Origin of the sequence: Kitasatospora sp. NPDC058190, assembly GCF_042883685.1 — a bacterium.
Lineage (GTDB): Bacteria > Actinomycetota > Actinomycetes > Streptomycetales > Streptomycetaceae > Kitasatospora.
Map to the genome: position 1 here is coordinate 1 of NZ_JBHVVI010000030.1, position 57,118 is coordinate 57,118.

Annotated in this window: 47 protein-coding genes, 1 tRNA gene and 3 pseudogenes (1 of these 51 cut by a window edge); 20 read left to right on the forward strand and 31 right to left on the reverse strand. The window is 73.0% G+C overall.

The features are described from left to right. Positions 1-197: pseudogene (locus ACFVWU_RS16220) on the forward strand (hypothetical protein); the annotation flags it as partial. Positions 198-205: 8 nt separating this feature from the next. Here ACFVWU_RS16220 and ACFVWU_RS16225 read toward each other — a convergent pair. The 4 genes and pseudogenes from ACFVWU_RS16225 to ACFVWU_RS16240 form a co-directional block, all read right to left on the reverse strand. Next, positions 206-385: pseudogene (locus ACFVWU_RS16225) on the reverse strand (hypothetical protein); the annotation flags it as partial. After that, positions 352-585, reverse strand: coding sequence for a hypothetical protein (locus tag ACFVWU_RS16230; RefSeq protein ID WP_387620797.1), 234 nt, complete (start codon positions 583-585; stop codon positions 352-354). The gene ACFVWU_RS16230 and the pseudogene ACFVWU_RS16225, both read right to left, overlap by 34 nt. A 46-nt stretch (positions 586-631) precedes the next feature. After that, positions 632-1,723, reverse strand: coding sequence for a tryptophan 7-halogenase (locus ACFVWU_RS16235; protein WP_387620646.1), 1,092 nt, complete (start codon positions 1,721-1,723; stop codon positions 632-634). Next, positions 1,720-4,749, reverse strand: coding sequence for a LodA/GoxA family CTQ-dependent oxidase (locus tag ACFVWU_RS16240; RefSeq protein WP_387620649.1), 3,030 nt, complete (start codon positions 4,747-4,749; stop codon positions 1,720-1,722). The genes ACFVWU_RS16235 and ACFVWU_RS16240 overlap by 4 nt, the downstream gene beginning before the upstream one ends. Before the next feature lie 308 nt (positions 4,750-5,057). Here ACFVWU_RS16240 and ACFVWU_RS16245 point away from each other — a divergent pair. Then, positions 5,058-5,141, forward strand: a tRNA-Leu gene (locus ACFVWU_RS16245). Between the two features lie 91 nt (positions 5,142-5,232). On the opposite strand, the gene ACFVWU_RS16250 is transcribed toward ACFVWU_RS16245, so the two are convergent. Together ACFVWU_RS16250 and ACFVWU_RS16255 are read right to left on the reverse strand one after the other, a co-directional pair. Further along, positions 5,233-5,736, reverse strand: a complete 504-nt coding sequence (locus ACFVWU_RS16250; protein ID WP_387620652.1) for a GerMN domain-containing protein — start codon at positions 5,734-5,736, stop codon at positions 5,233-5,235. Then, positions 5,733-7,250 carry an ATP-binding protein gene (locus ACFVWU_RS16255; protein ID WP_387620655.1) on the reverse strand — a complete coding sequence of 506 codons (1,518 nt, stop codon included), beginning with the start codon at positions 7,248-7,250 and terminating at the stop codon, positions 5,733-5,735. The genes ACFVWU_RS16250 and ACFVWU_RS16255 overlap by 4 nt, the downstream gene beginning before the upstream one ends. A gap of 285 nt (positions 7,251-7,535) precedes the next feature. Between ACFVWU_RS16255 and ACFVWU_RS16260 the strand changes: the two genes are divergently transcribed. From ACFVWU_RS16260 to ACFVWU_RS16280, 5 genes are all read left to right on the forward strand, one after another. Beyond that, entirely contained in the window at positions 7,536-8,120 is a 585-nt protein-coding gene (locus ACFVWU_RS16260) for a TetR/AcrR family transcriptional regulator (protein WP_387620658.1), read from the forward strand. A gap of 86 nt (positions 8,121-8,206) precedes the next feature. Further along, the gene (locus ACFVWU_RS16265; RefSeq protein WP_387620661.1) at positions 8,207-9,220 is read left to right on the forward strand and encodes an RNA ligase family protein; all 1,014 of its coding nucleotides are present in this window, start codon (positions 8,207-8,209) and stop codon (positions 9,218-9,220) included. Positions 9,221-9,456: 236 nt separating this feature from the next. Beyond that, positions 9,457-10,368: a diiron oxygenase gene (locus ACFVWU_RS16270; RefSeq protein WP_387620664.1), complete on the forward strand. Its 912-nt coding sequence runs from the start codon at positions 9,457-9,459 to the stop codon at positions 10,366-10,368. Between the two features lie 65 nt (positions 10,369-10,433). Next, positions 10,434-12,089, forward strand: coding sequence for an FAD-dependent oxidoreductase (locus ACFVWU_RS16275; RefSeq protein ID WP_387620666.1), 1,656 nt, complete (start codon positions 10,434-10,436; stop codon positions 12,087-12,089). Positions 12,090-12,380: 291 nt separating this feature from the next. After that, entirely contained in the window at positions 12,381-12,524 is a 144-nt protein-coding gene (locus ACFVWU_RS16280) for a hypothetical protein (protein WP_387620669.1), read from the forward strand. 55 nt (positions 12,525-12,579) lie between these two features. Here the strand turns inward: ACFVWU_RS16280 and ACFVWU_RS16285 are convergent, their stop codons facing one another. The 9 genes from ACFVWU_RS16285 to ACFVWU_RS16325 all read right to left on the reverse strand — a co-directional run bounded on the left by ACFVWU_RS16285 (position 12,580) and on the right by ACFVWU_RS16325 (position 27,425). After that, positions 12,580-13,434 (reverse strand): methyltransferase domain-containing protein, encoded by an 855-nt coding sequence (locus tag ACFVWU_RS16285; protein WP_387620672.1) that lies wholly within the window; start codon positions 13,432-13,434, stop codon positions 12,580-12,582. Positions 13,435-13,567: 133 nt separating this feature from the next. Then, entirely contained in the window at positions 13,568-16,294 is a 2,727-nt protein-coding gene (locus ACFVWU_RS16290) for an FtsX-like permease family protein (RefSeq protein WP_387620675.1), read from the reverse strand. Beyond that, positions 16,288-17,061 carry an ABC transporter ATP-binding protein gene (locus ACFVWU_RS16295; RefSeq protein WP_387620677.1) on the reverse strand — a complete coding sequence of 258 codons (774 nt, stop codon included), beginning with the start codon at positions 17,059-17,061 and terminating at the stop codon, positions 16,288-16,290. The genes ACFVWU_RS16290 and ACFVWU_RS16295 overlap by 7 nt, the downstream gene beginning before the upstream one ends. Before the next feature lie 100 nt (positions 17,062-17,161). Further along, positions 17,162-17,572 (reverse strand): PPOX class F420-dependent oxidoreductase, encoded by a 411-nt coding sequence (locus ACFVWU_RS16300; protein WP_387620680.1) that lies wholly within the window; start codon positions 17,570-17,572, stop codon positions 17,162-17,164. 34 nt (positions 17,573-17,606) lie between these two features. After that, positions 17,607-22,340 (reverse strand): DNA repair ATPase, encoded by a 4,734-nt coding sequence (locus tag ACFVWU_RS16305; protein WP_387620684.1) that lies wholly within the window; start codon positions 22,338-22,340, stop codon positions 17,607-17,609. 37 nt (positions 22,341-22,377) lie between these two features. After that, on the reverse strand, positions 22,378-24,399 hold the full coding sequence (locus tag ACFVWU_RS16310; protein WP_387620686.1) for a flotillin family protein: 2,022 nt from the start codon (positions 24,397-24,399) through the stop codon (positions 22,378-22,380). Between the two features lie 76 nt (positions 24,400-24,475). Beyond that, positions 24,476-25,255, reverse strand: a complete 780-nt coding sequence (locus tag ACFVWU_RS16315) for a hypothetical protein (protein ID WP_387620689.1) — start codon at positions 25,253-25,255, stop codon at positions 24,476-24,478. Between the two features lie 204 nt (positions 25,256-25,459). After that, positions 25,460-26,575 (reverse strand): PucR family transcriptional regulator, encoded by a 1,116-nt coding sequence (locus tag ACFVWU_RS16320; RefSeq protein WP_387620692.1) that lies wholly within the window; start codon positions 26,573-26,575, stop codon positions 25,460-25,462. A gap of 79 nt (positions 26,576-26,654) precedes the next feature. After that, the gene (locus tag ACFVWU_RS16325) at positions 26,655-27,425 is read right to left on the reverse strand and encodes a GntR family transcriptional regulator (RefSeq protein ID WP_387620695.1); all 771 of its coding nucleotides are present in this window, start codon (positions 27,423-27,425) and stop codon (positions 26,655-26,657) included. 182 nt (positions 27,426-27,607) lie between these two features. Here ACFVWU_RS16325 and ACFVWU_RS16330 point away from each other — a divergent pair, with 182 nt between their 5' ends. From ACFVWU_RS16330 to ACFVWU_RS16340, 3 genes are read left to right on the forward strand one after another with little or no spacing between them, the layout of a single operon-like run. After that, complete coding sequence (locus ACFVWU_RS16330) at positions 27,608-28,369, forward strand: tyrosine-protein phosphatase (RefSeq protein ID WP_387620698.1); 762 nt, start codon at positions 27,608-27,610, stop codon at positions 28,367-28,369. 56 nt (positions 28,370-28,425) lie between these two features. Further along, a complete protein-coding gene (locus ACFVWU_RS16335) occupies positions 28,426-28,986 on the forward strand; it encodes a hypothetical protein (RefSeq protein ID WP_387620701.1) in 561 nt (186 codons plus the stop codon). Positions 28,987-29,041: 55 nt separating this feature from the next. Beyond that, positions 29,042-29,605, forward strand: coding sequence for a DUF4291 domain-containing protein (locus ACFVWU_RS16340; protein WP_387620703.1), 564 nt, complete (start codon positions 29,042-29,044; stop codon positions 29,603-29,605). A gap of 12 nt (positions 29,606-29,617) precedes the next feature. On the opposite strand, the gene ACFVWU_RS16345 is transcribed toward ACFVWU_RS16340, so the two are convergent. After that, positions 29,618-30,478 carry an ABC transporter permease gene (locus tag ACFVWU_RS16345; RefSeq protein WP_387620706.1) on the reverse strand — a complete coding sequence of 287 codons (861 nt, stop codon included), beginning with the start codon at positions 30,476-30,478 and terminating at the stop codon, positions 29,618-29,620. After that, entirely contained in the window at positions 30,475-31,386 is a 912-nt protein-coding gene (locus ACFVWU_RS16350; RefSeq protein WP_387620708.1) for an ABC transporter ATP-binding protein, read from the reverse strand. The genes ACFVWU_RS16345 and ACFVWU_RS16350 overlap by 4 nt, the downstream gene beginning before the upstream one ends. Positions 31,387-31,520: 134 nt before the next feature. On the opposite strand from ACFVWU_RS16350, the gene ACFVWU_RS16355 reads away from it, so the two are divergent. Together ACFVWU_RS16355 and ACFVWU_RS16360 are read left to right on the forward strand one after the other, a co-directional pair. Next, positions 31,521-32,708 carry a sensor histidine kinase gene (locus ACFVWU_RS16355; RefSeq protein ID WP_387620711.1) on the forward strand — a complete coding sequence of 396 codons (1,188 nt, stop codon included), beginning with the start codon at positions 31,521-31,523 and terminating at the stop codon, positions 32,706-32,708. Continuing rightward, complete coding sequence (locus ACFVWU_RS16360) at positions 32,705-33,361, forward strand: response regulator (RefSeq protein WP_387620713.1); 657 nt, start codon at positions 32,705-32,707, stop codon at positions 33,359-33,361. Before ACFVWU_RS16355 ends, ACFVWU_RS16360 begins: the two co-directional genes overlap by 4 nt. A gap of 103 nt (positions 33,362-33,464) precedes the next feature. Here the strand turns inward: ACFVWU_RS16360 and ACFVWU_RS16365 are convergent, their stop codons facing one another. The 8 genes from ACFVWU_RS16365 to ACFVWU_RS16400 all read right to left on the reverse strand — a co-directional run bounded on the left by ACFVWU_RS16365 (position 33,465) and on the right by ACFVWU_RS16400 (position 42,810). Continuing rightward, on the reverse strand, positions 33,465-34,568 hold the full coding sequence (locus ACFVWU_RS16365; RefSeq protein WP_387620715.1) for a hypothetical protein: 1,104 nt from the start codon (positions 34,566-34,568) through the stop codon (positions 33,465-33,467). A gap of 485 nt (positions 34,569-35,053) precedes the next feature. Next, positions 35,054-35,656 carry a hypothetical protein gene (locus tag ACFVWU_RS16370; RefSeq protein ID WP_387620718.1) on the reverse strand — a complete coding sequence of 201 codons (603 nt, stop codon included), beginning with the start codon at positions 35,654-35,656 and terminating at the stop codon, positions 35,054-35,056. A 129-nt stretch (positions 35,657-35,785) separates the two neighbouring features. Further along, a complete protein-coding gene (locus ACFVWU_RS16375) occupies positions 35,786-36,805 on the reverse strand; it encodes an N-acetylglucosamine kinase (RefSeq protein WP_387620720.1) in 1,020 nt (339 codons plus the stop codon). Between the two features lie 120 nt (positions 36,806-36,925). Next, positions 36,926-38,206 carry a 6-phospho-beta-glucosidase gene (locus tag ACFVWU_RS16380; RefSeq protein WP_387620790.1) on the reverse strand — a complete coding sequence of 427 codons (1,281 nt, stop codon included), beginning with the start codon at positions 38,204-38,206 and terminating at the stop codon, positions 36,926-36,928. Positions 38,207-38,229: 23 nt separating this feature from the next. Further along, the gene (locus ACFVWU_RS16385) at positions 38,230-39,123 is read right to left on the reverse strand and encodes a carbohydrate ABC transporter permease (RefSeq protein WP_387620723.1); all 894 of its coding nucleotides are present in this window, start codon (positions 39,121-39,123) and stop codon (positions 38,230-38,232) included. A 20-nt stretch (positions 39,124-39,143) separates the two neighbouring features. Then, positions 39,144-40,142, reverse strand: a complete 999-nt coding sequence (locus ACFVWU_RS16390) for a carbohydrate ABC transporter permease (RefSeq protein ID WP_387620725.1) — start codon at positions 40,140-40,142, stop codon at positions 39,144-39,146. Positions 40,143-40,166: 24 nt separating this feature from the next. After that, on the reverse strand, positions 40,167-41,522 hold the full coding sequence (locus ACFVWU_RS16395; RefSeq protein WP_387620727.1) for an ABC transporter substrate-binding protein: 1,356 nt from the start codon (positions 41,520-41,522) through the stop codon (positions 40,167-40,169). A gap of 97 nt (positions 41,523-41,619) precedes the next feature. Next, positions 41,620-42,810, reverse strand: a complete 1,191-nt coding sequence (locus ACFVWU_RS16400) for an ROK family transcriptional regulator (RefSeq protein WP_387620730.1) — start codon at positions 42,808-42,810, stop codon at positions 41,620-41,622. A gap of 465 nt (positions 42,811-43,275) precedes the next feature. Here ACFVWU_RS16400 and ACFVWU_RS16405 point away from each other — a divergent pair. Continuing rightward, positions 43,276-43,389: pseudogene (locus tag ACFVWU_RS16405) on the forward strand (IS630 family transposase); the annotation flags it as partial. A gap of 72 nt (positions 43,390-43,461) precedes the next feature. Here the strand turns inward: ACFVWU_RS16405 and ACFVWU_RS16410 are convergent. After that, entirely contained in the window at positions 43,462-43,839 is a 378-nt protein-coding gene (locus tag ACFVWU_RS16410) for a nuclear transport factor 2 family protein (RefSeq protein ID WP_380614564.1), read from the reverse strand. 81 nt (positions 43,840-43,920) lie between these two features. Next, positions 43,921-44,337 (reverse strand): nuclear transport factor 2 family protein, encoded by a 417-nt coding sequence (locus ACFVWU_RS16415; RefSeq protein ID WP_387620734.1) that lies wholly within the window; start codon positions 44,335-44,337, stop codon positions 43,921-43,923. 683 nt (positions 44,338-45,020) lie between these two features. Here ACFVWU_RS16415 and ACFVWU_RS16420 point away from each other — a divergent pair. Both ACFVWU_RS16420 and ACFVWU_RS16425 read left to right on the forward strand, forming a co-directional pair. Further along, positions 45,021-45,872, forward strand: a complete 852-nt coding sequence (locus ACFVWU_RS16420; protein WP_387620737.1) for a helix-turn-helix domain-containing protein — start codon at positions 45,021-45,023, stop codon at positions 45,870-45,872. A gap of 13 nt (positions 45,873-45,885) precedes the next feature. Further along, positions 45,886-46,083 (forward strand): DUF397 domain-containing protein, encoded by a 198-nt coding sequence (locus ACFVWU_RS16425; RefSeq protein ID WP_387620740.1) that lies wholly within the window; start codon positions 45,886-45,888, stop codon positions 46,081-46,083. A 100-nt stretch (positions 46,084-46,183) separates the two neighbouring features. Here the strand turns inward: ACFVWU_RS16425 and ACFVWU_RS16430 are convergent, their stop codons facing one another. Then, on the reverse strand, positions 46,184-46,717 hold the full coding sequence (locus ACFVWU_RS16430) for a GNAT family N-acetyltransferase (protein ID WP_387620742.1): 534 nt from the start codon (positions 46,715-46,717) through the stop codon (positions 46,184-46,186). 9 nt (positions 46,718-46,726) lie between these two features. Continuing rightward, positions 46,727-47,965: a hypothetical protein gene (locus ACFVWU_RS16435; RefSeq protein ID WP_387620745.1), complete on the reverse strand. Its 1,239-nt coding sequence runs from the start codon at positions 47,963-47,965 to the stop codon at positions 46,727-46,729. A gap of 493 nt (positions 47,966-48,458) precedes the next feature. Between ACFVWU_RS16435 and ACFVWU_RS16440 the strand changes: the two genes are divergently transcribed. The 3 genes from ACFVWU_RS16440 to ACFVWU_RS16450 all read left to right on the forward strand — a co-directional run bounded on the left by ACFVWU_RS16440 (position 48,459) and on the right by ACFVWU_RS16450 (position 49,880). Then, positions 48,459-48,635, forward strand: a complete 177-nt coding sequence (locus tag ACFVWU_RS16440; protein WP_387620748.1) for a hypothetical protein — start codon at positions 48,459-48,461, stop codon at positions 48,633-48,635. A gap of 115 nt (positions 48,636-48,750) precedes the next feature. Next, the gene (locus tag ACFVWU_RS16445) at positions 48,751-49,383 is read left to right on the forward strand and encodes a hypothetical protein (RefSeq protein WP_387620750.1); all 633 of its coding nucleotides are present in this window, start codon (positions 48,751-48,753) and stop codon (positions 49,381-49,383) included. 8 nt (positions 49,384-49,391) lie between these two features. Beyond that, positions 49,392-49,880 (forward strand): hypothetical protein, encoded by a 489-nt coding sequence (locus tag ACFVWU_RS16450; protein ID WP_387620753.1) that lies wholly within the window; start codon positions 49,392-49,394, stop codon positions 49,878-49,880. A 159-nt stretch (positions 49,881-50,039) separates the two neighbouring features. Here the strand turns inward: ACFVWU_RS16450 and ACFVWU_RS16455 are convergent, their stop codons facing one another. After that, on the reverse strand, positions 50,040-51,104 hold the full coding sequence (locus ACFVWU_RS16455) for a mechanosensitive ion channel family protein (RefSeq protein WP_387620792.1): 1,065 nt from the start codon (positions 51,102-51,104) through the stop codon (positions 50,040-50,042). Between the two features lie 577 nt (positions 51,105-51,681). On the opposite strand from ACFVWU_RS16455, the gene ACFVWU_RS16460 reads away from it, so the two are divergent. After that, positions 51,682-52,326 (forward strand): HNH endonuclease, encoded by a 645-nt coding sequence (locus ACFVWU_RS16460; RefSeq protein ID WP_380614149.1) that lies wholly within the window; start codon positions 51,682-51,684, stop codon positions 52,324-52,326. A gap of 254 nt (positions 52,327-52,580) precedes the next feature. Here the strand turns inward: ACFVWU_RS16460 and ACFVWU_RS16465 are convergent, their stop codons facing one another. Then, the gene (locus ACFVWU_RS16465; RefSeq protein WP_387620757.1) at positions 52,581-56,558 is read right to left on the reverse strand and encodes a beta-N-acetylglucosaminidase domain-containing protein; all 3,978 of its coding nucleotides are present in this window, start codon (positions 56,556-56,558) and stop codon (positions 52,581-52,583) included. A gap of 390 nt (positions 56,559-56,948) precedes the next feature. On the opposite strand from ACFVWU_RS16465, the gene malQ reads away from it, so the two are divergent. Further along, a protein-coding gene (malQ, locus tag ACFVWU_RS16470; RefSeq protein ID WP_387620759.1) for a 4-alpha-glucanotransferase crosses the window boundary here: on the forward strand, positions 56,949-57,118 show its 5' end (the start). It continues 1,969 nt past the right edge of the window; only the first 170 of its 2,139 coding nucleotides appear in the window; it begins with the start codon at positions 56,949-56,951; its stop codon lies off the right edge, out of view.

Consider the following 57,118-nt stretch of genomic DNA (forward strand, 5'->3'; position numbering starts at 1 on the left):
CCATCAGCTACGGCGACGACCCGACGCAGTACCCGACCGTCATGGCAGGCGGCGCGTTCGTCTACACGGCGGCCATCTCCACCAGTCTCGACGGGAACTCCTTCCCCCCGGCCCCCTACGTCCATGCCTACAACGCGGACGGCAAGGAGATCTACAACCAGAAGACGCAGCCCACAGCCAAGAACGCCCGTCAGTAGGCGTCACCTCAGGCACTTGGTGGTGGAGCGGCCATCCCCGCGGTCGCGCGGCGGATGAGCATACGCAGTGTGACAATCGCGGCGGACAGGCGGAGGTGGAAGTCCACGGCGCGACTGAGTTTCTCAGTGCAGCGCCGCAGCTTGCCGAAGCTGTTCATCCACGAGCGGCTCCGCTCCACCACCCACCTCTTGTCGGCCCGGCCGGTGCCGGGAACGGCTGCGAGGCCAGCCCCACCGCGCGCCGGTCGTGGTCGAGTAGCATCAGCCGCTCCCGCTCCAGCCAGGACTCGAACCCCACCAGCGAAGCCGTGGTCGCCGCCCAGTACCAGCCCGGGAAGTACCGCTGTCCGCGGTGCCATTCCAGCAAGGCGCGAGTCGGACCGACCATGACTGACCCCTTGGGCGAACGTTCAGGCCCCTTCAGGCTAGGCCGCTCAGCGGCTGGTCGCCGTTCGGCGGCGGCCCCAGAAGGGGCTCAGGGGCCAACGCCTCTCCTGGTCGTACGCGTACGCATGGTTACTTCGGTAGGCCGTCGCGATCCCGTCCAGGAACGCCGTGTAGTCGGCCAGCGCGGCGGCCGTCCTTCGCTCGTCGGCGAGGCAGTCGGCCACGGCCCGTCCCGCCCGGGCGCCGGTGTGCAGCGCCATGAGGATGCCCTGCGAGGAGAGCGGGTCGAAGGCGAGCGCCGCGTCCCCGGCCGCCACCCAGCCCGGACCGGCCGACGGCGTGAGCCGCAGGCCGTGGGCGGGGGCCCAGCGCGGCACGGGAGTTGCACCCGGACCCCGCCCGGCCACTCGGCGCCGCACGTGCTCGGTGCGGCCGAGCGCCGCCCGGAAACCCTGCGGAGTGCGCAGCGACGGGTCCACCAGATCCGCGTCGGTCAGGTAGACGACCAGGCGCCCCGCCGGGACGAGGGTGGTGTACCACCAGCCGTCCGCCGCCGCCTCCACCAGGGTCCTGGCCTCGGGATCGCCGTCCGGGAACACCGCGTACGCGGCGACCAGCCGGTCCTGCTGCCGCCGGATCCCGTGCCGCCGCCCGATGACACAGCGTCGGCCGGTCGCGTCGACCGTCCAGCGGGCCGACGGGTTCGACAACGCGCCGGTGGCCCGCTCGCGGACGACCAGACCGCCGTCGACCCGCGCCAGCACCACGGCCCGCCGCAGCTCGGCCCCCGCCGCGACGGCCGCGTCCCGCAGGAAGGCGTCGAACCGCATCCGGTCGAGGTGCCACCCGTGCCCGTACGGGTCGAACAGGTGGCTCCGGTCGTGCAACCGTGTCGACCCCCACGCCGCGTACGTGCCGGTGGACACCGGATGCCCCGAGGCCAGGAACCCGTCCAGTAGCCCGAGGTCGGCCAGCAGCGGCCGGACGGCGGGCGGCAGGAACTCCCCGATCTTGAAGACCGGCCGGCCCGGGCCACCGTCGTCCAGCAACTGGACGCGGTGCCCGGCCCGGGCCAGGACGAGCGCCGCCACGGCGCCCGCCGGGCCGCCGCCCGCGACGACGGCGTCAAGGCGGGTCACCGGCTCGGCCGGAGCCGCTTGACCTTGTCGATGAACCCGGCCGAGACCTCCTCGTCGGGAGCCTCCGCCATGGTGACCGCCGACGCCAGGGCGGCCGGGCCCAGGACCGGGTCGGCGCCGAGGTCGACGTGCACGGTGACCAGGTTGCGGTCGGCCGGCGGGGCGGGCTCGCGCGGGAAGCTCACCTCGGACTCGACCAGGAGCTCCGCCGGGAGCCGGGGATCGTCGGTGGGGCCCGGACGGCGCTCGACCACCCCGAGCTTGCCGAAGTCCCGCACCATGGCGTTGATGTTGGCCAGGTAGGGGGTGGGCAGCCAGCGCAGCCAGGCCCGTCGCTTCTGGAACGCGGCCAGGCGGTCGGAGAGCGGCCGGGAGGTGTCGAGCACGACCTCGTAGTCCTCCTCGGCCAGCACGTGGTTGGGCACCCGGGCCGGCCAGAAGGTGGGCAGGTACGGGTCGTACGGGCCGAGGCCGGAGCCGTACTCGTAGCCGGCCCGGCAGCTCGCGGTGTCGGTCTGCCAGGGCACGGCCATCCACCGGGTCAGATCGCCGGGGGCCTGGGCGTGGAGCGGGCCGTCGAAGGAGAGCGCGAGGTCCGGGGTGAGCGTCGGCCCGTAGGTGGGCGCGGGCTTGTGCGGGTCGCGGTGACGGATCCGGAACGGGGTGGTGTACATCGTGGTGTGCCGCATCGGCCAGGTGAGTTCGCAGCCGGGGTGGAAGGCGTCGGCGAGGCAGAACGACAGGGCGGCCCGGTCGAGGGTCGCGGGCTGGTCGGCGAACGGGACGTCGTCCAGGGTGGCGGGTTGCGCGGCGTGCGGGTCGTAGTCGTTGACGAAGTCCCCGTCGGCCCACCGCTTGAGCAGCCGGTACTGGAGCGCGGAGAGCGTCACGTGCTGCCGGACCGACTGGGGCGGGATGTTCATCGCGTCGCCGTAGACGGCCGGCCAGGGCACGGGTGACATGCCGTCGCGGGCGTAGTCGCGGATGGCCAGCCAGACCTGGCGGCGCAGCTCCCGCTGCACCGGCGAGGGATCCGACAGATCGCCGAGCCTGGCGAGCAGGTCCTCGCGGCCGTCGAAGCCGAACTGGGTGGCCAGGCCCTTGTTGACCCACTGCAGGCCGCACAGGCCGCGCAGCACGGGCAGGACGTCCCAGGTGAAGGACACCTGCGGCGGCTCGGGGAGTCGGCCCTCGGTGACGAAGGCGTCCCAGATCAGGTCGTACATGGTGCGCACCGAGGTGAGTTCGGGCGCGTAGGTGGGCGGGGCCGTCACCACCCAGGCCGGTTCGACCGGGATCGGGCGGCCGTCGATGCTCACCTCGGCGGTGACCGGGCCGTCGGAGACGTCGTCGTGCCAGCCGTCGTTGTTGGCGAAGGTGTCGGCCGGTGTGCCGGTCGCCGAGGCCGAGACGCCCCGGCCGCCCAGGAAGATCAGTCGGCCGCTGTCGTCGGTGCGCAGCTCGCCGAGGTAGACGGGCTTGCCCATGAAGGTGCCGGTGTCGAAGCGGTACTCGGGCTGGTCGGAGCGGTTGCGGCCGCGCACCCAGCGGGGGCCGGGGTCGATGACCAGGAGGTCCTGGCGCTGGTCGGCCGGGATCTTGGGGTTGCGCAGGTTGCTCGGGTCGGCCTGGGCCGCGTCCGGGATGTCCAGGGCGATCTGGAACTGGTACCAGGCGGCCTTGGAGTTGACGACGTGCACCTTCCAGCGCAGGTCGGCGTTGTCGGCGGTCAGTTCGGCGACCGGCTCGCCGGCGGCGTTGTAGCCGTACACCCGGAACCGGGCGGCCTGGCGTTTCAGGGCGCCGGTGACGTCCTTGTAACTGCCGACGGGCAGCGGGGGCGGGTCGTCGACCTCGGGGGCGAGGACGAAATCGTCCATCATGCTGTCGCCGACCCGGGCCACGCCGATCGCCGGGTGCACGGCGGCCCGGACGATCCGGGTGTCGCGGGCCGGCGGCGGGGTGAGCTGCGGGCGGGCCGGGCCGGGCTCGGCCGTCGGCACGCCGTTGACGTCCCGGCGCTGCTCGGCCGAGGCCAGGTAGACCGTCCGGCGCACGTCGGAGATGCTGCCGATGGGCCGGTGCTCGGCGAGGCCGTGCCAGGGGTTGAGGGAGAGGTTCTCGCCGTACGCGGCCTGGCCGCGGGCGGTGACGTCCTGCTGCTGGAGGGTCAGCCGGGCCACCTTCACGGGGACGCTCTCGGACTCGCTCCAGCGCACCGTCGCCATGTCCAGCGGCATCTTCTCGTCGTCGGTGCGGAACTGGAGCAGCAGGTCGAAGGCGGCCGGGCCGGCCCCGAGCCGGTGGACCAGGTCGGCGCCGAGGTAGGTCGGATCCTCGTCGGGCGGCGTCGCGTTCGGGTCGGCGGGCTCGCAACTGGCGGGCACCAGCTTGTACTTGACGAAGCGGTCCGGCCCGAAGGCGTAGGGGAGCACGCCCCAGTAGGTGGCGGTCAGCACGCTGGCCTCGAACTTGGCCATGTCGTCGAGGATTTGTTCGGTGATCGGGTGGGCGGCCAGGTACGTGTCGTAATTGCCGTCGACGACACCGGCCTTGGTGAACTCGCACATGTCCTGGGCGGTGTCCACGAAGAACACGTCGTGGTTCTGCAGCAGCAGGTCCTGGGTGCCGGCCTCGGTGTAGCCCTCCAGCAGCTTGGGGCCGGGCACGCCGAACAGCTTGAGGCCGACGCCGAGGGTGGTCTTGAGGTCGGGCTGGCCGGGCACGGTGTCACTGGAGAACCGCACCCAGGCCTCCAGGCCGCCGGGCCGGGTGCGGGCGGCCTCCAGGAACCCGACCCGCAGCTCGGCCGGCAGGTCCTCGGCGACGGTGAGCGTGCCGCGGGCGACGCCGTGCGGCTTGAGGAACACCGGCCGCTTGACCGGGTCCTGGCCGCGGGCCATCCGGGCGCCCTGGGTCAGGTCCACGAACATCTGCTTCAGTGCGCCGGCCGCGTCCTCGGCACAACCCGGCAGGGGCGGCGGCGGCCCCGCGGCGTCGTCGAAGGGCTCGGGGGTCCCGATCATGCTGTGCTCCCGTCGGTGCGGTGATGGGGCCGGTGGCGGCGGCGGACCGGTGCGGTCGACGCGCTGTTCGGCCTCCGGGCCCTGGTCCAGCGTGCACAGACCGTTCGACGGGCGGCGCGGCGAACTACGCCCGAAACGACCAGGCGCCCGGCCCGGCGCGCGGCCTCTCACTCCAATCGGCCAGCAGCGCTCGCCGGGGGCCGGTCGCGGGTGGCAGCGTCGTCGGTGAGCCGGCGTCGCCTGCCGGTCGTTTCGGGGTGGTCAGAGGCACCCCTCCAGATGGTCTATGCTTAACCCATCACCCAGATGCGCGGGTGGCGGAATAGGCAGACGCGCTGGATTCAGGTTCCAGTGCCCGAAAGGGCGTGGGGGTTCAACTCCCCCCTCGCGCACAGAGAGCGGCCGGTTGACTTTCGAGTCAACCGGCCGCTTCTTTTGTTCTCGCCGCCTTTTTGGTCTCGCCGTCTCTCGGCGTCCCGGCGCTCAGCCGGTCCGGTGCAGGTCGCACTCCTGCTGGATGGCGGAGGGGGCGTCGCTGCTGACGATCGCGATCTTCGGTACCGCGCCCATGGTCGGGGCGTCCTCGGCGGTGCAGACGAGCTGCTGGATGGCGGGGGCGGACAGCGAGGAGGCGGACCAGGACAGGCGCAGGGTGACCGTGCCGGGGGTGTCGGTGGCCTCGATGCGACCGTTCGCGGGGAGGGTGCTGTACAGGCCGGAGCGCTTCTCGGACTGGTTGGGCCCGGCGACCAGGGTGTTCAGGGTCTGCTGGAGGTCCTCGCGCTGGGTGGAGGGGCGGATGACCAGGCTGATGCCGTGCTGGTCCAGGAAGTACAGCCGGACGCCCGGTTCGATGCCGGTGGCCGGCTGCCCGCTGCGCACCGGGCCGGTGGTGGAGATCGAGCAGCCGCAGGCCAGCAGCAGGGCGGCGGCGGCTCCGAGCAGACGCAGACGCAGACGCGGACGCGGACGCTTTGGGACGGTCACCGGTCCTCCTCGGTGTCGAGGCCGCGGGGCAGGACGAGGGTGAACACCGCACCGCTGTCGGGCGAGTTGGCGGCCTCGATGAGGCCGCCGTGCAGCCGGGCGTTCTCCTGGGCGATGGCCAGGCCCAGGCCGCTGCCTTCGGAGCGGGCCCGGGACTTGTCGGCCTTGTAGAAGCGGTCGAAGAGGTGCGGGAGTTCGGCGGGCGGGATGCCCGGCCCGCTGTCCGTGACGGTGAGCACCAGCTCGTCGTCCGGGCCGCGCAGGACGACCCGGACGGGCGGGCGGCCGTGCCGCAGGGCGTTGCCGACCAGGTTGGCGACGATGACGTCGAAGCGGCGCGGGTCGAGCCGGACGGGCAGGGCGGCGGGCAGGTCCAGTTCGACCTGGTCGTTCCAGCCGCGCAGGTCGAGGGTCTCGCGGACGGCGATGGCGGCGTCGATGGACTCGGCGCGCAGCGGTGCCGCCCCGGCGTCCAGGCGGGAGATCTCGATCAGGTCGTTGACCAGGCGGGTGAGGCGCGTGGTCTCGTTGCTGATCATGCGCAGGGCGGTGGCGGTGTCGGCGGGGAGGTGTTCGGCGTCCTCGTCGAGGATGTCGGTGACGGCGAGCATCGCGGCCAGCGGGGTGCGCAGCTCGTGCGAGACGTCGGCGGCGAACCGGCGGCCCTGGGACTCGATGGCGCGCAACTCCTCGATGGTGCCCTGGAGGGTGCGGGCGGTGTGGTTGAAGGTCTTGGAGAGCTGGGCGAGTTCGTCGTGGCCGGTGACGGTCAGCCGGGTGTCCAGCTTGCCCTGGGCCAGGGCGTGGGCGGCGTCGCCCAGGGCCCGGACCGGGCGCAGCACCTGGCGGGCGGCCAGCAGCGCCAGTCCGGCGGCCAGCACGGCGACGAGCACCCCGGCTCCGGCGGCGCCGGCGAGCAGTGCGTTGGCGGCGCTCTGCTCGCGGTCGAGCGGCAGCACGGCGTAGACGGTCAGCCCGGAGGGGGCGCCGGCCGGGCCGGAGGGGCCGGCGGTGCCGTAGGTGACGGGGACGCCGACGGCGAGCCAGGGGTGGTCGTCGGGTGCGGTGAAGCGCTGGAACGCGGCGTGGCCGCGGCCGACGGTGGCCTCCAGGGTGGGCGGGACGGCCACCGGCTGGGTCCACTGGGAGTGCTCGGTGCCGTAGGAGGCCAGTACCCGCCAGTCCCGGAAGCCGCCGGTGCCGGACAACTGGCCCGCCAGGCGGTCCAGTTCGCTCTGGTTGGGCGGGAAGGGCAGGGCCGGCGCCAGGATGTCGATGCGGCGGCGCAACTCGTCGAGGGTGGTGTCCTTGGTCAGGTCGAGCGTGGAGGTGGTCGCGGCCCGGTAGGTGAGCACGGCGGTGGCCAGCGCGGCCAGGGCGGCGACGGCGACGAAGGCGACCACCAGCCGCGGGCGCAGCCCGGCGACGGCACGGCGAAGCCGGACCAGGCGGTGCGGGTGCGGGTCCGGGTGCGGCTTGGGGCGCTCGGGCGGGAGAGCGGGGTCGATCGTCACAGCGGTCCGCAACGGTAGCCGAAACCGCGTTCGGAGTCGTCATCGATCAGCTGTGCCCGTGCCATGGGAGCAGTATCGGGCCTTGACCTGAGAGAACGCGCCCGGGGGCGGATTGCGGGGGTCGGGCCGCGGGGGCCGGGGTCGTGGAGACCGCCCGTCCCTACGAGGGCTGAGGCCCGAGCACGGAGCGGGGTGCCGCGGAGACCCCCGGTACCAAGGAGTGCCGGGGGGCCCGTTCGACGTCGGGGGCCGATACGCTTGCATCGGATCAAAGGGGGTCCCCGAATGCCGAGACAGGTCGACCACGAGGAGCGGCGCCGCCGGATCGCCGAGGCGGTGTGCGCGCTGATCGACGCCCAGGGACTGGAGGGCGTCACCCTGCGGGACGTCGCCACCCGGGCCGAGGTCTCGATGGGCGCCGTCCAGCGCTGCTTCCGCACCAAGGACGAGATGCTCCGCTTCGCCCTCGCCCACATCGGCGAGCAGGTCACCGGGCGGGCCCACGCCCGGCTGCGCTCCGCCCCGGCCCAGTCGGCGGCCAGCGCCGTGGGGCACGTGGTCGGCGAGGTCGCGCTGCTGCGGGAGGAACACCGCGCCGAGGCCCGGATCTGGCTCGCCTTCCTCGCCGCCGCCGCCGTCAACCCCGACCTGGCGGCGAGTCTGCGGACCAGCTACACCGACCTGGAGGGCCTGCTGACCCGACTGGTCGCCGAGGCTTCCGGCAGCCTGGACGCGCAGGGCGAGGCCCGTACCCTCCTGGCCCTCGCCGACGGGCTCACCGCGCACGTGCTGATCGGCCACCGCACGGCGGAGGAGGCGGAGCGGCTCCTGCACGCGCACCTGGCCCGGCTGTGGGCGGCGCACGGCTGAGGCCGGTGGGCGGGCGAACGCCCGTACGGCCGCCCGGCGGTGAATCCCCGTTGCCAGTGGGCGGGTTCCCCGGCGAGGATCTGTTCGTGTCCGAGACGTCGTTCGAACGGCCCGAGTTGCGGCCCTACCCGAAGATCCCCGCGCGGGGCGGCTCCGGCGCGCCCGGCGGCCGGGAGTGGATCGCGGCGGAGAAGGTGCACGGCGCGCACTTCGCCGTGGTGTGCGAAGGCGGCTCGGTGCGGGCGGCCAAACGGCGCGACCTGCTGGGCGACGAGGAGCTCGACGCCTTCTTCGGCGTGAGCCGGATCTGGCCGCGACTCTCGGTGGCCGCCGGGCGCTTCGCGGCGGCGATCCGCGCCACCCGGGGGGCCGCCGCGACCGTGACCCTCTACGGCGAACTCGCCGGCGGCCGCTACCCGCACCCCGAGGTGCCCGCCGTCGCCGGCGTCGAGCCCGTCCAGACCGGCGTCTGGTACGCGCCCGGCCTGCGCTGGCTGCCCTTCGACGCCACGGTGGAGACCGCCGAGGACCTGCGGTGGCTCTCCGACCGCGAGCTCCGTACCGTTTCCGCCGACGCCGGCCTCACCTGCGTCCCCCTGCTCGGCCACGGCCCGCTGAACGCCCTTCAGGAGCTGCCGGTCACCTTCCCCAGCCGCGTCCCGGCGCTGCTCGGCCTGCCCGAACTCGCCGACAACCTCGCCGAGGGCTACGTCCTCAAACCCGCCGGCGAGTGGCCCGGGGCGGGCCCCGCCCGCCCGGTGCTCAAGGTCAAGCAGAAGGCCTTCGCCGAGGACGACCGCTACGACGGCGCCCGCCCCTACCTCCCCCCGCCCGAGGGTGCGGCCGGCGTCCCCGGCTGGCTCCTGGCCCAGGCGTCAGCCCTGCTCACCCCCACCCGCGCGGCCGCCGCCGTCAGCAAACTCGGCCCGCGCACGCCCGCCGACGCGGTGGCGGCCGAGATCGCGGGCGACATCGCGGACGAACTCTCCGAAGCCCTGGGGGGCTTGGAGGCGCCCGTCCGCACGGCGCTGCGCCGCGCCCTGGAGCCCGGGGCGGGCGCCCTCGCCGCCTTCGACGCCGAGGACCGGCGCGGACGCTGAAGGCGGCAGGCGGCAGGCGGCAGGCGGCAGGCTGTTGCCCCCCGAGGGGGAGAGCAGCACACCCCCGGGCCTCGGCTCACGGTGTCGAGCCGGGTGATGAGCCGGTCGCCCTCGCGGGTCAGCGGGTCATCAGTTCGGGCTCACGCGGGGGGTTCTCGGCAGCTGGCTCTTATTGTACTGTCCGTCTAATAAGCGGGTGAGCGGGAACCCGCAGCGGCAGGCACCTGGAGGCAGCCATGGCTCTCACCTGGCAGACGGAGCACGGCCACACCGCGGCCGACGACGACGTCTCGAAGCGGCTGCTGGAGTCGGCCGCCACCCTCTCCTTCGACCCCTCGACCGAGATCGACTGGGACGCGCCCCTCCCGGAGGAGCACTACGGCCTCAACCCCGAGTGGAGCACGCTCTACGGCACCAGGCTGTGGGACGAGATGACCGAGCGGCAGCGGGTCACGCTCACCCGGCACGAGGTCTGCTCGATCATGAACACCGGCATCTGGTTCGAGATGATCCTCCAGCAGATGGTGCTGCGCGACCAGTACCTCAAGAACCCCGCCAGCGCCGAGTTCCAGTTCGCGCTCACCGAGATCGCCGACGAGTGCCGCCACTCGATCATGTTCGCCCGCGCCTGCGAGAAGATGGGCGTCCCCGCCTACCGGCCGAACAAGGTGATCGCCCAGGCCGGACGCGCGTTCAAGGCGCTCGCCAAGGGCGAACTCGCCTACGGCGGCATCCTGGTGGCCGAAGAGGTGCTGGACGTCATGCAGCGCGACTGGATGCGCGGCGAGAACGTCCTGGAGATCGTCCGCGGCACCTCCCGGATCCACGTGGTCGAGGAGTCGCGGCACATGAAGTTCGCCCGGCAGGAGATCCGCGAGCGGATGCGCCACGCGAGCCCGGCCCGCCGCCGCGCCTCGGCCACCGGCATCGCCGTCGGCGCGTACGTCATCGTCACCAGCATGGTCCACCCGGGCGTGTACAAGGCCGCCGGGCTGGACGTCGCGCGGGCGCTCGACGAGGTGAAGGGCAACGAGCACCGCAAGGCGATGATGCGCAACAGCTCCCGGCACCTGATGGCCTTCCTCGCCGAGGCCGGGCTGCTCACCAGCCGATCGGCGGCCGTCTACCGCCGCGTGCACATGCTCTGACGGCCAGTCGGCCACACATCATCAGGCACCGGCACATCAGACACAGCGAGGACCCCACTCCGGCCATGGCCTACGCGATCACCCAGACCTGCTGCAACGACGCCTCGTGCGTGTCCGTCTGCCCGGTCAACTGCATCCACCCGACCCCGGACGAGCCGGAGTTCGGCACCACCGACATGCTCCACATCGACCCGCAGGCGTGCATCGACTGCGGCGCCTGCGCGGACGCCTGCCCCGTCGATGCGGTGTTCCCGGTCGACCGGCTGCGCGGGCCGGACACCGTGTTCGGCGACCTCAACCGGGACTGGTTCCGCGACCACCCCAACGACCACGCCTGGGGCGCGCCCAGCTTCCCGCGCAGCCTGCCCGGCGAGGTCGGCACGCTGCGGATCGCCGTGGTCGGCACCGGGCCCTCCGCCGGGTACACCGCGCAGGAGCTGCTGCGCTGCACCAGCGCCGAGCTCACCATGATCGACCGGCTGCCGGTCACCGGCGGCCTGCTGCGACACGGCGTCGCCCCCGACCACCAGTCCACCAAGCGGATCGCGGAGAGCTTCGCGAGCGTCTTCCACGACCCGAGGCTGCGGATGCACCTCAACCTGGAGGTCGGCACCGACGTCACCCACGAGGAACTGACCGCACACCACCACGCGGTGGTGTACGCGGTCGGCGCGGCCTCCGACCGCCGGCTCGGCATCCCCGGCGAGGACCTGCCGGGCAGCCTGCCCGCGACCGCCTTCGTCGGCTGGTACAACGCCGACCCGACGGTGCCGGGCGACGCGGTGGAACTGTCCGCCGAGCGCGTGGTCGTGGTCGGCAACGGCAACGTCGCGGTGGACATCGCCCGGATCCTGCTCACCGACCCCGACCGGCTCGCCGCCACCGACATCGCCGACCACGCGCTGGCCGCGCTGCGCCGCAGCCGGGTGCGGGAGGTCGTGCTGATGGCCCGGCGCGGGCCCGAACAGGCGGCCTGGACGCGGTCGGAGTTCCTGGCGCTGCGCCGGCTGCCGGGCGTCGAGCTGGTGGTCGAGGACCACCCGGAGGTGCGGGCGGCGATCGAGACGGCGGAGCCGGACTCGCGCGCCGGGCAGCTCGTCGGCCTGCCGCTGGTGCCGTACGACGGGGGCGCGGAGCCGGGGCCGGGGCGGCGGATCGTGCTGCGCTTCCTGTCCGCGCCGGTCGGGCTGGGCGGGGACGGGCGGGTCGAGTCGGTGACCGTCGAGCGGACGAGGATGACGGCGGCGGGGCAGGCCGAGGCCACCGGGGAGCGCGACACCCTGCGGGCCGCTCTGGTGGTGCGCTCCATCGGACACCGGGGCGTGCCGGTGCCGGGGCTGCCCTTCGACGAACGGACCGGGACGGTCGCCCAGCGCGGCGGGCGGGTCGTCGACCCGGCCACCGGGCGGGCGTTGCCCGGGGCGTACGTGGTGGGCTGGGCCAAGCGTGGGCCGTCCGGCGGGATCGGCGCCAACCGGGCCTGCGCGCGGGAGACGGTGGACGCGCTGCTGGACGACGCGGTGGCCCGGGCGCTGCCCGCACCGGCGGCCGGGCGCCAGGAGTTCGAACGGCTGGTGCGGCGGCGCCGGCCGGACGCGGTCGGGCTGCGGGAGCTGCGCGCGGTGGAGCGGGCGGAGCGCGAGCGGGGCGAGGCGCAGGGGCGGCCGCGGGTGAAGCTGGCCACGGTGGCGGAGCTGTTGGCGGCGGGGCGGCGGCGGTAGGCCGGTGGTGGGGGCACCTTGCCGGTGGTGGGGGCCGGCGGCGGGGGCGCGCGCCGGTGAGTCGGGGGCGCCCGCGTGGGGTGCGCGCGGGCCGTCCCGCTGACGTGACCGTGACCCGGTGAGCGTGGGGCGCGTTGGGTTGATGTGAGTAGTTTTGCGGTGGCGTCGGCTGCATGGCGTTGGCCGGCCGAAGAAACGATCCTGCGTAGGGCAGGGCACCCTCCGGAACCCGACCCGGAGGAGCCCATCTATGCCGAGCTGGCCCGGTTGTGGCGGTCGGAGGGGCGGACGGTGCCCGGGCTGCCGGACCCGGTCTGGGAGTCGCTGGCCGAGTCGCTGGCCGCCACGGTGGCGCCGACGACCTGGGAGCCGTCAACGACATGGGAGCCGTCAACGGCCTGGGAACCCTCGACGACCTGGGAGTCCTCGGGCTAGAACTGCCGCGCCCGACGCCGGAGCAGCGGGGCGGAGCGCTCCTCCACGGCGGAGGTCACCCCGGTGGCTTGACGGCGGTGTGAACGTACCAGGCGACGTACTCGCGCACGCCGTACATCTCCACCGTGGAGCGGAGATTGAGCCACTTCGCCGGGTCGCCGACGCGGCGCAGCAGCTCCCAGGGCAGCCGGAAGTACGTGTGCACGGCCTCGGTGGTGGGCGTGTAGTACGCCGTCGCGTCCAGCGCCTCCTCGACCTCGAAGCCGGCTTCGGCGAGCAGTCGTGGCAGGTTGCGGGCATGGTAGAGCCGGGCGCCCGTCATCACCATCGCGTCCAGGTACGGTTCGAGCAACGCCCGGGCCCGCGGCGGGAGTTCGTCCAGCGGGGCGGTGCTCATCGGGCCGAGCAGGACCAGCCGACCGCCGGGACGCAGCACCCGGTGGAGCTCGGCCAGCGCGCGCGGCGGATCGTAGGAGTGGACCAGCGTCTCCATCGAGTAGGCGCCGTCGAACTCGCCGTCGGCGAACGGCAGGTGATGGAAGTCGCCCCAGGAGAACGCGGTCCGGTCGGCCAGCGCTGCGCGGGCGCTGAGCCGGCGGGCCTCGGCGAGGTGGAAGTCCAGCACGTCGACCCCGGCGACCCGCAGCCCGAACCGGGCCGCCATCGCCCGCGCCACCACGCCCGCCCCGCAGCCGGCGTCCAGCACCCGGGCGCCGGGCGGCAGCGCCAGCTTGCGTCCGAGCACGTCCTCCAGCTGCCGCTGCGCCCGCCACAGCCGCCACTTCGACTGGCCCGGCTCCGTCCACCCCCAGTGCCGGGCGTTGCGGGCCACCCGGGTGTAGAACCACCGGCTCCCGGCCCGCCCGTACACCCGGCGCAGCCCGGCGAGATCGAGTTCCTGAGCGCCCATGCGGACACGCTAGCGCCGGGTCCGCGGCCGCTCCCGGCGGCGCCACGGGGGAGTGCGCCGCCGGGAGCAGCCGTACGGTCGTAGGACTTGAGTGATCAGCTGACCAGGGTGGTTGCCGGCCAGGAGGTTCGCGTCAGGCCGCCCCCGCCGCGCCGCGCAGGATGGACTGCCCGTCCCGCCCGCGCAGGGCGAGCGCCGCCGGGAGCACCGCCGCCGGGAGGGCGACGGCCGCACAGCAGGCGGCGAGCACGCCCAGCATCGTCCACGGCACCACCGCGGGCGTCGGGCCGACCAGGTGGGTCAGCGCGGCCCAGGAGCCGCCGACGCTGACGGCCGTGCCGAGCACGCCCAGCACGGTGCCGGCCGCCACGCACATCAGCGTCTCCACCGCGACGGTGCGCAGCACCTGGCCCCTGGTGGCGCCGGCCAGGCGCAGCAGGGACAGCTCCTGCCGACGGTCGGTGACCGTCATCACCAGCGAGTTGGCCAGCGCGATGGCCGCGTAGCCGATCGCCAGCCCGAGGATCATCAACAGGGCGTTCCAGGAGGCCTGTTCGGTGCTGTCGGTGGCGGCCGACCAGATCTCCTCGGGGGTGGCGAGTCGGGCGCCCAGCCCGTCCACGGCCGTGCGCAGCGCGGCGTCGGCCTGCCGGCGGTCGGTGCCGGGCAGCAGCCGCAGGTCGATCCGGGTCGCCAGGGCCGGGCCGCCCACCCCGGTGGTGACGGCGTCGGGTCCGGTCACCCAGGCCTGGACGGTCTCGGCGCCGGTGCCGAGCAGGGCGGCGACCCGCAGCTGCCGCGGGGTGCCGTCGGCCAGCCGGACCGACACCTGCTGACCGACCCGGGGCGAGCCCGGCCAGGTGCGGCTGAGCGCCACCGAGCCGGGGCCGAGGTCGGCGAGCGAGCCCGCGACGACCGGGAGGCGGTCGACCTCGGCCAGCGCGGCGGGGTCCGCCTCGGCGGCGCTGAAGGGCACCAGGGCCTGGCCGGTCGGGTCGACGGCCATGAGGGAGGTCGGGGTGATCACCAGCGCCCGCACCCCGGGCACCGACCGGACGCGGTCCACCACGGCGCGGCTCAGCCCGGGCGTGCCGGCCGGGGTGACGACCAGGTCGGCGGCGGACAGCTGGTTGCGGACCTCGGTGACCTGCGAGCGGTTGATGGTGTCGATGCTGCCGAGCAGGCACCCGGCGAAGGCGATGACCAGCACGACCGGGGTGGTGGTCGCGGCGGTGCGCCGGAAGGCGGTCAGCGAGCTCTGCCGGGCGGTGGACCAGACGATGCCGCCGCCGTCCTCGGCGGAGCGCCCGCGCAGCCGGGCCCAAGGGCGTGTCTGACAATTCCCGCCGGGCGCGCGACGCCGGGGCACGCACCTCGCCGCGTTGTCGTCGGTCGCCGATGCTCCGCATGGACTCCCTCCTCCGCCTTGCGATGCACGCACCCCAACGCCGCGCGCTGATCCGACGCGAATTGTCAGACACGCCCAAAGCCCGGGCAGCGCGGTCAGCAGCCGGATCGCCGGGCCGGCCAGTACGGCCGCCAGCAGCACGCAGCCCGCGACGATGCTCAGCAGCAGGGCGAGCGAGTCGGCGGCGTTGGCCGCGGCGTCGGGCCAGCTGTGGGCCGTCACCGCGAGGGCCGCGATCCCGCCGCCGAGCACCAGCAGGCCGCTCACCCAGCGGAACGCCAGCGCGCCGCGCGAGCGCCGTTCGACGTCCGCCTCCGCCAGCGCCTCGCCGGGGCTGACTAGTCCGGCCTTCAGCGAGGAGAGCAGCACGCCGCCGATCGCGGTCGCCAGGCCGATCAGGGCCGCGGTCAGCAGCCCCCACCAGGTGACCGGGACGGTGAAGTCGGCCGGCACCAGGTCGCGGTCGACCAGCCACCGCCCGGCCGGCGCCGCCCCGGCCGCGCCCACGGCGCACCCGGCGGCCGAGGCCAGGACGCCGACCACCAGCGCCTCCCGGTTGACCAGGGCGCGCAGCTGCCGACGGGTCGCGCCGATCAGCCGCAGCAGCGCGAGTTCGCGGCGGCGCTGGGCGATCGACAAGGCGAAGGTGCCGGCCACCACGAACACGGCCGTCCCGGCGGAGACCGCGGCGGACAGGCCCAGCGGGGTCTGCACGCCGTCCAGCCGGCTGCTGACCTCGATGTGGTGCGGGTCCGCCTGGCCGCGCTCGGTGCCGGTGAGCACCCGGGCCACGTTCGCGCCGCCGACGGCGTCCACCGCCCGGCGCACCGCGTCGGCCGGGCCGAACGCGGCCAGCACGCCGACGGCGGGGCAGTACCGGGCGGCCTGGGCGTCGGTGAAGAAGACGGCGTGCTCGAAGGGCTCCGCCTCGGTGACGCCGGAGACCGTCGCGGTGTGCGGGCCGTCGGCGGTGACGTACGGGACGCGCCGGCCGACCTGCTCCGGGCGGCCGCCGCCGATGACGATCTGGTCGTCGGCGGCGGGGGCCGTACCGGCGGTGAGGCGGTAGCCGCCCAGGGCCGCGCCGGACCAGGCGCGGCCGACCTGGTCGCGCGGGCCGTCGGGGAGCTGGGCGTAGAAGGTGCGGTCCTCGACCGTCCGGCCGGTCGCGGCGACGGCGGCGAGCAGCCCGGCGGGCAGGCCCGGCTGGGCGGGGACCGGGGTCGGCTGGGCGTCTGCGCCGGCCGCGGGCGTGAACTCCACGTTCAGGTCGGCGGTCACCAGGACCGGCGCTTCGGAGAAGCGCTGGCGACCCTGGTCGGGGACGTCGGCGGTGGCGGCGATGACCAGGATGGAGGTGGCCATCAGGGCGACGCCGCAGGCCAGCGCGACGAAGCTGCCGACGAAGGAGGCCCAGCGGAGCCGGACGGAGGCGAGGGCGAGGGTCAGCACGTCACGGCCTCCGGCGACTGGTCTTCCGGGGACCGGGTCTCCAGGGCGGTCATCCGGGCGGCGACCTGCTCGGCGGTGGGCCGTTCCAGCGAGCCGTCCAGCCGGCCGTCGCGCAGGAAGAGCACCCGGTCGGCGTAGGAGGCGGCGACCGGGTCGTGGGTGACCATGACCACCGCTCGGCCGGGGTCGTCGGCCATGGTGCGCAGCAGGGCGAGCACCTCGCGGCCGCTGCGGGTGTCCAGCGCGCCGGTCGGCTCGTCGGCCAGCAGCACCGCCGGGCGGGTGATCAGCGCCCGGGCGATGGCGACGCGCTGCTGCTGGCCGCCGGAGAGTTCGCCCGGCCGGTGTCCGGCGCGATCGGCGAGGCCGACGGCGGCCAGGGCGGCGGTCACCTCGGAGGGGGAGGGGCGACGGCCCGACAGCTTGGCCGGGAGTGCCACGTTCTGGGCCGCGGTCAGGGCGGGCAGCAGGTTGAACGACTGGAAGACGAAGCCGATCCGCTCCCGGCGCAGGACGGTCAGCTCCTTGTCGCGCAGGCCGCCCAGGACGGTGCCGTCGACCCGCACCTCGCCGTGGTCGATCGCCTCCAGGCCGGCGGCCGAGCGCAGCAGGGTGGACTTGCCGGAGCCGGAGGGGCCCATGACGGCGGTGAAGGTGCCGAAGGGGAACCCGACACTCACCTCGTCCAGGCCGATGACGGGCTCGGGCCCGCGCCGGTAGGTCCGGCGAACCGAGCGGAGTTCAACGGCAAAGTCCGTGGCGTTCATGATCACATCCCATCGCGCGGGACGGGGGTGGCTCAATGGCCGGGGGTGCAGTCTCGGGGGTGTAGCCAGGTACACCCCCGGAGCCCGGTGGGCGGGGGAGTCACCCGACGTCGCGGGCGGTGGTCCCCCGTGCCGCCAGGTTCCAGGTGATGACCCGGCGGGGGTGCACCCGGATGACGTCCTTGCTGAACGCGTCCGGTTGCACCGGCGGCACGTCGACGGTCAGGAGCTCCGCGCGGCCCCTGATCTCGATGCCGCGGCCCCAGCCGGCGGCCACCGGGTCGTCGGCGGGGGCCAGGTCGTCCACCAGCACGGAGACGTCGGGGCGGGCCTGGGCGTTGAGGTACTTGCGGCTGCGGGCGTTGTTCGGGCCGCCGATGTCGATGGTGCCGTCGGCGTTGAGCCGGAAGCCCACCGGGCGGACGTGGGGGCCGCCCTCGGGGCCGATGGTGGCCAGGCGGGCCAGCGGCTGGGCGACGAGGTACTCGCGCTCCCGTTCGGTGAAGGTCATGCGGCCGACCATAGGACCTGAAGTGCGGTTGAGGTCAAGGCCGTTCGACTCGGTCCGTGGCCCGCCAGGCGCGCTTCAGCTCCGCCCAGCGCTCGGCCTGTTCCGGCGTCAGGGTGCCCCGCAGCTCGGCCAGCTTCAGCAACTGCGCCTCGGCGTCGGCGCCCAGCGGCTGGGCCTCGGCGCGGTAGTGGTCGGTGAGCAGGGCGTCGAGCTCGGGGCGGGTGAGCGCCGGGTCGAGGCGCTGGGCGAGCTTGGCCATGTTGCGGTAGGAGCCCTGGAGCAGGAAGGGCGGCTCGGTACGGGCGCGGTCGTCCTGGGCGGCGGAGGCCAGGTAGGCGCGGTTGACGGCCAGGACGGTGGTGCGCAGGTGGAGCAGGCCGGCCAGGACGGCGGTCATCCGTTCGACCTCGGCGGCCGGCCAGGCGCCCGCGAGCCGCCCGCCCGGGGTGCCCGAGGCCCGCGCGAGCAGGGTGTCCAGGTCCTCCCGCTCGGCATGGGCGAGCGGGGCCAGGTGCGGGCTGGCGGGCAGGGCGTTCTCGACGAAGCTGAGCGCGAAGAGGTCCTCGCGCCCGGCGACGGCGTCGCCGAGGTTCCACACGTCGGCGCGGTTGGCGAGCATGTCGGGCAGCCGGAAGAGCCGGCCGGACTCGGTGTACGGGTTGGCGGCCATCACCACGGCGAAGCGCTTGCCGCGCAGGTCCCACTCGCGGGCCTCGCCGTCCCAGACGCCGTCGAGTCGGCGCTGGGCGTCGCACAGCGGGATGAAGCGCTGCAGGAACTCGGGCGAGGTGTGCTGGACGTCGTCCAGGTAGAGCAGCACGTTGTCGCCCGCGTGCAGGGCGAAGTTGAGCTTCTCCAGCTCGCGCCGGGCGGTGGCGTCCGGGGCCTCGGCCGGGTCCAGCGAGGTGACGCGGTGCCCGAGCGCCGGGCCGCTGACCGGGACCAGTAGCAGGCCGAGCCGCTCGGCGAGGTACTCGACCAGGGTGGTCTTGCCGTAGCCGGGCGGGGAGACCAGCAGCAGCAGGCCGCTGCGGTCCACCGGCCCGCCGGAGTCCGCGGTGCCGAGCTGCTTGGCGAGGTTGTCGCCGACCAGCGGCAGGTACACCTGGTCGATCAGCCGGTTGCGGACGAAGCCGTTGAGCGGCGCGGGCCGGTACCGGTCGAGCCGCAGCCGGGCGTGCTCGGCGGCCAGCAGTTCGCCGCGCAGCCGCTGGTAGGCGCGGTAGCCGGGGATCTCGACGTCCTCGAACTCGCGGACCCGGGTGAGCAGTTCGTCCAGGCGCAGGTCCAGCCGCCCGCCGGAGACGCGCGGGTGGTCGCCGAGCAGCCCGGTCAGTCGGGTGGCGACGGCGCCCTCGGCGGGGCGGCGCGGCAACGAGGGGCAGAGCAGCACGGCGGCGGCCTCGGCGAGGTCGCCCGGGTCGGCGTCGGCGGCGGCCGACTCCAGCCAGGCGGAGGCCAGTTGGCGCCGTACGGGGAGCAGCGAGGGCTCCTCCGGCAGTGCGGCCAGCGCCTCCGTCAGTCCGGCGGACTCGGGTGCGGCGTGGAACTTCTCCAGCAGTGCCGCGGCTCCGGCCGAGTACACGAAGGTCGGTGTGGCGGCGGCGAGTTCGGCCACCAGGTAGTCCCCGGAGCCGAGCGTGCCCGGCGTGAACTCCGCGACGGCGGCCGACAGTTCGGCGGCCAGCGCGTCCAGGGCGGGCACCGGCCCGTAGGCCTGCCGGGCGAGGCCGAGCGAGCGGGCCCGGGTGTGCCAGACCAGCCGCTGCCGCTCGTCCGTGCCGTGCGCCCAGTACAGCTGGGCCGCCGCCCGGGCGCCCGCCGGGTGTCGCAACAGGCCGGCCTCGGCGCCGAGTTCGAGCAGCGCGCGGAGCACCAGCGCCGCGTCGTGGTCGTGCACCCCGCGCTGGTAGCCCTCGTCCGGGCGCTGCTCGGCGGCCCGTCGGACGTGCTCCAGCAGGTCCGCGTCGGGTGTGAGGGTGCCCGACAGCGTCCCCGGTCGGGCGGCCAGCAGCAGGCTGGCGGCCAGGTACTCGGCGCGGTAGAGCGCCGGGGTCTCGGAGGGCAGCGGGCGGGCCCAGTAGCGCTCGGTGGCGGCGAAGGCCGGGTCGGTGACGGGGGAGCGGTAGTCGGTGCCGGTGAGGGTGAAGGCGGGGCGGCCGCGCCAGGGCAGCAGGGTGAGTTCGGGCCGCTGGGTGGTGACCGCGAACAGGTGGCGGCCCAGCCGCAGGGTGCCGGGGCCGTCCCCGGCGAGTTCGGCCCGGTCGCGCAGCGCCCGGTGGGCGCGGCCGCGGGCGGCGCGCAGCCGTCCGGTCAGCTCCTCGGCGCGGACCCGGTCGCCGAGTCCGGTCAACTGCCGGGCGAGGTCGCGGAGTTTGACGGCGCTGGGGTCGGCTGCCAGGGCGGCGTCGATCTCGGAGGCGGTGCCGAGGGCGGTCAGCCGCCGGTGCAGGGTGTCGAGGATGCGGTCGGCGGAGGCGGACAGCCGGTCGGCGCGACGGGCCCGCTCCTCCAGCAGGTGCTGGCGGCGGGTGGTGAGGGCGTCGTGGAGCTCGGTGCGCCGGTCGGCGAGCTGTTCGCCGAGCGCCGGGTCGGCGTCGGCGAAGCGGGTCTCCAACTGCTCGATCCGCAGCAGGAGTCGGCCGAGCTGGTCGTCGCAGGCCTCCGGGGTGTCGGCGGCGGCGAGCGCGGCGGTGGCGGCCTGGGCGAGCAGTGCGGTCTCGGCGGCGAACTCGGCGGCGGCCTCGCGGGTGCGCAGCTCCCGGCGGCGGACGGTGAGCGTGCTGCGGGCCCGGTTGAGCAGCCCGAGCACGTCGGCGAGCCGGTCCAGGATCGCGGTGCGGGTGGTGGCGTCGGCCAGGTCGAGGGTGCCGATCAGTTCCGAGACGGTCTGCAGGGCCTCGCCCTGGGTGCCCAACTCGAGACCGAGGGGCTCCGCCTCGGCGGCGGTGGCGATGGCGGCGCAGCGCTCGGCCAGCTCGACGGCCCGCCGCCGGTGCGGTTCGAAGGCGGCGGGCTCGGCGAGCTGGACGACGGCCCGGCCGGCGGCCTCGGCGATTCCCTGGGCGAGGTGTTCGGCGAGCGCGTCGATCCGTTCCAGGTCCGAGCGCGGCAGCTCGCGCAGCGCCTCGACCCGGCCCTGGGAGCGGCGCAGCCCGGCCAACCGGTCGACCCACTCGGCGGCGTCGGCGAGGGTCTCGCCGCGCGCGGTGCGCAACAGGCCCTCGACGTGCTCGGCGGCTTCCTCGGTCCGTGCGGCGGCGTGCGCGGTGAGCTGGGCGATCGCCTCGTACTCGGCGACCACCTGCCGGGCGGTGTCGCGGATCTCGGCGAGCGGCGCGGCGAGGTCGCCCAGGCCGCTCTGGCCGAGCCAGTGGTGCCGGTCGGCGGTGCGGGTGCAGGCGGCCAGCACGGCCTGGTGGCCGGCCGGGGTGTCGGCCCCGGCGGCGGCCAGCCGGGCCAGGGCCAGGCAGTCGGCCAGGCCGCGGACCAGGTCGGCGTTGCCGATCCGGGCCAACGGGCCGGTGCCGGGCGGTTGTTCGGCGGCGTGGCGCTCGCTGGTGAACGGGCTCTGCCACAGCTGGACGGGGTGCAGCCGGGTGGGTCCGTGCTCGGCCGGGCGCAACGCGATGAGGGTGCCGTCGGCGAGGAGTGCGTAGCCCTGGCAGGCGAGCGGGGCGGCGGCCTCCTGGCGGACGCTGTTGTACGGCTGCAGCAGCGCGCGCCCGTCGGCGGCGGAGCGGAACTCGTACAGCACGTCCTCGCCGTTGGGCGACAGGACGGTGCGCTCGTACGCGAGGCCCTCCACCGGCTGGTCGAAGGTGCGCACGGTGCCGTCGACGAGGTGGCAGCCGCCGGGGAAGGCCACGCCCTGGTCGGCGGGCAGCCGCAGGCAGGCCCGGCCGAGCGCGTCGATCCGGGTGACCTTCCCGGTGGGCAGGTGCACCACCAGGTGCCGGACGGTCTCCTCCTGGTACGGGCGCACCCGCACCAGCAGCAGGGTGCCGAGCCGGGCGTGCGCGATCTGGGCGTCGGCGAGGGTCTGCAGGGCCTCGGTCAGCGGCTCGTGGTGCAGCTCCCGGCCGTCGGGGGCGAGCAGGCTCAACCGGCCGCCGTCCACGCCGAGGTGGAGCCGGCCGGCGAGGTCGGCGCGCGGCGGGGTGCCGGGGGCGGCGGGCAGCTGGTCGTCGCGGGTCAGCGCCGTCCACTCCAGCTGCTGGCCGTCGGCGGGGGTGTGGTCGCGCTCGCCGCGCCCGTCCCGGTAGGCGGCCCGCTCGTCGTCGAGCAGCCAGCGCAGGACACGGACGTCGGCGGCGGCCGGCCCGGTGCGGAAGACGGCGAGCAGCTTGCCGCCGACCGGGCGTAGCCGCTCCAGCCGGGCATCGCGGAAGTAGCGGCGCAGCTCTGCGAGATCCTGGCGCAGCCGCGGGTCGTCCAGCAGGCTGCCGTCGGCGGGGGCGGGGGAGAGGTCGGGCCGGTGGAGACTGAGCAGGTCCGCGAAGTCCTCGGAGCCGTCCACCACGTCGACCGGCCGGGTGCCGAGCAGCAGCAGCCCGCCGGCGGCGGTGAGGTCCTGGGGCAGGCAGGCCCGGGTGGTGGTCAGCCGCCCGGTGCCGGTGAGCCGCAGCTCCCCGCCGCCGAACTCGGCGACCCGGCGGGCGTTCAACGCCTGTGCGCGGTCGGCGAGTTCGGCGGCGGACCGGGCGAGCCGGTCGCGCAGGACCTCGTAGGTGCCGGCGTCGAGCCGGGTGTCGTCGAGGGCGTCCACGGTCAGTTCCTCAGGGGATCGGTCGCTCAGCGGGTCGTCACTTGGAGCCGTTGACGGAAGCGCCGGCCAGCGCCCCGATCGGTGTCTCCGCGATGCCCAACTTCTTCGCCGAGTCGAGCAGGCGGCGCAGCTGTCCGGCCTGCTCGCCGCCGGTGCCGATCAGCTGCAGCAGCAGCGCGGAGACCGTCAGGTTCTGCACGTCCGCCGTGGACACCGAGGAGAGCACCCGGGTGAGGTCCTCGGTGAAGCTGGCCCGCCCGTCCAGCCAGGGCCCGGCCAGGGCCTGGGCGGTCTCCGAGTGGCCGACGAAGGCGTCCACGCTCTTGCCGGCCGTCACCGACTGCACCAGCTTGTCGAAGAAGACCGAGTCCCCGCCGACGATGTCGATCTTCGCCTTCTCCAGCCCGGCGGCGACCAGCGCGGCCTGCGCCTCGGCGATCTGCCGCTGCGCGTCCAGCCCGGCCAGTCGGACGTCCTTCTCGGCGGCCAGCCGCAGCCGGTACTCCTCGTGCTCGCGCGAGGCCTCGTCCAGCTTGGCCATCGCCGCGGCCTTCTCGGTCAGGCCCTCGGCCTCGGCCTTCAGCTTGGCGCCGACCTCCAGCGCGGCCGCCTTCGCCTTCTCGGCCTGCACCGCGGCCTCGGCGCGGCCGACCTTCTCCACCGCCGCGGCCTCCTGCTCGCGCACCTGCACCCGGGCCAGCCCCTCGGCGGCGGCCTCCGCCCGGATGCCCTCGGCCAGCTTGACCTTGGCGGCCGCGTCCAGCTCGGCGGCCTGCTGCCGGGCCTCGGCCAGCACCAGCGCCTCGCGGGCCTTGTGCGAGGCGGCCTGCTCGGCGGCCTCGGCGGCCTTGATGTCCTTGACGAGCTTCTCCTGCGCCTCGGCCTCGGCCTGGATGACCACCGCCTTGCGCACCCGCTCGGCCTCCTCGGTGGCGCGCAGCGTCTTGACGGCCTCCTCCTGCTCGGCGACGGTGCGCTCGACCGCGACCCGCTCGCGGACCACGTCGGCGACCTCCCGCCGGCGGGACTCGACCTCCTTCTCCTTGGCCATCACGGCCAGTTCGGTCTCCCGCTCGCGGCCGACCACCTCCAGCAGGCGGTCCTTCTCGATCCGCTCGTTCTCCACCGCGATCACCCGCTCGCGGTTCTTCTGCGCCACCGCGACCTCGCGGGCCTGGTTCTCCCGCTGCACCCCGAGCAGCTCCTCGGTGCGCAGGAAGGCGGTCTGGGCGTTGAGCCGCTCCTCCTCCTGCACCCGGGCGATCACCGCGTCCTCCTTGGCCCGCAGGGTCTCGATCTCGCGGCGCTGGCGGATCTCGGCGTCGGCCTGGCGGCGTTCGAGCTCCAGGACGGTCTCCCGGGCGTCCACGTTCTGCCGGGTGATCTCCTTCTCCTCGGTGCGCTGGTACTCGTTGGTGCGCACGTGCTCGATCGCGGTCAGCTCGGTGATCTTGCGGATGCCCTGGGCGTCCAGGATGTTGTCGCCGTCCAGCTGGCTCATCGGGGTCTGTTCCAGGTGGTCGATGGCCGCGTCCTCAAGGGTGTAGCCGTTGAGGTCGGTGCCGATGATCGCGATGATCTGGTCCCGGAACTCGTGCCGGTGGGTGTACAGGTCGGTGAAGTCCAGCTGCTTGCCGACGGTCTTGAGCGCCTCGGCGAACTTGGCCGCGAAGAAGTCCTGGATCGCCTGCGGGTCGCTGGCCCGGGCGGTGCCGATCGACTGCGCCACCTTGATGACGTCCTCGACGGTCTTGTTCACCCGGACGAAGAAGGAGATCCGGATGTCCGCCCGGATGTTGTCCCGGCAGATCAGCCCGTCCCGGCCGGCCCGGTGGATCTCCACCGTCTTCGCGGTGATGTCCATCAACTCGGCCTTGTGCAGGATCGGCAGGACGATCGTGCCGGTGAAGGTGACGTCCACCTTCTTCGTCCGGGAGACGATCAGTGCCTTGCCCTGCTCGACCTTCTGGAACAGACGGCCCACGAACAGCAGCAGGGCGAACAGGATGAGCAGCACGACGGCGACGAGTACGCCGAAACCCACGGCGATGGTGTCCATCACGGTGTCCTTTGACGAGACGGTGGTGCGAAGCGGGTGAAGAAGACGGTGAGATGACGATGCGTCCGGAGAGGGGTCAGACGCCCGGCGGCGACGGGTCGAAGGGCGCCACCAGGAAGTGCTCGGCGTCCGCGTCGTAGTCGAAGATCAGGGCGGTGCGGCCGGCCGTCAGACCCGGCTCGGCGTCGAGCACGCGGACCTGGACGGTCGCGGTGGAGCCGTCCTCGGCGGTGACCTCGGCCTGCCCGAAGTCGGCGGTCACCCGGCCGGTGCGGATCACGCAGACCCGGCCGACGAAGTCCCCCCGGGTGATCGGCCGGTCCTCGGGGAACAGCCGCCGCAACGGCCGGACGAGCACCCGGGTGCCCGCCCAGGAGGCGACCAGCGCGACCGCGAACACGCCGCCGCGCGCCGGTGCCCCCGAGGTGAGGACGGTGCCGGCCAGGCTGACGAACCAGGCGAGCGCGACCAGCAGCGACACCGCCACCGTCGCGGGCACCCCGCCCAACCCCAGCGCGTCCAGCACGCCCGCGTGGTGGACGGCGCCCCTCTCCCCGTGGGCGCCGTCACCACCGTGGGCGCCGTGCGCGCCGTGGGCGATCCCCCCGCCGGGCGCCCCGTGGGCCGCGCTCCCCCCGACACCGTGCCCCCCGACACCGTGTCCGACGTGACCCACCTGGCCCACATGCCCGGCGTGCCCGGCACCCAGGTGGTGCCCGGCGCCGTGCCCCCCGTGCAGAGCGCCGGGCACCAGGCCGCCGAACAGCATCAGCAGCCAGTACCCGACGACCACCACGAGCGCGAAGCTGAACAGCGCCGTCGGAAAGGCCAGCGCGGCCGCGAAGAATCCCCCCATCCCGGCCACGCTCCCCCGTCTTTCCCACGGCGCCGCGCTTCGGCGCCGGGGAGATCATGGCAGCGCGAGCGGCATCCGCACATTGCCAGGATCCGGCAATCTTTACGGCCTTTTGACACCCTGGTACGCGCGCTCCCGGTGACATTGCGACAACCGGGCAACGGAACGGCTCCGGCCAGGTCATCCGGGGTTTGCGGCCGGGTCCTAGAGCGGCTGCTCCGGCCAGTTCAGCAGCCGCGCGCCCATCGCCGCCGTCTCCAGGGTGAAGCGCTGCAACGCGTCGGAGGGGTCGTACCCCGTGAGCGCCTTGATCCGCTCCAGCCGGTAGCTCAGCGTGCGTACGCTCAGCCCCAGCCGGCGCGCCGCCTCCGCGTTCACGTACGCCGCCTCCGCCTGCACCGCGATGGTGTCCAGCAGCGGACGGGCGCCGCCGCGCGCCTCGGTCAGCGGGCCGAGCACGCTGCGCACCAGGTCGGCCATCGCCGCCCGGTCACGCATCAGCACCGGGAAGACCAGCAGCTCCTCGGCCTTCAGCTGCGGGGCCGGCAGACCGAGGCGCTGCGCGTAGTCCAGCGCGTCCAGGGCCTCCTCGTAGCTGCGCAGCACCCCGCTCGCGCCCGAGTGCCGGCGCCCGGTCGCCACCCGCAGCACCGGGCGGTAGCCGGGGCCCGGGCGCAGCGTCAGGTCGGCGAAGGCCTCCAGCACGGCGCGCTCGGAGTCCGGGGCGATGCACACCAGTCGGCCGTCCTTGCTGGCCAGCAGCACGTCCCGCTCGCCGAACCGCCCGGCGAGCTCCCGTTCCACCCGGTGCACCAGCGGATGGACGTCCGCGAACGGCTCGACGCCGACCGCGACCGCCACCGTGTACGCGCCCGCCAGCCGCAGCCCGAACCGCTCCGCGCGCTCCGCCAGCAGGCCCAGGTCGCTGCGGCCGAACAGCAGGTCGTCGATGAACTCCCGCCTGGCCGCCTCCTCGTGACGGACCGCCAGGCGCTGTGCCCGCTCGTGCCCCTCGCCGAGCGCGGCCAGTGCGGCGTCGGTGACGGCCAGCACGGCGTCGCCCATTCGGCGCAGCTCGCCGGCGCTGCTCGCGGCGGTCGTGCCGGGCAGCGTCTGCCAGGCCCGCCGGGCGGTCGCCAGGCACTGGGCGACCACCTCGCGCAGCCCGTGACCGGCCTCGGCGCACTGCTCACCGAGTCGGCGCAGGCCCTCCAGCTCCTCCCGGCGCAGCAGGCGCCCGGTGCGGGAGACGTCGGCGAGCAGGGCGAGGTAGGCCTCGGTCAGTTCGGTGGGTATGTCGCACTCGTTCGCCTCGGTCATGCTGTTCTGCCCACCCCCGTGCGGCCTGAATTTCGGGCGGTGAACTTTAGCAGGATCCTTACGGGCGCAGGCCTGGCGCTCAGTGCTCACGGAAGTGCAGTACGAAGCGCGCGCTGCTGCCGTCGATCCGGCGCCGGACGTAGAGGGCGGGGGTGCCGTCCGGGGTGCAACTGACTCCCTCGCGCACCAGCAGCGGGGTGCCCGCCGGCACGCCGAGCAGCTCGGCGTCCGCCAGGTCCGCGCCGATCGCGCCGAAGGCCCGCCAGTCGTACTCCAGCTCCACCCCGGCCGCCCGGGCCAGGTCCAGCACCAGGTTCCCGGCGTGACCGGGCCGGAGCAGCTCGGCGGGCAGCGGCCCGAAGGGCACCCAGTAGCTGCACGCCGCCCGGGCCCGCCCGCCCAGGCGGATCACCGAGTCCACCCGGGACAGCTCGCCCGGCGCCCGGCCGAGCTGGCGGGCCGCCTCCTCGTCCTCCGCCGAGCCGGTCACCGGCGGGGCGGCGACCACGAACTCGCCGTCCCCCTGATCCCCCTCGGGCAGGGCCTCGTGCACGCTGCCCAGGTCGAAGCGCTGGCTGCGCGGGTCCACCGCGATCGAGACCCGGACGGCAGGCGGGCGGACGAAGGTGCCCACGCCCCGGCGGATCTCCACCACGGCCGCCCGCTCCAGCTCCGCGACCGCCTGCCGCACGGTCAACCGGTTCACGCCGAACTCGGCGCTCAGCTCCGGCTCGCTCGGCAGCCGCGCGCCCGCCGGGTAGCCGCCGGCGTCGATCCGCTCCTGGAGCTGCCGGGCCAGCCGGCGGTACAGCGGGATGTTCGGGGGAGTGCTCGGGGGGTTCGTCGCCACGGCCTCGATCCTACGAAGTGGCCGGCCGCCCCCCCGGCTCGCCGTGGCGGGCCGACGGGGGTGGGATGGAGAGGTGCCCCGCGGGTCGCGGCTTGCCCGGCACCCCGGTGACGGGTTAGACATCTAGACGTCTAGATGTCCTGCTCGTCTCCGTGCGCGGCTTCACCCGAAAGGCCCCTCGCATGTCCCTGGTCAACTTCCGCGACTCCGCCTTCCTCAGCGACCCCGAGGGCCTGCGGATCCGCCCCGGCGTGCTGTACCGCTCCGCCCAGCCGTACCCGGCGGCCGACGAGGCCGTCGTCGCCCAGCTGCGCTCCTGCGACATCCGCACCATCGTCGACCTGCGCGACCCCCGCGAGACCCGCCCCGCCGACTGGGTCGCCGCCGAGGAGGCCGGGATAGCCGTCGTCGCCGCCCCGGTGAACCCCGCCACCGACGCCCTCACCGCCCGCATGGCGACCATGACCACCGCCGCCGACCTCGGCGAGTTCTACGTGCTGCTCGCCGAGTCCGCCCCCGCGGCCGTCACCGCCGCCGTCGAGGCCGCCGCCCGCCCCGGCGCCGTCCTGCTCCACTGCGCCGCCGGCAAGGACCGCACCGGCCTGCTGACCGCCCTCCTGCTCGACCTCCTCGGCGTCCCCGCCGAGCGCATCGTCGCCGACTACGCCCGCACCGCCGACGCCCTCCCGGAGATCTTCGCCAACCTCGCCGAACGCCACCGCACCGCCCTCAACGCCCAGGGCCCCACCCGCGTCACCGACTCCGACGGCCGCCACCTCACCATCCCGGCCCCGCTGCTGGAGGCCCCCGCCGAGGCCATGTCGGTCTTCCTCGCCCGCGTCCACACCCACCACGGCGGCGCGGCGGCCTTCCTCCCCGCCTGCGGCGTCCCGGCCGCGACCCTGGGCGCCTTCCTCGCCAAGGCGGCGGTGGCCGCCGCCTGACGTACCCGCCCGGCATCGCCACCGGCTGTCGGCGGAGGCGCCTAACCTGACGACCCATGAGCTTCTCCGGCATGTGGTTCCTGATCCCCGCGCCCGCCGAGGCCGTCGAGCGGCACGGTCCGAGGCTGCGGGCGCTCCTCGCCGAGCACGCTGCGGACCCGGACAACCGCGAGCTGCTGCGTCGCTGGGGGCTGGACGGGCTGGGTCCGGAGGAGCTGGAGTGGCTGGCGTCCGGCCCGCTCGGGCAGGACCCCGAAGGGCTGTACGACGCCTGGAGCGAATGCGGGAAGGAGATCGGCCCGTACGTCTGTGTCTCCGCCCGCAACCGCTACCCGGTGCTCGGCCTGGCCCACGCCCTCGGCCCCGAGCGGCTGGCCGGGTTGCCCGGCTGGTTCGGAGACATGGTCCTCGCCCCCGAGGAGGTGGCGGCCGCCCTGCCGGCCGTCGAGGCAGTGTTCGACTTGGACGCCGCCGAACGGGCGGCGGCGCAGGAGCGGGCCTTGGGGGTCCTGCGAGGGACGGACGACGTCTCCGGCCTCTTCGACGCCGTCGTCCCCGTCTGGCGCGCCGCTGCCAAGGCCGGGCGCGGCATGATCGGCGCGCAGCTCATCCCGTAATCCCGTTGCGCCGCCCCCGTCCGCCCTGGCAGCGTGCCGGGCCAGGGGGTGCCCGATGACCGCACTGCGCGAGATCCGCGCCGACTACGACGCCCGCACGATCGTGCTCTACCAGGCCTACCCGCCGGCCGTCGCCGACGCGGCCCTGGCGGCGGGCCGCTTCGTGCCGCCGTTCAGCTTCCACCGGATGACCTGGATCAAGCCCTCGTTCCGCTGGCTGATGCACCGCAGCAACTGGGCGCAGAAGCCGGGCCAGACCAGGGTGTTGGCGGTCCGGATCACCCGGGAGGGCTGGGAGGAGGCGCTCGGCCGGGCCGTGCTGACCACCGCCCACCCGGACGAGGTGGCCCGCGCCGAGGTCCATGTGCAGTGGGACCCGGAGCGGACGCTGCGCGGGGCGGCGCTGAACCAGTACAGCATCCAGGTGGGCATCGGCCGCTCGCTGATCCGCACCTTCGCCGAGGAGTGGGTCACCGAACTGACCGACCTCACCCCGCGGGTGCAGCGGATCGCCGCGCTGGTCCGAGGCGGCCAAACGGCGAAGGCACAGCGCCTGCTGCCGCCCGAACGCCCGTACCAGCTGCCCGCCGGGACCGCTCATAGGCTCGACATCCTGTGATCAGCGAGGACTTCAAACGTCCCGTCGCCGCACCACGACCACCGTCACCGCCACCGCGACGACCGCCCACATCCCCATCGTGATCCACGCGTCCAGCACGCTCGGCGCCCACTTGCTGGTCGTGGTCGAGGAGTGGGGGTTGTAGGTGAGCCTGCCGACGGTGGCCAGTGGCAGGTGGCTGCCGATCTCGTGCAGCCACCGGTAGCGGTCGCCGCCGAACATCAGCGGCATGATGAAGAACAGCAGCACCAGCGACACGATCGAGGCGGTGGCGTGCCGCAGCACCGCGCCCAGTGCCATCCCGATCAGCGCGCAGACCGGCACGATCGCCGCGTAGGCGAGGACGGCCCGCAGGCTGACCCCTTCGGTGATGGAGAGCCCGACGTGCCGGGAGGCCAGCATCGCGTTGGTGGTGAAGAAGGACACCGTCGACACCACCGCCCCCGCGAGTGCGGTGATCCCGCCGATCAGCAGCACCTTGGCGGCGATCACCCCACGCCGGTCGGGCACGGCGGCGAAGGTGGTGCGGACCAGGCCGGTGGTGTACTCGCCGAACACGGTGATCGCCCCGAGGCTGCCGGCCGCGATCGCCATCAGGTAGCAGGCGATGTCGCTCAGGCCGTGGTACAGCGGGTCGTACCGGAACGGCGGCATACCGGGCATCCGCGGCGGCGGGTGGTCGATGTACGTCAGGTCGCTGTGCACGGCGTTGATGTTGATCACGATCGCCACCAGCGCGGCGAGCGCCAGCACCCAGTACGTCGACCGCAGCGAGCGCAGTTTGATCCATTCGGCGGCGAGCAGGTCGGTGAACCGGGGGGCCGGTTCGGTGGCGCGGGCGGCCTCCGTGCGGATCGGGGTCATGGTGCTCATCGGGTCTCTCCAGCCAGGTACTCGACGCTGTCGGCGGTCAGGGACATGAACGCCGACTCCAGGGACGACGTCCGGGTGGCGAGCTCGTGCAGCACCACGCCGTGGCGCAGCGCGAGTTCACCGATCCGCTCGGCGGGGAGGCCGGTGACGATGCCGAACTGCGGTTCCACCACGCCGACGTCGGCGCCCTCGGTGCGCAAGGCGGCGGCCAGCAGCGAAAGTTCCGGCGCCCGCACGGCCACGCTCGACTCCGCGTTGCGGGCCGAGAACTCGGCCAGGCTCTCGTCCGCGATCAGCCGTCCACGCCCGATCACCACCAGGTGGTCGGCGGTGTGCTCCATCTCGGCCATCATGTGGCTGGAGACGAAGACCGTGCGCCCCTCGTCCGCGAGTCGGCGGAACAGCCCGCGCACCCAGAGCACGCCCTCCGGGTCGAGCCCGTTCAGCGGTTCGTCGAAGAGCAGGACGGGCGGGTCGCCGAGCAGGGCGCCGGCGATGCCGAGCCGTTGCTTCATGCCCAGCGAGTAGCCGCCGATCCGCCGGCCGGCGGCCTTGCCGAGTCCGACCTCGGCCAGCACCTCGTCGACCCGCTCGAGCGGGATCCGGTTGCTGCGGGCCAGCGCCGACAGGTGCGCCTTGGCGCTGCGCCCGCCGTGCACGTCCCCGGCGTCCAGCAGGGCGCCGACGTGCCGCAGGCCGCGCGGCCGGTTCGCGAAGGGCACGCCGTCCACGGTGACGGCGCCCTCGGTGGGGGTGTTGAGGCCCAGGATCATCCGCAGCGTGGTGGACTTGCCCGCGCCGTTGGGGCCGAGGAAGCCGGTGACGGTGCCCGGCCGGACGGTGAAGGTCAACTGGTCGACGGCCGTGGTGGCGCCGTACCGCTTGGTCAGTCGCTCGATCTCGATCACGGGGACAACGGTGCCGGTCAGGGCCGTGGTCGGACATCGGGCGCCGGGACACAACCGGGAGCGGCCAACCCCGCCCCCGGGATTACTCCCGCGGGCCAATGCGCCGCCGCGCCGCCCGCCGCTACCATCGCGTCATGATCACCGAACCCCGCCCGCCCCTGCTCAGGCGCCTGCCCGCGGGCGTGTGGGTGGCGGCGTTCTGGACGACCATCGTGGTGTTCCGGTTCTTCACCCGGGACAACGAGTTGAGCCACCTCTTCGACTACAACGGCAACACCGAGGACATGCCCTTGGTGGTCACGGCCGTGGTCACCACCCTGGTCGCCTTCCTGCTGGTCCGGTTGCCGTTGGCGGCGGTCGCGGCGGCGCTGGCGGGCGGCGTCTACGCGCTCGGGATGTGGACCGTCCCGGCGGCGCCGGTGCAGTTCCTGATCGCCGAGGTGGTGGTCGGCTACTGCGTGGTCACCCGCTCCCGCCTGGTCTCGACGATCGCGGTGTCGATGCCGCTGACCGTGCTCGCCACGCTGTACGCCTGGGGCACCGTCAACGGTTACGTCGTGAACCCGTACGCCTACCTGGGGCTCGCCGCGACCGTCCTGATCGCCTGGCTGATCGGCAACACCGTCCGCCAGAGCCGCGCGCACGCCGACGCCCTGCGCGGCCGCGCCGCCGAGCAGGCCGTCACTGCCGAACGGCTGCGCATCGCCCGCGAGTTGCACGACATGGTCGCCCACAGCATCGGCATCATCGCGATCCAGGCGGGCATGGGCAGCCGGGTCATGGACACCCAGCCGGCCGAGACCCGCAACGCGCTGAACGCCATCGAGGCGACCAGCCGGGAGACCCTGGCCGGGCTGCGCCGGATGCTGGGCGCGCTGCGGCAGGGCGAGGGGGAGTCGGCGCCGCTCGAAGTCGCCCCGGGCCTGGGTGAGTTGGACCGGCTGGTGGAGACGACCGCGGGCGCCGGGGTGCGGGTCGCGCTCACCCGGCGCGGCGACGCCCGTACCCTGCCGCCCGAGGTGGACCTCGCCGCCTACCGGATCGTCCAGGAGGCCGTCACCAACGTGGTCAAGCACTCCGGCACCCGCGACTGCCACGTCACCGTCGCGTACGACGACCGGGAACTCGGCGTCACCGTCCTGGACTTGGGCGCCGGTGCCGCGACCGGCACCCCCGGCACCGGCTACGGCCTGGCCGGCATGCGCGAGCGGGTCGCCCTGCTGCACGGCGAGTTCAGCGCCGGCCCGCGCCCCGAGGGCGGCTTCCGCGTCGCCGCCCGACTGCCGATCCCCGAAGAAGCCGCCCTGGAGGTGGGACCGTGATCCGCGTCGTCCTGGTCGACGACCAGCCGCTCATCCGCACCGGCCTGCGGGTGCTCATCGCCGACGCCCCCGACCTGGAGGTGGTCGGCGAGGCCGGCAACGGCGCCGAGGCCGTCGAACTGGTCGCCCGGCTGCGCCCGGACGTCGCCGTGATGGACATCCGGATGCCCGGCATGGACGGCATCGAGGCGACCCGCCGGATCCTCGCCGACCCGGAGCTGCCCACCCACGTGCTCGTCCTCACCACCTTCGACGACGACGACTACGTGTACGGCGCGCTGCGCGCCGGGGCGAGCGGCTTCCTGGTCAAGGACTTGGCCCTGGAGACCATCCTGGACGGCGTGCGGGTGGTCGCCGCCGGGGACGCCCTGCTCGCGCCCGGCATCACCCGGCGCCTGATCGGCGAGTTCGCCGCCCGCCCGGAGGCCGCCGCCCGGCCCCGGAAGTCCGCCGAGGGCATCACCGAGCGCGAGCGCGAGGTGCTGACCCTGGTCGGCCGCGGCCTGTCCAACACGGAGATCGCCGAGGAGCTCACCATCAGCGTGGCCACCGCCAAGGCGCACGTCGCCCGGCTGTTCACCAAGCTGGACGCCCGGGACCGGGTCCATCTGGTCATCCACGCCTACGAGTTCGGCCTCGTTTCGCCCTCCTAGGACACGCCCCGGGGCGCGCCCGGGAACGCGACGAGCGCCGGGGTGGGCCCGCACAACCCACCCCGGCGCTCTACCCCTGTGTCAGATCGTCATAGGCGAGGCCTCAGGGGACGATCGCGTGCGAGATCTGGCAGGCGCTGACCGCGTTCGACCAGGTCGCCTGCATGGCGAACGAGCCGGTCGCGAAGTTCACGTTCTGCGCGCCGCCGGTGCCGCCGGTGCCCTTCCAGGCGCACTTGTCGCCGTTCTCGGCACCCGTGGAGTCGGTCCAGCCGCCGGCCGGGTTCTGGTCGGTGACGGTCTCCGCGTACTCGTGGCCGTACACGATGGTCACGCCGTCCAGCAGGCCCGCGTTGCCGCTGTTGACGTAGTTCTGGCCGCAGGAGGTGCCCATGTCGGTCACGTACGGGTTGTTGCTGAACGCCACGTCACCGTACGGGGAGGTGGCCGCGCCACCGCTCAGCGTGGTGTCGCCGTTCCAGTCGTGCCACGCGCAGAACTGGCCCGTGGAGGTGTTGAAGCCGTCCGGGTGGGTTCCGGTGGGCGAGAGCACGATGTACTGGGCGTTGCGGTTGGAGGCCGCGGTGGTGTTGCCGAAGTGCCCGGCGGCCTTGATGGCCTCGGTGGCGATCTGGTTGCCGGTGGCCTGGCTCGGCGCGGCGGCGGAGTTGTCCACCCAGACGCCGGCCAGCGCGCCGCCGGTCGGGTAGCCGACGTGCGCGGCGGTCGACGGGCAGCTGGTGGCGCCCTTGGTGATGCCCTCGCAGTACTGGGTCAGGACGCCGGACCAGAGTTCGTTGTTGGTGCCCAGGCCCTTGTACAGCTGCTGCGCGCGCACGGCCTCGCCCGACGGGTCGCCGGTCATCGTGGTGTAGCCGTTGGCGTCGGTGCCCGCGGTGCCCCACTGGGAGCCCCAGATGACCACGTAGACCTTCGGAGCGCCGGTGGTGACACCGATGCCGTCGACACCGCCGCCGAACTTCAGGTTCGACGTCCGGGTCGCGGCCGCGGAGGCGGCGTTGGCGTGCGCGGCACCTTCCTTGGTGGGGACGACGCCGTGGCGGTACGGGTGGCTGTTCCCGGCGAACTCGCTGCTCGGCTGGTCGGCCTGGGCGGCCGGGGCGGCGGCGAAACCGGTGGCGGCCAGTGCCAGGGCGCTGAGCCCGGTCAGGGCCCGGACGCGCGCCTTGCGGGAGGTGGGGGACATGCCCATTGTGAGGGTTCCTCTCTCATGCCGACCGCACACGGATGGGGCGCGGCTGCACTGTGGGGGACAAATGGGGAGGAGCAACGACGGCGACCCGGAACCACTGGCGGTTCGTCATGAACAGTCAGTGAAGTGGGGATGGGGCACCGGTTTACCGCCGACGGCCGGAAGCAAAGCATCGCCGCGGAAACCGGGTCAACGACGGCGATAGTAAGACCAACCCCAAGGGAACCCCTGGCGAACGTATAGAACGCCAAAAGGCCGCAGCTGGCGGGCTGTTGACACGCGTAGCGCAGCCGAATCTCAACAGTTGAGGGTGCGGCTTACACCGTATTCGTCCCCCCGCCTCCTCCTCGCGACCTTCACCGAACGGCCACAACCACCCCTTCCCAGCCTCCCGGTCGGTGGCCTACCTTGTCCGCACCACTGCGACCGCCGTCCGCGGGAACACCGGCGACCCCGTGCTCCGGCGCGCACCTCGCCCGCTACGGCCTCTCGATCTCCGCGATCCGCATGATCCGCCCGTGCGAGTCGAGCACCACGTCGTAGGCGTTCCCGAAGCAGCCGTACGGATCCGCCGGATCGCGCTCGGCGAGGCAGTCGTTGAGGTGGGTGACCAGCTCGTCCAGCTGGACGGGCTTCGCCGGGTCCGCGTGCGGGCGGTCGACCAGCGTCGCCGTCACGCCCGAGGCCGCGAAGCCGTAGTGGACGGGCGTGCCGGTGGCCTCGTAGCGGGGCGGGTCGCAGGTGTAGCGGGCGGGCTGGGCGGTGAGCTCGGCCGGGCCGGCGGCGACGATGACGAGCACCTGGTGGCCGGGCAGTCGACTGGGGGCCGGGCACGGGTAGCCGGGGTCCGGGGCGGCGATGGTGTCGGGGACGGGGGAGTCGGCGGCCTCGTCGTCGGCGAGGTCGTCCCCGTCGTCCAGCAGGTCGTCGGCGCCCTCGTCGGCGCCCTCGTCGGCGAGGGCGGCCGCGGAGGCGGCCGCGTTCACCGTCGGGCGGGAGTCGGCGGGGGTGCAGCCGGTGAGGCAGGCCAGAGCGGTGCCGGTCAGCGCGGCGGCGGCGAGGAGGATGCGGGGCGCGGCCATGGCACAAGTCTCCCCGGGCGGCGGCGCTGGTCTGCACGCGGGTACACGACCGGCGCGCGGGGAACGGTTCCCGCCCGCGCCGGACGTGCGGATCCGGCGGGGGCGGGAGGCTGGGGGAGAGGGCAGGCCTCAGGCCGCGACCGGCCGCTGCGCCTCGTACGCCTCGCGCACCCGCGCCTGCGCCGTCGGTTCCACGCCCAGGTGGTCGAGCCCGAGCAGCGCCGCGCCCAGGACGGGCGGCGCGACGACCACCCGCGGCTCGGCCAGCGGGGCGGCCTCGGCGAGGCGCGCCGTGAGGTTGTCGAGCAGCAGCGGCTGCCGGGAGGCGAGCACCCCGCCGCCGAGCACCACCGGGGTGGGGACGTCCAGCAGGTCCAGCCGTCTCAGCGCGACGACGGCCAGTCGGACGATCTCGTCGGCCTGTCGGTCGATCAGCTCCAGGGCGGTGGCGTCCCCTTCGCCCGCGACCGCGAACAGCACCCGGACGATCTCGTGCAGCCGGGCGCTCGGCAGGTGCCCGAGGTGGATCGCCTCCGCGACGGCCCCGGCGCTGGGCAGGCCGAAGTGCTCGGCGATGGACCGGGCCAGCGCGGTCGGCCCGCCGCGCCCGTCCTCCGCGCGGACGGCGTGCCACATGCTGGTGATGGCGAGCCCGGCGCCGCCGCCCCAGTCGCCGGTGAGCTCGCCGAGCGCGGGGAAGCGGGCGGTGCGTCCGTCCGGCAGCAGGCCGACGCAGTTGATCCCGGCGCCGCAGACCACCGCGACCCCGCGCGGGCCGTCGGTGCCGGCCCGCAGCAGGCCGAAGGTGTCGTTGACGACGGTGTTGCTGACGCCCCAGGGGTGCGCTTCGAGGGCGGTGCGCAGCGCCTCCTCCTCCACCGGGAGGTCGGCGTTGGCCAGGCAGGCGCTGACGTGGCTGGTGAGCACGCCGTTCCAGGAGGGGTGGCCGGCCGCCGCGGCGGCCTCCTCGACCAGCGGAGCGAGGCCGGCGACGGCTGCGGCGCCGCCGATCCTCTGGGGTGCGAAGCCGCCGCCGCGGGCGGTGCCCAGGACGGTGCCGTCGGCGCCGATCAGGGCGACGTCGGTCTTGGAGTTGCCCGCGTCGATGGCGAGTACGCCGGGCAGGAGTGGTTCGGGCTGGTGGGTCATCGGGTCCCCGCGGCTCGTACGTGGCCCGGCCGCAAGCCCCGGCCGGGGGTGGTCGGTCTCCTCGCTGCGCGCCCGGCCCGTACTCCGGAGCGATCCGAAGCGGGCCGGGCACCGGGCCGATCAGGCCCAGGCGAGGTGCTCGCGGTTGTGGGCGAGCAGCAGGTCCGTGAGTCGGTCGGCGCGTTCGAGCTGGCCGACCAGCGGGTGGGCGAGCAGGGCGTCGAAGACCCGGTCGCGTCCGCCGCGCAGGGCGGCGTCGAGCGCGAGGTGCTCGTACGAGGTGACGGCGGCGATCAGCCCGGCGAACAGCGGCTCGACCGGCCGCTGCGGCAGCGGCCGCACGCCGTCGGCGTCCACCTCGGCCGGTACCTCGATGACGGCGTCGTCCGGCAGGAAGGGCAGCACGCCGTCGTTACGGGTGTTCACCACCTGCACGGACGTCCCGCCGCCGGTGCCCAGCAGTGCCGCGATCAGCTGGACGGCGGCCTCCGAGTAGAAGGCCCCGCCGCGCTTGCCGAGCAGCTCCGGCTTGGTGTCCAAGTCGGGGTCGGCGTACAGCTCCAGCAGCTGCCGTTCGATCTCGGCGACCTGCGCGGCCCGCGAGCCCTGCGCCTTGAGCTCCTCGACCACCGCGTCGTGCTGGTAGAAGTACCGCAGGTAGTACGAGGGCACCACGCCGAGCCGCTGGACGAAGGGCTGCGGCAGGTGGAGGTCGTCGGCGATCTCCTTGCCGAAGTCCCGCAGCAGCTCGGGCAGCACCTCCCGACCACCCACGGCACCGGGACCGTCCAGCAAGGTGACCCCGCGCTCCCAGGTCAGGTGGTTGAGCCCGACGTGGTCCAGCCGGACCAGCTCCGGCGCGACTCCCAGGTGCGCCGCGAACTTGCGCTGGAAGCCGATCGCGACGTTGCACAGCCCGACGGCCTTGTGGCCGGCGCTCTGCAGGACCCGGGTGACGATGCCGACCGGGTTGGTGAAGTCCACGATCCAGGCGTCCGGGTTGGTCCGGCGGACCTGCTCGGCGATGTCCAGCACGACCGGGACGGTGCGCAGCGCCTTGGCGAGCCCGCCCGCGCCGGTGGTCTCCTGGCCGACGCAGCCGCATTCCAGCGGCCAGGTCTCGTCCTGGTCGCGGGCCGCCTGCCCGCCGACGCGCAGCTGGAGCAGGACGGCGTCGGCGTCCGCGACCCCCGCCGCCAGGTCCGTGGTCGTGGTGACCGTGGCCGGGTGCCCCTGCTTGGCGAAGATCCGTCGGGCCAGGCCGCCGATCAGCTCCAGCCGCTCGGCGGCCGGGTCGATCAGCACCAGTTCGCCGACCGGCAGGGTGTCGCGCAGCCGGGCGAAGCCGTCGATCAGCTCCGGGGTGTAGGTCGAACCACCGCCGACGATTGCCAACTTCAGTGCGGACGTCTTCGGTGCGGACATCAGCCCTTGACCCCTGTCAGTGTCACGCCTTCGATGAAGGCCTTCTGTGCGAAGAAGAAGAGGACGATCACCGGCGCCATCACCAGCAGGGTGGCGGCCATGGTGAGGTTCCAGTTGGTGTGGTGGGCGGCCTTGAACGACTCCAGGCCGTAACTGAGCGTCCAGGCCTCGTGGTTGTTGCTGGCGTAGATCTGCGGGCCGAAGTAGTCGTTCCAGCAGTAGAAGAACTGGAACAGCGCGACGGCGGCGATGGCCGGCTTGGCCATCGGCAGGACCACCCGCAGCAGGGTGCGCAGGTCGCCGCAGCCGTCGATCCGGGCGGCCTCGATGTACTCCTTGGGGATGGTCATCAGGAACTGGCGCAGCAGGAAGATCGAGAAGGCGTCGCCGAAGGCCATCGGGATGATCAGCGGCCAGAGCGAGCCGCCCATGCCCATCTGCTTGGCCCAGAACAGGTACATCGGGATGACGGTGACCTGGGGCGGCAGCATCATCATCGCGATGACGGCCATCAGCGCCAGGTTGCGGCCGCGGAAGCGGAACTTGGCGAGCGCGTAGGCGACCGGCAGGCTGGAGACGACGGTCAGCAGGGTGCCGGCTCCGGCGTACACCAGGGTGTTGCGCCACCAGGTGAGGAAGCCGGGGGTGTCCCACACCTTGCCGTAGTTGCCCCACTCCCAGTGGGTGGGCCAGTAGTCGGTGGTGAGCGCCTGCTGGTCGTCCATCACCGAGGTGAGGAAGACGAAGACGAAGGGCAGCAGGAAGAACAGCGCGGCGGCGATCGCCAGGGAGTGCACGGCCACCCAGTGGAGCGCGGCGCGGCGCCGGGCGGCCCGGGCGGCGGCGGTGCCGGTGCGGGAGGGGGCGGGTGCTTCGGTCGGCGTGAGAGTCATGGTCAGGTCCTCAGGGTCCGCTAGTCGTCGCTCGCCATGAAGCCGGACCGGCGGCGGAGCAGGATCGAGGTGACGGCCATCGAGATGGCGAACAGCACCAGGGCGACGACGCAGGCCGCGCCGTAGTCGAAGCGCTGGAAGCCGAGGTTGTAGACCATCTGCGGCAGGGTCCAGGTGGAGCCCTGCGGGTAGCCGGGCTCGAACTGCTGGCCGGAGTTGCCCGCGATGCCGCTGGCGACCTTCCCGGCCACGATCGCCTGGGTGTAGTACTGCATGGTCTGGATGACCCCGGTGACCACCGCGAACATGATGATCGGGGAGATGTTCGGCAGCGTGACGTACCGGAACCGCTGGAACGGGCCGGCGCCGTCCAGTTCGGCCGCCTCGTACTGCTCCTTGGGGACGTCCAGCAGCGAGGCCATGAAGATGACCATCAGGTCGCCGATGCCCCACATGGCGAGCAGGGTGAGCGCGGGCTTGGACCAGTTCGGGTCGGCGAACCAGCCGGGCTGCGGCAGGCCGAGCTCGCCGAGCAGGTGGTTGAGCGGGCCGGTGCCCGGGTTGAGCAGGAAGGCGAAGGCGACGGTGGCGGCCACCGGCGGGGCCAGGTACGGCAGGTAGAACACCGTGCGGAAGAAGCCCGCCCCGGTCTTGACCTTGGTGATCAGCAGCCCGATGCCCAGGCCGAAGGCGACCCGCAGGGTCACCATGATCAGTACCAGCCACAGGGTGTTGCGCAGGCCCTGCCAGAAGGTCGGCAGCTGGTTGAGGACGTAGTCCCAGTTCTTGAGGCCGTTGAAGGTCGGCGTGCCGAAGCCGTTGTACTGGGTGAAGGAGAAGTAGGCGGTGGAGACCAGCGGGTAGACGAAGAAGACGCTGAACCCGATCAGCCAGGGGGAGAGGAAGGCGAAGGTGCGGGCCGCCTCCCGGCGGCGCTTCCGGCGCAGCAGGTGCTGCGTGGAGGGCGCCGCCGGATCGGTCGTCCCGGCGCCCTTGCGGGTGCCGAACGCGAGTGACATGGGGAGCTCCGTGGACCGTTCCCGTTACTTCGCCTGGGCGATGTCGGTGTCGATCTGCTTCGCCGTGGCGGCCAGGCCGGCCTGCAGGTCGGTCTGCTTGCCGGACTCGTAGTCGAAGCCGAGGTTCTGCAGCGACAGGAGGTAGCCGCCGCCGTTGACGCTGGCCGGGGTGGTGCCCGAGTGCGGGTTCTTGGCGACGTCCAGGAAGGTCTTGAAGTTGGGGTCGCTGACCAGCTTCGGCGAGTTGAGCGCGTCGAAGGTGCTCGGCACGTTGTGGATCGCGTTGGCGAAGCCGACCACCGCGTCGGTGTCGGTGGTCAGGTACTTGACCAGCTCCCAGGCCGCGGCCTGCTTCTTGCTGGTGCTGGCGATGCCGACGATGGTGCCGGTCTGGTAGCCGCGGCCGTAGGTGTCCGCCTGGTCGTCCGGGACGGGGAACGGCGCGGTGGCCCAGTCGAAGTCGGGCTTGTTCTCGGCGAGCGAGGCGGTGCGCCACTCGCCGTCGATGGCCATCGCGACCTGGCCGGTGTGGAAGGGGTTCTTGGCGCTGAACTCCTCGCCGAAGGTGGCGCGGAACTTGTCCAGCTTGGCGTAGCCGCCGAGCTGGTCGACCATGCCCTTCTGCCAGTTGAGCATCGCGGCGACCTTCGGGTCGGCGGCGATGTTCGACTTGCCGTCGGCGCCGAAGTAGGTGGCGCCGTACTGGCCGAGGAAGTGCTCGGTGGTGGACTCGTAGCCGTGGTACAGCGGCATGAAGCCGAGCTGCTTGTACGAGTCGCCGTCGGCGACGGTCAACTTCTTGGCGTCGTCGGAGAATTCGCTGAAGGTCCTGGGCGGGTTCGCGATGCCGGCCGCGGCGAAGGCCTTCTTGTTGTAGTACAGGCCGTAGGCGTCGCCGAGCAGCGGCAGCGAGCACTGGTTGCCCTGGAACTGCGAGTAGTCGAGCATCGCGGACGGGAAGGTCTTGGCCGCGTCGATGCCGCTCTTCTGCAGCAGGGGCTTGAGGTCGACGAAGGCCTTGGTCGAGCAGAACATGCCGACGTTGTTGGTGGTGAAGGAGGACACCACGTCCGGCGCGTCGTCGCCGCCGGCCCGCAGGGCCTGGTTGACCTTGTCGTCCGCGATGTTGCCCACGGTCTTGACGTGGATGTTGGGGTGGGCCTTCTCGAAGGCGGCGATGTTGTCGTTGATCGCCTTCACCTCGTTGTCCTGACTCCAGCCGTGCCAGAAGGTGATGGTGACGTCCTTGCCGCCGGCCGAGTCGTCGGTGCCGCCCGCGTCGTTGGAACCGGTGCAGGCGCTGGCGAGCAGGGCCAGCACGGCGCTGCCGGCGACGGCGGCGATCGTGCGACGGCCTCTGCGGGAGGTGGTGGCGTGCACTTCGAGGTCCTCCTGGGGGTGCGCGGGCAGGCGTCATCGCCGCGGGTCCCGCGTAGGGGGTTGGGGGAGAGGTGGGTGCAGGAGCGCAGGGAGTGGATCAGTGGGTGGAGAAGACGGCCTCGCGGGCGTCGGCGAGGGCGCGTTGCAGGGCGCCGTGCAGGACGGGTGAGCCGGGCAGGGCACTGCTGCGGACGTCCGGCCGGGCGAGGCAGATCCGGGCCAGTTCGTCCTCGACGAGCGCGCGCAGGCGTTCGCCGCCCGCGCTCGGCACCGCGCCGGAGAGGACCACCAGCTGGGGGTCGACCACGGCGACGATCACGGCCAGCCCGACGGCGAGCCGCCCGGCCAGCTCGGTCAGGAAGGCGTCGCCGGCGCCCGGGGTGGCCAGGGCCTTGGCGATCGACTCCTCAGCGCTGGGCGCGCCGAGGCCGTGCGCGCGGGCCAGGGCGCGGACGGCGGGTGCGCCGACCTGGGCCTGGAAGCCGCCGAACTTGCGCCGCCGGGCGTCCCACTCGACCGGCGAGTCGGGCACCGGCATGTAGCCGACCTCCCCGGCACCGCCGGTGAAGCCGCGGTGCAGCCGTCCGGCGATCACGATCGCGGCGCCGACGCCCGCCCCGGCCCAGAGCAGGACGAAGTCCTCGAAGCCCGCCGCCGCGCCGGTGGCCTGCTCGGCGACGGCGGCCAGGTTCACGTCGTTCTCGATCGACACCGGGGCTCCGATCGCCCCGGTCAGCTCCTCGACGAGTCTGGGTGAGTGCCAGCCCGGCAGGTGGGAGGCGTAGCGCAGCTTCCCGGTGACCGGATCCGGGGCGCCGCCGAGTCCGATCGCGACGGTGCGCAGGCTCCCCGCGTCGAGCCCCGCGGCCCGGACCGCCCCGGCGACGGCGGCGGCGACTCTCGGTACGGTCTCGGCGGCAGGGAGGCCTCTGGTCGACACGCTGTGCTCGGCCAGCGTGCCACCGGTGATGTCGGCGATCGCGACCCTGATCCCGTTGTTGGTGACGTCCAGCCCGGCGACGTATCCGGCGGCCGGATTCACCTGGTACAGCTGCGCGTTGGGGCCGGGGCCGCCCTCCGTGGTGCCCACCGGCACGACCAGCCCGGCCGCCTCCAGGCGGGCCAGCAGCTGGGAGGCGGTGGGCTTGGACAGCCCGGTCAGGGTGCCGATCTGGGTGCGCGAGAGCGGGCCGTTGGCCAGCAGGAGTTCGAGGGCGGCACGGTCGTTGATGGCGCGCAGGAGGCTCGGGGTGCCGGCGAGGGGGGCCTTGGCGGTGCTCTTGGTCATGCCCGGAATCCTCCTCTTTCGGCTGGTTGACGGGAACTGTTAGGAAACTTTCCAGTCGCCTGGACAGGACCGTACGGGCCGCGTCAGCGGGGTGTCAATGGCCGGTGCAGCGGAGGATGCCGAAGCGTTACCGGACAGCACGAAGCCCACCCCGCCCAGCCTTCAAAAAGAAACTTATACAAAAGGAAAAACAAGTGTGCCACCCCTCCCCAGGCAAAGAGGGGTGGCGTACTTATGGGCGAAAGAATTAAAGAAGATGGGAATTATGGTGCGGCCCCTCGGTGATCCGAAGGGCCGCATGGGTGAGGAGGGGCACCGAAGCCACTATGGACGAAGACGTCAAGTAAGCCGCCCGCTGTCGCCCGTCGCTGCTTCGGCGAGGACGAAGCGGAGACGGCATTTCCGGACCCCTGCGCAGGAAGTCGGCCAGATCGACTTCCTGCGCAGAAGACGGGAAGGCTGTGGTCAGCCAACGCCCGCCACCCCGACGTACTTGCCGCCCAACGCAAGGAACGCGCCCGCATCCGCAGCGAGAAGGGCATCCGCTCGGGCGGACGCCCCCTCAACGCCGCAGCCTGACCGACCGCGAACCGCAGCCCCGGAGTGCCGAAAGGGACAAGTTCACGAGAAGGACAGCGACAGAAGGACGACTCAGGAGGCGGACGGCTCGATCTCCCCCGCAAAGACGATGACCTGGTCGATGAGGCTTCGCCGCAGATGGACGACGTCCGTTCCCGCCAGGCGGGGGCCTCCATCCGGCGTGGTGAAGACCCACCGGTACCGGGCCCACTCGTCAGGCATGTCCACCGCTGAGCAGCGCGCCATCGTGCCGGTCCCCGCCGGGTGGCGCCGGATGTCCAGCACGAACCGCTCGACCGCCGCGATTCCTTCGCTGCGACCCAACGGCCCCCAGAAGACCACGTCTGAGGTCAGGGCCTGGGAGAGCAGGGCAGTCACATAGCTGTCGTCCGAGGCGTTAAACGCGGAGATGAACGTGTCGATCGCGGAGCGTGCCGTCTCTTCCTGCATACCCCAGTAATACCAGCCGTTGCGCGTGCGCTCGTCCCGCGAGCCGCCTTCCGATCACGGTGGACCGTCCCGGCCACAGCACTAGCCGGGCTTTGTCATCCCGCCCAAGGGAGTTCGGCGTGGCGACACCTTGCGATGGCTGATCCGCCAGCCGTCAGCGGTGCGCACGACGGTGTCGTCGTAGGAGACGGAACCGCAGGAGCCGTCCGCCTTGATGCCCAGCCCCTTGGAACGGACCTGCACCCGGCCGTCTGCCGACGCCGTAACGACGACGTTGGTGACGTGATGTGCGACAGAGTTGGCCACTCCCAGTGCCCATGCCGCTTCTCGGATGGCCGCCACCCCGGACAGTGACTCCTGACCGAAGTCGGTGAGGTCGTAGATCACATCGGAGGTGAACAACTCCTCCAACCGGTCGAGACTTCCGTCGTCAACGAGGTGGCCGTGCAACGAGACCAGTTCGGTGATGGCCAAGCGATCTTCAAGAGCGAGCGACACGCGCGTCCTCTCCGGCCCTGCATGGAAAGCGCCAGGCCGAACATCGATCCGACGTAAGCGCGGCATCACACCGCTCAACGTGTTCGGGTGCGTCCGACGAGAGCGGGGCCGTGCACATCGTGATCATCCCTTACCGATGGTCAGCTTGCCACCGACTTGTCTGCCTGCGCCCTGTCACCGTCAGCTGAAGTACGGCTTACGGGGCAGCCTTTGGGGAGCGCTCCCACCTGGGTCTGACCCAGCGATCAACGCGATGGGTGGGCGGCCCGGCCGACAACGGCCGGGCCGCCCGTGCGTCGGCCCGTCACGGTCGACGATCCCCCAGGCCACGACCCACCCGTCGGCGTCCGCAGGACCCTCGCCGCACACCTGCACGACGGCGAACAGTCGGGGTGCGGTGTCGAGCACGAGCCCGCACAGCTCCTGGTCGAAGGTCGGGTCGGCCACCAACCCGGGCGTGATCGGACGGGGGTTTGGCGAGGGCGTAGCGGTCATGGAAGTCTCCTACGTAAACGGGAGTTGGGCGCCGCGCTGCCGCCACCACGGGCAGCGATCGTCCCTGACGCAGGATCAAAAGTAGCCAGTCGGTAGTATGTAGTCCACCGCATCTGAGGAATTCATATCACCGCCACCCGGGAGGGTGACGGCACCGACGACGGTGGTCGAGAGTGAGGAGACAGCGGATGCCGCCCAGCAAGATTCCGCCGAGCATCCGGCAGCGGCGACTCGGCGCGGAGCTGCGTCGGCTGCGCGAGCAAGCAGGGCTGTCGGTCACGCGAGCCGGGGAACTGCACGGCACCCCGCAGTCTCGGATCAGCAACATCGAGTCCGGGGGATACCCGGTGAGCGCGGATCGGGTACGGGCCCTGTCGCGTCTCTACGGCTGCGCGGACGAAGCCCTGATCGACGCGCTGGCACGCATGACCGGTGGCCGAACGCGGGGCTGGTGGGAGGAGTACCGCGAGATCCTTCCGGCCGGAGCGCTCGATCTGGCCGAACTCGAACACCACGCACAGTCGATGCGGATCGCCTCAGCTATTCACATCCCCGGACTCCTTCAGACCCCGGAACACGCTCGCGCGCTCTTCCGGGATGTTGTCCCATCCTTCTCGCCGCCGGAAGTGGAACACCTCGTCTCTCATCGCATCAAACGGCAGGCGGTGCTCTACGGCGAGCAGCCGGTCCCGCTGTCGGCCGTTGTTCACGAGGCAGCCTTGCGAATGGGCTTCGGCGGTCCGAAGGTTGCCCGGGAGCAGTTGGAATACTTGGCGACCGCGAGCGAGCAGCCTCACATCGACCTGAGGGTGATTCCGTTCGGCACCGGCAGCTACCCGAGCTCCGGCGCCGGGATCGTGTACGTCAACGCCGAGGTCGCGCGATTGGACAGTGTTCAAGTCGACGGAGACAGGTCTGAGTTCATCGACACCGAGCCGCAGTTGATCAAATATCGAGCCGTGATGGATCGGCTGGCGACAAGTGCACTCAAGCCCGACGCATCCCGTGACCTCATCCGCCGAATCGCCCAGAGCATCTGAGAGAGGACCGAGCATGGCCGTTCAGGACTGGCAGAAGTCCTCATACAGCGGCGACGCCGCCAACTGCATATACCTCTCAACAACCGCCGACTGTGACATCAAGATCCAGGAGAGCGACGACCCCGACACCGTCATCACCACCACGCCTGACACACTCCGTGCCCTCCTACGCGGCATCAAGGAGGGCGAGTTCGACCACCTGACAACGTAATTCCCCTCGGCTGGGCCGCCTGCGCGTACCGAGAGCCGACACGGGAAGCATCGAGGCACGAGCAAACAGCGGACGCATCCGGCCGGGGCCAAGTAGCGGGCTATCGGACCATGTAGCGGTACACCGGGGCCCCTTCCCAGGCCGGGGGCTTGTCGCCCAGGTCCCGATAGCCGAGGGCTTCGTACATCTTCACCGCAGCCTGTGCTTCGGGCCGGACCGCAAGGGTCACACGCTCCACCTGGGCTCCTTTGAGTACGGCTGCGTGCAGTTCCCGGCCCAACCCCCGCCGGCGCTGCTCCAGAGCCACGGCGATCTCTCGGATCACGAACGTCCGGTGTCCGTCCTCGCGGGTGAAGCCCTCGTCCAAGCCGAGGCCACTCCACCAACGGCTGTCCGACTGGAGTAGGACTCCAAAAGCGAACCCGACCAACGCAGCACCTGAGCGAGCCAGCACCAGTCGGAAGCCGGGCATGGTCCGGAACGACTCGTAGCCCTCCAGGAACCCGGCCAGGTCGCGGGGCCCCTCGAAGTAGGGCGGCTCCGCGAACACCTGCTCGTACAGCGGTGCTATCTCGTCCAGCACCCGGGCAGCGGCATCCGGATCTGTGAAGGTCTCGAAGACGGGCGTCTGCACGATTCTCCTCTAGGCGATCAGGTGGGCGGCGCTAGCAGCGGCCAGGGAGGGATTCAACAGCTTCAGGTGGGAGTGCGCCTCCTCCATCGATGTGCGCGCCCGGCCGGACGACACCTCGGTCAGCAGGACGGCTCCCGAGGTGAGTTCGTGGGCCGACTCCTCGGCCTCACCTGCTTGCGCGAGCGCCCCGGCGAGGCTGAACCGCACCAGTGCCTCGTTTCGCGCGTAGTTCGTCTCCTGGTGTTGGAGCGAGCGCCGCAGCCAGTCCACGGCCGCCTTGTGGTGCCCCGCCTCCGTGAAGAGGGATGCCTGCGCCAGCGCCAACTCCGCCGGCCCGTGGAACACCGTCCAGTCGGGTACCGGTCGCTCGTTGCGTTCTTGCTCGAAGGTGCGAGTCGCCTGCGCCAAAGTCGATCGGGCCCTGACGGGGTCGCCCATCATCGCGTGAGCGCGGGCCTCCCGGGTCATCAGGATGGACATCAGCGAGGGAGGCGCCCACGACGCGGCCTTCGACTGTGCGGCGCGGGAGAGATCGAGTGCGGTGCCAGGCTCGCGTTCTCGAAGACTCATCAGCGCCATGGACGCCATCACCACTACGGCGAGTGAGTTGTCTTGCAGCTCCTCGGCTCGGGTGAGTGCGTGCTTCCAATGCTTCTTGGCCCGGACGTTGTCGCCAGCGTCGAAGGCCAGCCACGCCACGTGTTCCGCAGTCTCCCCTGCGATCAGTCGGAGCTGACGGCCGATCGTACTCGGGTAACTCTTGGTGGCGATCAGCCGTTCGACCCGAGCGAGGTGAGCTTGGGCGAGGGGGCCGACTGTCGCACCACCAAACCGATCGTCCAGCCCGTACAAGGAAGTGAGCCCGGCCCGCAGGTCCATGACGGTCTCGGTCCCGATTCGCGGCGGCGTCAGCCCGGCGGACACGGTGGCACCGCCGGCCAGGGCGATGAAGGATCGGCGGTTCACGTCTTCTGACTCTTCTCGTGGCGTGGGTGGTGGTCCTGATCGACGGTGTGGCGGCACGGTGAAACCCGCCTGCTCCAACGGGATACCCAACATCGCTTCGAGAACCCGCTGGCGTGCCGGATGAGGGCACGGTGGTACCGGCTGACGCCAGCGGTGGTACTGGCGGCTGCTCACCTCTTCGTCCTCTCCGAGCTTGCGCGCCGTCGAGGCGTACACCTGTCTGAACCGGGCCGGGCTACTCCAGCCGAACTCGGTGCACAGGTGGGTGAATTGGGTCTCCACATCGCAGACGGTAGCCCGCGGGCTGCTGACCGTGCATAGGCCCGCGTGTGAAAAAGTCCGTCGAAAAGTCCGCCGGTGATCAGCCGTTGATCTCGCTGCGGCGGTCAACTGGTCCCTGCCTGTCGGAGTGACGGTGCGACTACTCGCTGTCGCGCAGGGTCGGCTGCCTCTTCGGAGGCTTCCTGGCTGCGCACGCCGGCCTTCGGCAGCCCACCAGCCCCGCGCTTCTCAGCGGGTGAATCGGAAGGAGTGCACGGCATGGACGACAAGAACGGCACCAGCAACGGGTCGGGCGACCACAACGGCGACAAGCCGAAGAGCGAGTAGAGACAACGGCGCTCATCGCCTCCGGCCGCTTCTGGCCGACACCCGCGTCCCTGAGCGCCCCACAAGACCCGGTCCGTCGGAAAGGTCTGACGGGCCGGGCCGCACCACCCCGCAGGACTGCGCACCCGCACCCGGGCGAGCAGAACCAACCCGATTGGAGAGGCACGTGAGCACCGCCACCATCCAGCCCGGTGACCTGGAGGTCACCAACCTGACCCGCCGCCTGGACCACTCGGTCCCCGACGGCGACTTCGCCCCGGAGGCGGGCGTCGAGTCCCTGACCCGCCGCCTGGACCACAAGGTCCCGGACGGCGACTTCGCCCCGGTGGGTACCGAGGTCTGACCGCAGTCCCCAAGTGATGCCGGTTAGTTGACGGCATGGGCGGGTCGGCGAGGGTGATCATCCGAGCCGACCCGCCGCTCGGCGTCGCACACACCCCAACCAAGGAGAGTCCGCATTGAAGACCGCCATCGCCGCCCGTGTCCCCGTCGGCTCCTTCTTTGACCTCGACCGGAAGGATCCGGTGCTGACCCGGCTCCGCGAGGAGGGTGCCGAGTTGGCTCTCCCTTTCGCCTTGATGGAGCGCCTGGTGAAGTCGGGCACCCCCTACGCGGAGCACGCCCGTTCCCTTCGCAGCGAACCCGTGAACGTGGCCGGGGCGAACTTCGAGTGGTTCGACGCCGAGCTTCCCAGCGAGATCGCCAACGAGATCAACCTGACGGACTACGAGATCGTCCAGCACACCGATGAGCGCCGCGCGGTGACCTCGCGGATGCCCAGGCCCATCTCCAAGAAGCGCTGCGCCTGCGGATCGCCAAGGGGGACGCCGGGCTGGTCGAGTCCACGCAGGCCGCACTCGACCGGGTCGAGCTGCTGCTTGGCGACGTCGCCGGATCAGCAGCAAACATCGCGGCACCGAGCCGGTGGAGCGGTCGGTGGACCTCATGGCTCCAGTCCCGCACCACGGCCCGGACGCCGGCCCGGTGGGCGGGGGACTTCCCCAACCTCCGGGACGCTGTGCGCGGGCTCACCGCACACCAGCGCGTGCACCCGCGCCACCTGCGTGATCAGTCGTTTCCCGCTGAGCTGATCGCCGCTATGGCGATGGAGGCCGAGAAAGCCGTCGCCGCTGGTGGATACCTGCACAACGGCAAGTGGAACGCGCCCGTAGGCGACGCCGCGAACCGGTTCGCCGCACAGATCGATCTAGCCGCAGTCGTAGCACGGTCCACCGGCCTGGAGGTCGAGCAGCCGCACACCGGTGTTTACATCGGCTACGAGGTAGGGCAGTTCCTCGACTTCCACGTTGACGAGTCCGGCTTCGGTGAGGCCAACCTGATCCTCTGCCTCAAGCGCGCTCGCCTCACCGGTGCGCCCAGGGTCAGCACCACCGTGTTCATCAACGCCGACGGCTATCTCGAATGCGATCTCGGCGTGGGTGACTGTGCCGTGTTCGACGGCGCGCTCACGCCGCACGGCCGGACGCCGCTCAGTGCCGGAGAGCGCGTCACCCTCATCAGCTTCGGCTTCCGCGCGCATGATCAGGCTCTGCGCACGCTCACGAACCTTCCGCCGGTCCCTCGGTAGGGAAAGTGTATTCAGCCGATCTGATACCCCTGTCCCGCTACCTCCTGACCAACTCGCACCCCCGCCGCCCTCAACCTCCAGCGGAGGGCCCGCCCCCGTTCTGTGGCTGCCACTGGGAACCACCGGAGTGGGGACAGGGCTCTCCGTCGTGCTGAACCGTTACGGCTTGGCGATCGTCGGGTCGTCCGCCGGCGGCTTCGGCAGCGGGATCGGCTCGGCCGCCCGGTAACGCGGCGAGGTCGGGTCGGACAGCGCCGACGGCGGCGAGGGCTCCGCGATCGCCACCCCGGTGGCCACCGCCGTGGCCTCCTCCTTGACCTTGATCCCGGCCAGGTCGAAGGCCGACTTCAGCCGCTGGCGCAGCGCCCGGGACACCAGCGACGCCTTGCCCGGCGCCGTCCGGGCCTCGACCCGCACCATCACCGAGTCCGCCGCCACGGACTCCACGCCCAGGATCGACACCGGCGCCCAGACCAGCTCGTCGTACGGCGCCTCCTTGGACAGCGACTCGGCGGTCTCCTGGATCAGGCCCTCGACCCGCTGCAGGTCCTCCTTGTACCCGACCTGCACGTCCACCGTGGCGGTCGCCCAGCCCTGGCTCATGTTGGCGATCCGCTTCACCTCGCCGTTGCGGATGTACCAGATCTCGCCGTTGGCCCCGCGCAGCTTGGTCACCCGCAGCCCGACCTCCAGCACCGTGCCGGTGGCCACCCCGGTGTCGATATCGTCGCCGACGCCGTACTGGTCCTCCATGATCATGAAGACCCCGGAGAGGAAGTCCGTCACCAGGTTGCGGGCGCCGAAACCGATCGCCACACCGGCCACACCGGCACTCGCCAGCAGCGGCGCCAGGTTCACCCCGAGCGCCGAGAGCACCATCAGCGCCGCCGTGCCCAGGATGCTGAACGAGGCCATGCTGCGCAGCACCGAGCCGATCGCCTCCGAGCGCTGCTGGCGCCGCTCCGGGTTCACCACCCCGTGGTTGGCCAGCAGCCCGCCCAGCCGGCTCTCCTCGTGGTGCTCGTGACCGCGCGCCATCCGCGCGATCAGCTGGGTGATCAGCTTGCTCACCACGACCCGCAGGACCATCGCGAGCACGATGATGAGGACGATCTGGAGGCCGCCAGCCAGCCAGCTCTGCCAGTGCGTGTCGAACCAGCTGGCCGCCTGCTTCGTGGTGTCGGTGACCTCCTGCGCGCTGGTGGGGATCCGCAGCTGTGGCAGCTCCGGCGCGGTGGGGGAGGGCGCCGGCGTCGGGGTGGAGAGCGTCGAGGACGCGTCGGTCAGACCGGTGGCGCCGGAGCGGAACACGTGCGGGACCTTCCTTGCTGGGGGCGTGACGGGCCCGCGCCGCCGCAAGCGGCCCGCGGACCGTGCGCCTCAGCCTATCCGTTGCCGAACGCCCGCCCGGACACGTCGAAGGGCGTACGGAGGATCCCGGACGCCCCGTCAACGCCCCGGTGCGCTCCCCTCATGCATCGCCCCCGCGCCACCCGGACCGACCCCGAACGGCCCAGGCAGGCCGCCGTACGGGCCAGGGCGCTGCTCCGACCGGCCGAGCCGTCCCCCGGGCGGGACGCCGCGCCGTGCCCCGGCGGTGCCGTGGTGCAACCCGACCCCTCCCAGGGCATACCGGGTATGACACAAGCCACACCCGGGGTTCATGTCGGGTCCGTTACACAGGAGTGGTGGCGCCGCACAAAGGCGTAAGGCGACACTGGGGGAGATCGCGCACTCGTTGTGCGATCCAACCGCTCGTCCCGGCGCGAGCCACGCGCCGCAGGCGTCCAAGGAGGCATCCGTGCCGCATGTCCTGGTCCTCAACGCGTCCTACGAGCCACTCGGCGTCGTATCGATGCGCCGCGCACTCATCCTGGTCCTCAACCACAAGGCGGTCAGCCTGGAGGACTCGGGAGTCACTCTGCACAGCGCCACCAGCGCCCTTCCGGCGCCGTCCGTCGTCCGACTGACCCGCTTCGTGCGGGTCCCCTTCTGCGGGCCCGTCCCGCTCACCCGCCGGGCGCTGTTCGCCCGGGACCACGGCCGCTGCGTCTACTGCGGGGCCGCCGCCACCAGCGTCGACCACGTCATCCCGCGCAGCAGGGGAGGCCAGCACCGGTGGGACAACGTGGTGGCAGCCTGCCGCCGCTGCAACCACACCAAGGCCGACCGCCACCTCACCGAACTCGGCTGGCGGATGAAGCGCCCGCCCGCACCGCCCAGCGGCCTCGCCTGGCGGATCATCGGCACCGGGATCAAGGACCCGCGCTGGCGGCCCTACCTGGAGCCCTACGGCGGCTCGGACCAGCTGCGCGCCCCGCAGTGGGGCGAGTACGAGCACCACGACCATACCGAGCCGAACCACTCCGTCCCGATCGGCCGGGCGCACGGCGCCCACCCCGCCCCCGTCCGCCGCGGCGAGCAGCCCGAACCGCTCTCCGCCTGACCGAAGCACCACAAGGGCCCGCCCGTCACAGCGTCGGTACGCGCCTCATGGGCCGCCGCGCCCCCCACACTGGGGAGCCCGGCGGCCCGCCGCTTTATTTTGGGCCCGGCTCGCCGCCCCCCTTTTTTTGGCCCGGCTCGCCTCCGGGGCGCTCCGACCCGGTGCCGACGGTCGGCGCTCCGATGCCCCTCGTTCCTCGGGGCCTCCTCGCTTCTCCCTTTCGGCACCGGCGCGCCCCTTCGGCTCGCCGGGCGCTACTGCTTCGGCGGCGCCGCCGGAGGCGTGGTGGCCGCGACCCCCGGCTGCCCCGGGCCCGGCTGGCCGGGTTGCCCGGGCTGGCTCGGCGGGACGGGCTGGGTCGGCGGGGCGGCCGGCGGCTGCGGCGGGGCGGCCGGCGCGGTGACGGCGTACAGCTCGATGCCGAACAGCGAGTAGCCGAACTTGGTGGCCCGCGCCACGCCCTGCATCCGGACGAACCGGACGTTCGAGGCGTCGAAGCGCACCGTCTCGTCCCCGCCCTTGCCGTTGTCCACCACCGCCGCGTCCGTCCAGGTGCTGCCGTCCGGCGAGACCTGGAGCTTGTACGAGGAGGCGTACGCGGCCTGCCAGTGCAGCACCGCTGCACCCAGGTGGACGGGCTGCGGCAGCTCCAGCTGCACCCAGGCGTCGTCCTTGGCCGGCGAGGACCAGCGGGTCTTGGGGTCGCCGTCGGCGACCGCCGAGGCCGGGAAGGACGGCGTCTCGTCGCCCGAGGAGGTCGCCGTCGAGCCGACCGCCAGGTCCGTCCCGCTGGTCGGCGGCACCACGTGCACCTGCAGCACCTGCTTCACGGTGGTGCCGCCCGCCACGTACGACACCGGCACCTGGTACGTCCCGGACGGCGTCCCCGGCGCGGCGGTGACCAGCAGCGGCACGCCCACCCGGCCACCGCGCGGCACGGTCACCGGGCCGGCCGGGGTAACGGCCAGGCCCTTGGCGGCGGCCGGCACCTCGGCGCGCAGCTCGCCGGTGGTGCCCTCGGGGCGGCCGGCCTCGACGGTGGCCTGGGTCTTGGCGGGCGAGGGCGCGCCGGTGACCACGTCCAGCGCCGGGTCGGCCAGGCTGAGCCGGGCCGCCGGGACGTCCGAGTACCAGGGGATCACCTGGTTGACCACCGGCGGGTCGCCGCCGGGCTTCCAGGTCAGCCGGAAGGCATCGGCCAGCTGTCCGCCGGCCGGCAGCTCGTTGTAGCCGGGCTGCACGGTGCCGATGTCCGTCCAGGTGCCGTCGGAGCGGCGCACCGCGACAGTGGCGGTGGCGTGCACGTTCGGGTCGGTGAGCACGGTCAGCCGGTCCAGCGGACGGGCGCTGCCGAGCTCGACGGTGAGCGGCTGGTCCTGCGCGGTGGGCGGATTGGCGGCGCGGTACGCGGTGTCCGGGTTGCCGTCCAGCACGGCCGCGGCCGAGGAGCCGGGCAGCGCGTCGGGCCCGCCGGAGACGCTGGCCGGGGCCTCGTCGGGGGCGGTGACGGTGAACTCGCGCACCGCGACGGCGGTCTTCTGCGCGGCCGTGGCCCGCAGCCGCACCGCCCGTACCACCGTGCCCGGCGGCAGCTGGGCGCTGACCGTCTTCTGGTTCTTCACCACGGCGAGCTGCTTCCAGCCGCCCTCGCCGGTGCTGTACTCCAGGACGCCGTCGCGGATGTAGTCGTCCACGGCGGTCTGCGCGTCCGGGCCGTTGCCCCAGCCGCCCATCAGCACGGTGACACCGGTGATCGGCCGGCCGGCGCCCAGGTCCACGCCGACCGAGTCGCCGGGCTGCGGGGGAGCGGAGCTCCAGTAGAAGGTGTCGGCCTGGCCGTCGGTCATCAGCGCGGGCAGGTGGTCGTGCGCGGTGCCCATGCTGGTGGTCGGGGTGACCCCGCCGCTGACCACGCCGGACCAGTTGTCGGCGGCGCGCACCGCGCGGTCCAGGAACGGGCCGAGCACCCCCGCGCCGATGGTCGCCGGGGACTGGGAGAGCTGGGCGCGCAGCCCGTTGAGCTGCACCCGGGCCTTCCAGGCCGCCGCGCCGTCGCCGCCCTTCTGGGCCAGCAGCATGTCCAGCGCGGCCTGCCCGGCCAGCCCGTAGTTGCTCAGCGGGCCCAGCCACGGCCCGGCCTCGGCGGCCAGCTGGGCGGTGGCCTGGGTGCCGGACAGGGTCTGCTGGGCGGTGGCCATCGCCGAGAAGGCGTCCCGCAGCGGGGCCGCGGCCTCTATCAGCTTGGCGAGGTCCGGGGTGGCGCCGGAGGTGGGCTCGGCGGCGGCCCAGAACCGGTCCAGCAGCGGCGTCAGGTAGCCGGACTCCTGCTTGGACAGCGGCGAGGACGTGCTGTTCCCGGCGAGTGCGGTCACCGCGGACAGCGCCGACCCGGCGGGCGTGGCGGCGCCGCCGGTCGGCCCGGCCAGCGAGCGCACCGCGGCCTGCCAGGAGTCGTCGGGCTTGTAGCCGGTCGGGTTCCAGGCGAAGTCGCCGGCCGTGGCGAGCGCTATCCGGGAGGCCACCGGCTGCTGCATCGCGCCGGTCAGCAGCACCGCCGAGCGGGTGGCCACCTCCGGATCGCGGCCGGTGTAGGCGCCGAGGAAGAGCCGGTCCGGGCTGGCGTCGTTGACCGGGTAGTTGTCCATGGTGACCAGCGGGTGCCCGTACAGGCTGCCGGTGTCGGAGGTCTGGGCGCCGGTGATCTTCTCCGGGATCACCCCGCCGCCGCTCCAGGCCACCTGCACACCGCTCGGCAGCGCGTCGGCCAGCGCCTTGCGGTACGGCGTGGTGCCCTGCTTGTGGTACTCGGTGGGGACGACGGACAGCGGCGCCAGGCCCGGGTTCTTGGCGATCAGCCGGTCCTGCACCTTCTTGACCAGCGCGGCCTGCGCCTTGGCGGCCGCGGCCGGACCGCTGCCGTAGGCGTCGTGGTCGTCGTCGCAGTGCCACTCGTCGTAGCTGACGTCCAGGAACTGCAGCTGGAAGGCGGTGAAGCCGAGCTTGCGCAGCCCGTCCAGCTTCGAGACCAGCGCGTTGACGTCCTCCTCGGAGCTGAAGCAGAGCGACTGCCCCGGGTCGATCGCGTAGCCGAGGGTGACGTGGTTCTGCCGGGCCCGGTCGCCGAGCTCGCGCAGCTCCGACTGCTGCGCGGCGGGGTAGGCGTCGCGCCAGCGGGACAGCCGGAACGGGTCGTCACCGGGGGCGTAGAGGTAGAAGTTCTGCTTGGAGCGGCCCAGGAAGTCGACCTGGTCGAGCCGCTGCTGGGCGGTCCACGGGGTGCCGTAGAACGCCTCCGCGGTGCCGCGCACCGCCGCGCCGCTCGGCCAGTCCCGCAGCGTGATCCCGGGCAGCCCGAGCCCGGCCGCGCCCGGTCCCTGGCCCTGCCCGGCCGGTACGGCGGCGAGCAGCTGGCGCAGGCTCTGCGCGGCGTAGAAGGTGCCGGCCGCGTCCACGCCCGCCAGCACCACCGCGCCGTACGTCCCGCCGCCCTGGGCGGGCAGCTGACCGGCCGCCAGCACGTAGCCGCCGTCCGTCATGCCCTCGGTCGAGGGCGCGACGCCGTCCTTGGAGCCGGCCGCGGCGGCCAGCTGGCGCAGCGTCCGGTCCACCTCGCCGCCGGCGTCCTCGGCGGCCCCGCCGACGTACACCACCAGCGAGCCGGCGGCCGGCGTCCCGCCGTCCGGCTGCGGGGTCACCGAGGTGGCCCCGGCGATCGTCAGCACCTCGCGCACGGCGTCCACCGCGCCCCGGTCCACCCTGGGCGCGGGCACCAGCGTGACCGCGGCCGGCACCGTGACGGCCTTGCCCGCCACGGTCTGCTCCTGCGGGTGCGGGAACACCTGGGGGTTCGTCATGCTGCCCAGCGGCGTCTGCGGCGCGCTGCTCACCACGTCCGGCCCGGGGGTCGCCGCGTACGCCGCCGCCGGCAGCGGCCCGGCCAGCAGCCCGCCGACCACCGCCGCGGCCGCGACCCCGGCCGCGATCTGCATCGCCCGCCGCCCCGGCCGCCCCGCCGCACGCTCCGCCCGAACCGATGCCAACAGCGGCTCCGTCCCCTTCAGATCGGCGATCAGCCGGTCCGCGGTCCTCGGCGCCAGCTGACGGCACGTCCGCGCGGTGGCCCGCCGCGCACTCAGCGCCGCCGGATGCTGCAGCACCTCCCGCAGCGCCGGACTCTGCTCCAACTGCTGCCGCAGCCGCCGCCCGGCCACAACGGACACACGGGCTTGCACAGGAGCCTCCTCGACAGGCCTGGACCACAACGCGAGCAACCCCACCAGCTACCCAACCCGGTGTCAACGTCGTCGACGGCTATGTCGAATTTGCCCCGATTCATCCCGCTCCCCAACCCGTGATCGGAGGGCGCCCGCGACGGCCGGAACCGGCGACACCGTGCGGCGACGCGTCAGCCGGACCTCCGGGAGGGCCAGAGGGGCGTGACCGGCATCCGCACGAGCGCTCTCCGGTCCTTCCGGCAGGCCTCGGCGGCGCCGCTGATCGAACCGCGGTGGCCCGCTGCGATCCACCCCGTACGGTCGTGTCGCGCAGCGTGCTCGGGTCGTCACCCGGGTAGGACTTGGGAGTCCTGACCGGGCGTTGCCGAGACATCGCAGGAGCCGCGAGTGGCCGCTTACCACGACAGTGACGGAGCCGACGGGCTGAAGGTGCCGCCGCAGGACGCGCCGCCACCGCCGGCCGAACTGGTGGCGCTGGCGCAGGCGTACGGGGTGGATGCGCGGTACCCGGGGCCGAGTGGGCAGGCGGTGGGGGCGCGGACGCTGGTGGCGGTGCT

Excerpts from the sequence above, each read along its gene's own strand:
- ACFVWU_RS16410 (WP_380614564.1), bottom strand. The coding sequence starts at position 43,839 with ATGCAGGAAGAGACGGCACGCTCCGCGATCGACACGTTCATCTCCGCG.
- ACFVWU_RS16345 (WP_387620706.1), bottom strand. The coding sequence starts at position 30,478 with ATGAGCACCATGACCCCGATCCGCACGGAGGCCGCCCGCGCCACCGAA.
- ACFVWU_RS16310 (WP_387620686.1), bottom strand. The coding sequence starts at position 24,399 with ATGGACACCATCGCCGTGGGTTTCGGCGTACTCGTCGCCGTCGTGCTG.
- ACFVWU_RS16365 (WP_387620715.1), bottom strand. The coding sequence starts at position 34,568 with ATGTCCCCCACCTCCCGCAAGGCGCGCGTCCGGGCCCTGACCGGGCTC.
- ACFVWU_RS16230 (WP_387620797.1), bottom strand. The coding sequence starts at position 585 with ATGGTCGGTCCGACTCGCGCCTTGCTGGAATGGCACCGCGGACAGCGG.
- ACFVWU_RS16260 (WP_387620658.1), top strand. The coding sequence starts at position 7,536 with ATGCCGAGACAGGTCGACCACGAGGAGCGGCGCCGCCGGATCGCCGAG.
- ACFVWU_RS16340 (WP_387620703.1), top strand. The coding sequence starts at position 29,042 with ATGACCGCACTGCGCGAGATCCGCGCCGACTACGACGCCCGCACGATC.
- ACFVWU_RS16355 (WP_387620711.1), top strand. The coding sequence starts at position 31,521 with ATGATCACCGAACCCCGCCCGCCCCTGCTCAGGCGCCTGCCCGCGGGC.
- ACFVWU_RS16320 (WP_387620692.1), bottom strand. The coding sequence starts at position 26,575 with ATGACCGAGGCGAACGAGTGCGACATACCCACCGAACTGACCGAGGCC.
- ACFVWU_RS16400 (WP_387620730.1), bottom strand. The coding sequence starts at position 42,810 with ATGACCAAGAGCACCGCCAAGGCCCCCCTCGCCGGCACCCCGAGCCTC.
- ACFVWU_RS16295 (WP_387620677.1), bottom strand. The coding sequence starts at position 17,061 with ATGAACGCCACGGACTTTGCCGTTGAACTCCGCTCGGTTCGCCGGACC.
- ACFVWU_RS16450 (WP_387620753.1), top strand. The coding sequence starts at position 49,392 with ATGGCGATGGAGGCCGAGAAAGCCGTCGCCGCTGGTGGATACCTGCAC.
- ACFVWU_RS16385 (WP_387620723.1), bottom strand. The coding sequence starts at position 39,123 with ATGACTCTCACGCCGACCGAAGCACCCGCCCCCTCCCGCACCGGCACC.
- ACFVWU_RS16315 (WP_387620689.1), bottom strand. The coding sequence starts at position 25,255 with ATGGGGGGATTCTTCGCGGCCGCGCTGGCCTTTCCGACGGCGCTGTTC.
- ACFVWU_RS16390 (WP_387620725.1), bottom strand. The coding sequence starts at position 40,142 with ATGTCACTCGCGTTCGGCACCCGCAAGGGCGCCGGGACGACCGATCCG.
- ACFVWU_RS16370 (WP_387620718.1), bottom strand. The coding sequence starts at position 35,656 with ATGGCCGCGCCCCGCATCCTCCTCGCCGCCGCCGCGCTGACCGGCACC.
- ACFVWU_RS16240 (WP_387620649.1), bottom strand. The coding sequence starts at position 4,749 with ATGATCGGGACCCCCGAGCCCTTCGACGACGCCGCGGGGCCGCCGCCG.
- ACFVWU_RS16425 (WP_387620740.1), top strand. The coding sequence starts at position 45,886 with ATGGCCGTTCAGGACTGGCAGAAGTCCTCATACAGCGGCGACGCCGCC.
- ACFVWU_RS16300 (WP_387620680.1), bottom strand. The coding sequence starts at position 17,572 with ATGACCTTCACCGAACGGGAGCGCGAGTACCTCGTCGCCCAGCCGCTG.
- ACFVWU_RS16330 (WP_387620698.1), top strand. The coding sequence starts at position 27,608 with ATGTCCCTGGTCAACTTCCGCGACTCCGCCTTCCTCAGCGACCCCGAG.
- ACFVWU_RS16420 (WP_387620737.1), top strand. The coding sequence starts at position 45,021 with ATGCCGCCCAGCAAGATTCCGCCGAGCATCCGGCAGCGGCGACTCGGC.
- ACFVWU_RS16275 (WP_387620666.1), top strand. The coding sequence starts at position 10,434 with ATGGCCTACGCGATCACCCAGACCTGCTGCAACGACGCCTCGTGCGTG.
- ACFVWU_RS16285 (WP_387620672.1), bottom strand. The coding sequence starts at position 13,434 with ATGGGCGCTCAGGAACTCGATCTCGCCGGGCTGCGCCGGGTGTACGGG.
- ACFVWU_RS16375 (WP_387620720.1), bottom strand. The coding sequence starts at position 36,805 with ATGACCCACCAGCCCGAACCACTCCTGCCCGGCGTACTCGCCATCGAC.
- ACFVWU_RS16270 (WP_387620664.1), top strand. The coding sequence starts at position 9,457 with ATGGCTCTCACCTGGCAGACGGAGCACGGCCACACCGCGGCCGACGAC.
- ACFVWU_RS16335 (WP_387620701.1), top strand. The coding sequence starts at position 28,426 with ATGAGCTTCTCCGGCATGTGGTTCCTGATCCCCGCGCCCGCCGAGGCC.